The organism is Kluyvera sp. NPDC087067 (genome assembly GCF_044745165.1).
In the GTDB taxonomy this organism is placed as follows: domain Bacteria; phylum Pseudomonadota; class Gammaproteobacteria; order Enterobacterales; family Enterobacteriaceae; genus Kluyvera.
Window position 1 is genome coordinate 1 of the sequence record NZ_JBIUZS010000005.1, and the last position, 44,131, is coordinate 44,131.

Here is a 44,131-nt window from a genome sequence, read left to right on the forward strand (position 1 = left end):
AAGAAAAACAGCGCCAGACGGCGCTGTGGGTGGTCGTGCCTGCAATCCGTGACTGCGGGAAATAAAAATGCTTGCAGGCGATAACAGTATCTACACTCTCAGCAGAGCCTGATAAGGTATAGCCACCGTAAAGCAAAGCAGCACAAACAGTAGGCCTGATAAGGCGTAGCCGCCATCAGGCAAAGCAACACAAAAAGTAGGCCTGATAAAGCATAGCCGCCATCAGGCAAAGCAACACAAAGAGATAGCTACGTCACAATAGAGAATTAACGTAACCGTAAAGCGAAAAATTAGAATACTCAGCCTTAGAGCCACCTTTTATAAATGATGTCGTATGTTGGCACGTAATAATAAAAAGGTGACCCTATGTCGGCATTAACCGGAAAAATTAGTAACACAGAGAAGTTTGGTTTTGGTTTGGGCGATGCCGCAAGCCATATCGTCTTCGACTCGTCGGTGGCCATTCTGGCCTATTTTTATACCAACATTTATGGTTTGCCCCCGGCCGTCATGGGAACTTTATTTCTCGTCGTCAGGGTGCTTGATGCCATTACTGACCCCATTATGGGCGCCATTGCCGATCAAACTAAAAGCCGCTGGGGACGTTTTCGCCCGTGGCTGTTAATCATTTGCGTACCGTTCGCCGTGAGTTGCGTTTTGGTTTATTCCACACCTGCCTTTGAGCAAACGGGGAAAATTGTTTACGCCGTCGTCGCCTATATTTTTATGACGCTAATGTACACGGCGATTAATATTCCGTATTGCTCGTTAGGCGCCGCCATTACTGCCGATCCGAAAGAAAATTTGTCGCTGCAATCCTGGCGCTTTGCCGTTGCGCCAATCGGTGGTGCGATGGGTACCGCCCTTATCCTGCCACTCGCCGACTTTATCGCCCCTGGCGACAGAGCCAGCGGTATGCAATGGGCGATGGGTATTTTTGGCGCGATTGGTTGCGTGATGTTCCTGATTTGTTTTATGACCACGCGTGAACGAATTACGCCGGTCAAAGAAGAAAACCTGAATATTTTACGCGATGTGCGCATTTTGATGAAAAACGATCAGTGGCGGATATTGTCGATATACAACCTCGCCATGCTGTGTGGCGTCGTCGTGCGCGGCAGTCTGCTGGTCTATTTCGTACAATATATTCTGAATCAAGGCAGCAGCATTATTTCAATGTTTATGCTGGCAACCACCGTGGCCGCCGTAGTCGGTAGCCTGGCGGCTAAACAGCTCGGTAACAGAATGTGTAAAATTCGTGCCTCGGTATGGATCAATATCCTCAGTGCTTTATTAGGATTAGCATTCTTAATCCTGCCGGCTAATTATTGGATCCCGGCATTTATCGTGCATATTATCCTTAATATTTTGCAGGGTATTAATGCGCCGTTGCAGTGGTCGATGATTACCGACGCGAATAATTATGGTGAATGGAAAACTCAGCGTCGTATTACCGGAATGAACGTCGCGGCAAATATCTTCATTATTAAACTGGGTGTCGCCATTGGCGGAGCGTTAACCGGTTGGGGCCTGGCCTTCTACGGTTATCAGGCGGGGGTTGAGCAGCAGTCAGCAGAAGCTATCCGCGGGGTGTTAATTCTGTTCACGGTATTGCCGGCTATTTTCTACCTGATTACGGCGATTTCAATTCGCTACTATCGCCTGACCGAAGAGCGCATGAACGCTATCGTAACCGATTTGAGTCAGGGCAAATTCCAGCAGCAGATGTCATAAACAGGGTAGCCCGGCCGAGCGCAGCGACGCCGGGAATTCCCCGGAGTCGGCGTTAACGCGCCTCGTCCGGGCTACGTTTAGCACAGCTCCAGCTGCACTTCGTTTTCGGCAATCACCTGCATCACGCCCGGCGGTGGCAAAACGTCGGTATATACCGCGTCGACCATGCTGATGCTGCCCATATTCACCATCGCATTACGACCAAACTTCGAATGGTCAACCACCAGGATCACGTGCCGGGAGTTATCGATAATCGCGCGCTTGGTGCGCACCTCATGGTAATCAAACTCCAGCAGCGAGCCGTCGCTATCAATGCCGCTAATCCCCAGAATGCCGTAATCCAGGCGGAACTGGGAAATAAAGTCCAGCGTCGCCTCACCAATAATGCCGCCGTCCCGGCTACGCAGCTCGCCACCGGCAAGAATGATACGAAAATCATCTTTGACCATCAGCGTGTTGGCTACGTTAAGGTTATTGGTGACGATCCGCAGATCGCTATGATTGAGTAAGGCGTGGGCGACGGCTTCAGGCGTAGTGCCGATATCAATAAACAGCGCAGAACCATTGGGAATCTGGCTTGCCACCTTGTGCGCGATGCGCTCTTTCTCGGCAGTCTGCGTCGCCTTACGATCGTGCCAGGGGGTGTTCACGGCGCTGGACGGCAGCGCCGCACCGCCGTGGTGGCGCAGGATTTTTTTCTGGTCAGCAAGGTCATTCAGGTCACGACGAATCGTCTGCGGACTTACCGAGAAATGCTCCACCAACTCTTCCGTGCTCACATAGCCCTGTAGTTTTACCAGCTCGATTATCGCGTCATGACGTTGTGTTTGTTTCATGATAAGTCCCTGGAAAATTATGCTCGTTTTCGCACATTGTGCGTATCGACGAAGGCCATCGCCAGACCAATCACCAGCCCGGTGACATGCGCGCCGTTCGCAATCGACATCCCTAAAACATCAAACCACCCGGCGACCAGCCAGACCAGCGAGAAGATAATCAGCCCACGCGGCAGGAAGATGCCGCTCTGCGGGTCGCGCTCGCCGCGCAGCCAGGCGTAGCCCATTAACGCATAAACAACGCCGGACAACCCGCCAAACCATGGGCCGCTGAACTGGTGCTGAATAAAGCCACTGAGCAGCGCGCTGATAAGCGTAATGACCACCAGCTTGCCGCTGCCAATGCGTTTTTCCACCGCGCCGCCGAGGTACCACCACCATAGCAGGTTGAAGAGGATATGAACGAAGGAGAAATGCATTAAGGCGTGGGTAAAGTAGCGCCAGGCCTCAAATTTCAGCGAATCATCGTACGGCCAGGCAAGGAGCAACATCACCGGCTGGTCGCCAATCGCGCTCATCAGGATAAACACCAGAATACACGCGACCATCACGGTTAACGTCACCGGACCCGCGCCCGCTTTCAATGTTTCCAGGAAAGGGAAGCGACGGTAGTGCAGACCGCTATTGGTTTGCCCTGATTGCCAGCTGGCGGCGAGATAGCGCGGGTCGGCAGGATTGGCGAGAAAACGTTCCAGCTCTTCACGAACGCGCATCTCCTGCGACGCATCAGAAAGCCAGACATCACTACGCTCATGCTGCTGGATTGTCAGAATAACGCCCTGCGTCGCCATGTAATCCACAAAGGCCTGCGCCACGCGAGGGTTAGTAAAAGAGGTGATCATCAACATACAGCAGGTCGCTTATCTTCCACACAAAAGAGGACAGTATACCCTAACCCAGACGGATACGTTGTAGCGGCGAGCATAACCGCCTACAAAGAGGCGGTTTCAGGTCGGTGGAGACGACGGGTTAAATTACCGCGTGCTCAACCTCGGCGGGGAAGTGACGATGCCAGGCATCAAAGCCACCATCCACGCTGTAAACCTTGTCATAGCCTTGTTGCAGCAGGTACTGGGCAGCACCCTTACTGCTGTTGCCGTGGTAGCACATCACCATCACCGGCGTTTCAAAATCGTTATCGCGCATAAACGCGCCCAGCGTGTCGTTGGTTAGATGAAACGCGCCCGGCGTATGCCCAACGGCATAGCTCTGCGGGTCGCGAATATCCACCAGTACCGCCGAGCTTTGCTGCAGCTTCTGGTGCGCCTGTTCTACGTTGATACATTCAAACTGATCCATGGTGTTCTCTTAATCGTAATGGCAGGTGTCTTACAGACGACATTTTACCGCCAAGTGTACGTCTTCAGGCCACATAAACGCCAATATGTTATGTACATCACTCTAAATTGTTTTTTCTATGTTACCAAAAGCGCGTTTACTTGCTATTATGAGCGTTATCGAACATTAATGAGCTATAACGAAAGTCCCTGAGGTAGCAATAATGGAAACCAAAGATCTGATTGTGATAGGTGGCGGTATCAACGGTGCAGGCATTGCGGCGGATGCAGCAGGGCGCGGATTATCGGTGCTAATGCTGGAAGCCAGAGATCTGGCCTGTGCCACCTCCAGCGCCAGCTCCAAGCTCATCCATGGCGGCCTGCGCTACCTGGAACACTACGAATTCCGTCTGGTTAGCGAAGCGCTGGCCGAGCGTGAAGTGCTGCTTAAAATGGCCCCGCATATTGCCATTCCCATGCGCTTTCGACTGCCGCATCAACCGCATCTGCGCCCGGCGTGGATGATTCGCACCGGGCTGTTTATGTACGATCATCTCGGCAAACGTACCAGCCTGCCCGCGTCGAAAGGTGTGCGCTTTGGCACAGATTCCGTTTTGAAACCAGAAATCGTGCGCGGTTTCGAATATTCCGACTGCTGGGTTGACGATGCCCGTCTGGTATTAGCGAACGCCCAGATGGTGGTGAAAAAAGGCGGTGAAGTTCGTACCCGTACTCGTGCCATCTCCGCAAAACGCGAAAATGGCCTGTGGATTGTTGAAGCCGAAGATATCGATAGCGGTGAAACTTTCCGCTGGCAGGCGCGCGGCCTGGTCAACGCCACCGGCCCATGGGTAAAACAGTTCTTCGATGATGGTATGCATTTGCCATCGCCGTACGGCATTCGCCTGATTAAGGGCAGCCATATTGTGGTGCCGCGCGTGCATACGCAAAAACAGGCCTACATTCTGCAAAACGAAGATAAGCGCATTGTGTTCGTGATCCCGTGGATGGATGAGTTTTCCATTATCGGCACCACCGACGTTGAGTATCAGGGAGATCCCAAAAACGTCGAGATCGATGAGAGCGAAATCAGCTATCTGCTGAAGGTCTACAACAGCCACTTTAAAAAACAGCTGGCTCGTGAAGATATCGTCTGGACTTACTCCGGCGTCCGTCCGTTATGCGACGATGAATCCGACTCACCGCAGGCTATCACCCGCGACTACACGCTGGATATTCATGATGATCACGGCAAGGCCCCGCTGCTGTCGGTATTTGGCGGTAAGCTCACCACCTATCGAAAACTGGCGGAACATGCGCTGGAAAAACTGGCGCCGTACTACCACGGTATTGGCCCGGCGTGGACCAAAGGTGCCGTGCTTCCCGGCGGAGAGATTGGCAGCGACCGTGACGATTACGCCGCGAAACTGCGCCGCCGTTATCCCTTCATCAGTGAATCGCTGGCTCGCCACTTTGCCCGCACCTACGGCAGCAACAGTGAGCTGATTATCGGCGACGCACGCGATATTGCCGGGCTGGGCGAGGACTTTGGTCACGAGTTTTATGAAGCCGAGCTGCGCTATCTGGTTGAACACGAATGGGTTCGCCGTCTGGATGATGCTATCTGGCGCCGTACTAAGCAGGGAATGTGGCTCAATGCAGAACAGCAGTCGCGAATTAGCGAATGGCTGGTGAAAACGCTGGGAAAGTCTGAACTGTCACTGGCGTCGTAGGTTTATCAGACTGAGCTACAGATTGGCGAACACGTCGCCCGGGGAGGCCTGGCGCTTATCCCGGCGGCGCTGCGCTTGGCCGGGCTACATAAGTACGAGAGCGTAGCCCGGGCGAGCAGAATGCGACCCCGGGGGCTCGGTGCTCATCCAGGCGACGCTGTACCTGGCCGGGCTACATAAGTGCGATAACGTAGCCCGGGCGAGCAGAATGCGACCCCGGGGGGCTCGGTGCTCATCCTGGCGACGCTGTGTCTGGCCGGGCTACAAATGTGCAACAATGTTTGCCAGGCTATATCCGCCGCATTACTGGCTTAGGCTGGCGACTTGATTCCCGTTCTTGTCTTTGAAGCTCTTATTTCCACTGGAGTCTGTTCTGGAGGTTCCCGCAATATTGCCATGGTTATCACGATAGGTCGTGACACCGCTTGAGTCCGTTTTTGCCGTACCTCTCACGTTGCCATTATTGTCGCGGTAGGTCGTTTCACCGCTGGAACTGGTATTCGCCCTGCCCCGACTATTGCCGTTTCTATCCTTGTAGGTGACTTCGCCACTGGAACTCACTGAAGACGATCCCTGTTGATTACTATTGTGATCGCGGTAGATTTTATTGCCATAGCTGTCTTCCCTTACCGATCCCATCGAATTTCCCTGTGCGTTGCGGATAGTATCCGCGAGCGTTGGGGTCGTCAGTAAGCAGCATAAAACCGCTAGTACTACCATTTTCATTTTCACCAACCTTTCTCCCTGTATCTGTATTTAGTAGTCGATTTCTGTGGCTTAATTAACGGCAAATCATCCGCACTATTATTTTTCTGCTGGGACCTTGCGAATAAGCTCTAATTTATTATTCTTCACCACATAATATTTTCTAAAGGCTTCCCCGTTTTCCATAGTTTCGTCAGTCACTAACAAACGGTTATTTTTATTCAAATAAACAATTTCTTCGCCGATAGACTCAGGTTGCTCAGATGTGCCCGCCTCATAAGTCTGAAATGCGGTATCCAGCGCGCGCCCAGTACGCTTATTGATAAAAGCTACGACATGGCAACCTGAGCTCCCGCAACCCCATTCTGTCATGGCATATTCCCCAGCAAAAACCGTCTCGTTAGATAAGGCTTGTTTAAAGCGCGTGCGGAACATATTGGTAAACCCATCCGAACGATCTACGCTCGTTACCGTCTCACCGTGATATAGCTTTGCAGGATAATCTTTGCCATCTGGTAAAGCCTCTGCCGCCAGGCTTAGCGTAGAGGTCATTCCTAGAAATAGGATTGAGGTTAGAAGCACAATGATCGGTTTTTTCACAACGAATATCTCCCTGAAATAATGAAATGAGCCACATGGCGAAGTTAAGCGAACCAATTAAACGTAGTACTTTGTATTTCCGTTATAAATAATGAGAGCACTCCCTTTGCCAGGCCTCATCGTGTAATTTGCATTGCATCATTTTACTGCGGCACCTTAATTAACGGCACATACCCCACATCTTCTACCAGCCTTTGTCCCTGCGGGCTTAAAAACCAGTAGCGTGAAATCTTTATCGCCGTTCATCTTTGTTGCGTAACGTGAACAACGTTATCGGAGCGCAGCTTCGCCTGCCATCCCGCCACCAGCGTGAGTATTGCCATTAATGACACTATACCGAGACGAAAATGACGCCCATCTTTCGTTGCCACACTGCGGCGGCGCTGCCAGTAGTAGCCAAAAGTAAAACCAACCTGGGCGCAGACAGGGATCAGCATCATCCCCCAATAATACCGACAGAGCAGGGCAATCAGGTCAATTCCCCACCACGGAACGGAATAGAGCAAAAGATAGATGTAAGCTTCGTCCTCAAAGTTATATTGCGTGTACTGCATCATCCCCACCCAGGCAGCCAGCACCAACAGCGCAGGTACCAGCAATAGGCCGTGCCGTAAGGGGGTATTGTGTGCTGGCCTCGTGAACCTCGCCCAGCATCGACCGATAAGACACATCAACATTAAGCAGCAGACAGCGAAAAATAGCAGCGTGATGTCCTCTTTCGTAAAACGCGCAGCCAACGCGGGCGAATAATGACCCAAAGCATAAATCGCCCCTTTGCCACACACGAGGACAATAAAAGCGACGCCATGCGCCAGCAATGGAATGCCGATAAACGCCAGCAGCAGCGTACGGATTGTGGTCTTCATTTTATTGCGCCGGATTGCGCCAGTATGGGGACACCGAAGAAAGCCATAAGGACAGACAGAAATAAAGGGGTGACTCTTTTCATTTAACGGATCCGCTATTCCCTGCGAGGCTCCGAGTATAAAAGATATCAACCGGTAATCCGCCCCGGCACTTTTCTGAAATTAAGCGGTTGTGAGAACGAAGCTCGACTCCCGGCGGCGCTGCGCTTGGCCGGGCTACATAAGTGCGAGAACGTAGGCCGGGCGAGCACGGGAAAAGAAACGGGGCCGATTGGCCCCGTTTCTTTTTTACAACCTTACCGGCTCGATATGCCAGATATTCTCGGCATACTCCTGAATCGTTCGGTCGGAGGAGAAGTAGCCCATGTTGGCGATATTATGCATCGCTTTGGTGGTCCACTCTTCCGGTTCACGATACAGCTCATCTACCTTGTCCTGACAGTCAACATAGCTGCGGAAGTCTGCCAGCACCTGGTAGTGGTCACCGAAGTTAATCAGCGAATCCACCAGGTCACGGTAGCGTCCCGGTTCACCAGGGCTGAACACGCCGGTACCAATTTGCGTCAGTATCTGGCGAAGTTCTTCATCCTGTTCATAGTAGTCACGTGGGCTATAGCCCTGACGGCGCAACTCCTCAACTTGTTCAGCGGTATTGCCGAAGATAAAGAAGTTATCCGCGCCAACGTGTTCTTGCATTTCGACGTTGGCTCCGTCCAGCGTGCCGATGGTTAACGCGCCATTGAGCGCGAATTTCATATTACTGGTGCCGGAAGCTTCCGTCCCCGCCAGCGAAATCTGCTCAGAAAGATCCGCTGCCGGAATAATCACCTGGGCCAGGCTCACGCTGTAGTTTGGAATGAACACCACTTTGAGCTTGTCGCCAATCTGCGGATCGTTGTTGATCACATCCGCTACGTCGTTTATCAGGTGAATAATATGTTTCGCCATGTAGTAAGCCGATGCGGCTTTACCGGCAAAAATATTCACACGCGGCACCCAGTTCGCTTCCGGGTCTGCTTTGATGCGATTGTAGCGAGCGATCACGTGCAGTATGTTCATCAACTGACGTTTGTATTCGTGAATACGCTTAATCTGGACATCGAACAGGGCGTGAGGATTCACCACCACATCCAGATTCTGGGCAATTAACGCTGCCAGACGCTTTTTATTTTCAAGCTTAGCGTGATGCACCGCCTGATTGACCTTCGGATAATCAATATGCTGTTCCAGCTCTTTAAGCTGGCTGAGATCGGAACGCCAGGTTTGGCCGATGTTCTCATCCAGAACGTCAGAAAGCGCCGGGTTCGCCAGCGCCAGCCAGCGCCGCGGCGTGACGCCGTTGGTGACGTTGGTGAAGCGCATCGGGAAGATGGCGGCGAAGTCAGCGAACAGTGACTGCACCATCAGGTTCGAGTGCAGCTCAGAAACCCCATTTACCTTCTTACTGACTACCACCGCCAGCCACGCCATGCGCACGCGACGGCCATTGGACTCATCGATGATGGAAGTGCGGCTCAACAGGGCGGTGTCGTTCGGATACTGCTCCTGCAAGGTCTTCAGGAAGTAGTCATTAATCTCAAAGATAATTTGCAGGTGGCGCGGCAGGATTTTACCCAACATATCCACCGGCCAGGTTTCCAGCGCTTCGCTCATCAAGGTGTGGTTGGTGTAGGAGAACACCTGGCAGGCGACCGAAAACGCCTCATCCCAGCTGAACTTATGCTCATCAATCAGCAGACGCATCAGCTCAGGAATCGACAGCACCGGATGGGTATCGTTTAAGTGAATAGCAATTTTATCCGCCAGGTTGGCATAGGTTTTATGCAGCATGTAGTGGCGGCTTAAAATATCCTGCACCGTTGCCGATACCAGGAAATACTCCTGACGCAGACGCAGCTCGCGCCCGGAATAGGTGGAGTCGTCCGGGTACAGCACGCGCGACACGTTTTCCGAGTGGTTTTTATCTTCCACGGCGGCGAAGTAGTCGCCCTGGTTAAATTTACCGAGGTTGATCTCGCTACTGGCCTGGGCGTTCCACAGACGCAGCGTGTTGGTGGCATCGGTATCGTAGCCGGGGATGATTTGATCGTAGGCGACCGCGAGGATCTCTTCGGTTTCCAGCCAACGGCTGGCTTTGCCTTCCATCTGCACGCGTCCGCCAAAGCGAACTTTATAGCGCGTGTTGTGGCGCGGGAACTCCCACGGGTTGCCGTATTCCAGCCAGTAGTCCGGCGACTCTTTTTGACGACCGTCGACGATGTTCTGCTTGAACATCCCGTAGTCATAGCGAATCCCGTAACCCCGCCCCGGCAGCGCCAGGGTGGCTAACGAATCGAGGAAACAGGCCGCCAGACGGCCTAAACCGCCGTTACCTAAACCGGGGTCGTTTTCCTCATCAATCAGCTCTTCGAGGTCAAGGCCCATCCCTTCCAGCGCGTTTTTGACATCGTCATACAGCCCTAACGATAACAGCGCATTAGAGAGCGTACGGCCAATCAGAAATTCCATCGACAGATAGTAAACCTGGCGCGTTTCCTGGGAGAGCTGGGCGCGGTTTGACCGCAGCCAACGCTCAACCAGACGATCGCGAACGGCAAACAACGTGGCGTTTAGCCACTCGTGTTTGTTGGCGATAGCCGGATCTTTCCCGATGATAAACATCAGCTTATAGGCAATTGAGTGTTTCAGTGCCTCAACGCTGAGCGTCGGTGATGCATAAGTAAAAGGTGCATTCATAAATAAGATCCCCGTAATTAGACCAGGCGTTGATACAGCTCGCGATAAGAGTGCGCGGCTACCTGCCAGCTAAAATCCATATTCATCGCCTGGCGCTGAACATAGCGCCAGAGTGAAGGACGAGACCATAGTACGAAAGCACGGCGTATCGCTCTGAGCAGCGACCAGGCATTGCTGTCCTCGAAGACAAAACCGCTGGCAATACCATCGGCCAGATTCTCCAGCGAACTATCTGCCACGGTATCTGCCAGGCCGCCGGTACGGCGAACCAGCGGCAGCGTGCCGTATTTCAAACCATAAAGCTGGGTCAGGCCGCAGGGTTCAAAGCGGCTCGGCACCAGGATAACGTCCGCGCCGCCAATGATCCGGTGCGAGAACGCTTCGTGATAGCCAATCTGCACCCCAACCTGCCCCGGATGTTCCGCAGCAGCGGCAAGGAAACCTTGCTGCAATACCGGATCGCCTGCGCCTAACAGCGCCAGCTGGCCGCCCTGCTCCAGCAGGCCCGGCAGTGCTTCCAGCACCAGATCCAGCCCTTTCTGGCTAGTCAGGCGACTGACCACCGCAAACAGCGGCGCGGTGTCGCTGACTTTTAGTCCCATCGCCACCTGTAGCTGGCGTTTGTTTTCAGCCTTCAACTCTAACGTATCCCGGCCATAGCTTGCGGGCAGCAGCAGGTCTTTTTCAGGACTCCAGATAGTGTCATCCACACCATTGAGGATCCCCGACAGACGGCCTTCATGGTGACGCTGACGCAATAGACCTTCCATCCCATAGGCGAACTGCGGTTCCGTAATTTCCCGCGCGTAGGTTGGGCTCACCGCCGTGATATGGTCAGCGTAATAAAGCCCCGCCTTCAAAAATGAGATCTGTCCGTGAAACTCCAGCCCATGCATGTTGAAAAAGTCCCACGGAAGCTGGATTTCCTCCATATGGTGGCCGTAGAACAGCCCCTGATACGCCAGGTTATGGACGGTAAATACCGATTTAGCCGGGCGACCGCGTGCCGCCAGATAAGCCGGTGCCAGCCCCGCGTGCCAGTCATGCGCATGTACCACGTCCGGGCGCCAGAACGGATCCAGTCCACAGGCCATTTCACAGCCCACCCAGCCGAGCAGCGCAAAGCGCTTCACGTTATCGGCATAGGCATTCTGGTTGCTATCGTGATACGGGCTCCCTGAGCGATCGTAGAGATGCGGCGCATCAATCAGGTAAATCCCCACGCCGTTATAGCGGCCGTACAGCAACGTCATGTGCCCGGCAAACGTGTCGCGGCGGGCAACGACTTTAGCGTCCGGGATGCCGCGACGGATGTCGGGGAACGCCGGTAGCAGTACGCGAGCGTCAATGCCCTGGGCAATTTGTGCGGCTGGCAGCGCGCCAAGCACATCCGCAAGTCCACCCGTTTTTAATAACGGGAACATCTCAGAACAAACGTGTAAGACTTGCATCATCGCTCCTGTTTGTACCCAAGCTGGCGCAGCATTTCGCGCGTCACCAGCACAATCCCCTCTTCCGACCGGTAGAAACGACGCGCATCTTCTTCCGCATCCTCACCAATCACCATCCCTTCAGGGATCACACAGGCACGGTCTATCACGCAGCGACGCAGACGCGAGGAGCGTCCAACCCAGACGTCCGGTAATAAGACTGCCGAATCAATATTACAAAATGAGTTCACCCGCACCCGAGGGAACAGCACCGACTGCACCACCACCGAACCCGAAATAATACAGCCGCCGGACACCAGCGAGTTCAGGGTCATGCCATGGCTGCCCGAGCGATCCTGCACGAATTTCGCCGGCGGCAGGGATTCCATGTGGGTGCGAATCGGCCAGTGCTGGTCATACATATCAAGCTCTGGGGTCACAGATGCCAGGTCGAGGTTGGCTTTCCAGTAAGCCTCAAGCGTCCCCACATCACGCCAGTAAGGCTCAGACTGCGGGTCAGACTGTACGCAAGACAGTGGGAAAGGATGTGCATAAGCCGCGCCAGCTTTGGTAATTTTAGGAATTAAATCTTTGCCAAAATCGTGGCTGGAGCTTTCATCGTTGTCATCTTGCTCCAGCAGCTCATAAAGATAATCTGCATCAAAGACATAGATACCCATGCTGGCGAGAGATTTGGTCGGGTCACCCGGCATTGCCGGTGGATTGGCCGGCTTTTCAATGAAGTCGACGATCCTTTCATTCTCATCTACCGCCATGACGCCGAACGCCGGTGCCTCTTCAATGGGCACAGGAATGCACGCCACGGTGCAGCGCGCGCCTTTTTCGACATGGTCGATAAGCATGCGCGAATAATCTTGTTTGTAGATATGGTCACCTGCCAGGATAACCACATATTCCGCTTTGTAGCGGCGAATAATGTCGAGGTTCTGCGTCACCGCATCCGCGGTACCGCGATACCAGTTTTCTCCGTGCATCCGCTGCTGAGCAGGCAGCAGATCGACAAACTCGTTCATCTCTTCGCTAAAGAATGACCATCCGCGTTGGATATGCTGTACCAGCGTATGCGATTGATACTGAGTGATAACGCCAATACGGCGGATCCCTGAGTTCAGACAGTTCGACAACGCGAAGTCGATAATTCGGAATTTGCCACCAAAGTGGACGGCGGGTTTGGCGCGTTTATTGGTGAGATCTTTCAGTCGCGAACCGCGTCCGCCTGCCAGAATCAGGGCGACAGATTTGATAGGTAACTGGCGAGCCAGCATTAAGGGATCGTTGTGTTCTAGCCTAACCATGATTAACTCCTTTTGTTGCTCGTCCTTCCGGGGAATTTTGTTATCCCTACGCAATCGTAAGGTTCCGGGTAGTTCAGAGACTATGACCTTTGAAATACGCACACTCCGTGCGCGGGCCCATGCCAGACAGCCATGACCACCGGAGCATCCTCTCCGGTGAACGGAGGAACGGCGCGCCATTCCCCCTCAGGTAACGTGATACTGGCTTCGTTTTGCGTTGCGTTAAGCGTAATAAGCCAATCATTGGAAAGCAGGATCTGTATCCGGCGCACGCCTTGCTGCCATTCGAAGGCAGACAACGGTTGTGCATCCTGATTCAGCCACTGAACGTTGCCATCGCCTTCCTGCCACCAGTTGTCATCCGTGAGCGCCGGAATTTGCTGGCGCAGGTGAATTAAGGCGGCGGTAAAGTCGGTGAGCGCCGTATCCGCTGTTTCCCAATCAAGCCAGGTCAACGCGTTGTCCTGACAATAGGCATTATTGTTACCTTGCTGGCTGTGACCGTGTTCGTCACCCGCCAGCAACATTGGCGTTCCCTGTGATAACAGCAACGTGGTGAGCAGCGCCTGAACGCTTACCCGCCGACGAGCCATGACCTCCGGGCTCCCTTCCAATCCTTCTTCACCATGATTGTTGCTATGGTTGTTGTGACTCCCATCGCGGTTCTCTTCACCGTTAGCGTCATTGTGCTTGCTGTTAAAGCTGACACAGTCACGCAGGGTGAATCCGTCGTGTGCGGTCACCAGATTAATGGCGGCGCCAGGATGACGTTCCTGATGCTGGTATATGTCGCTGGAGGCGGCGAAGCGTTGGGCAAATTCACCCAGCGATATCGACTCCTCAAGCCAGAAGCGACGCATGCCATCACGGAAACGGTCATTCCATTCACCAAACGGCGGCGGGAAATTTCCCACCTGATAACCCCCCACGCCAACATCCCAGGGTTCAGCAATCAGCTTCACCGTGGAGAGCACGGGGTCTTGAAGTATAGACTTAAATAGCGGGGCGTCCTGGCGATAGTCCGGCGTGCGCCCCATTACCGACGCCAAATCAAACCGGAAACCATCCACGTGGCAGATATCCACCCAGAACCGCAGACTCTGGCGAGCGTATTCAACCACGCCCGGATGGCTCAAATTCAACGTGTTACCGCAGCCGGTCCAGTTTTGATAATCGCCATCATCCCTTAACCAATAATAGCTGCGGTTATCAATCCCACGCAGAGATAGGGTCTGACCATGCAGATCCAGCTCGGCGCTGTGGTTTAACACCACGTCAAGAATCACTTCTATGCCGGCCTTGTGCAGCGCCTTAACCGCATCACGAAACTCATCCAGCTCCTGCCCCGGCTGGCTGGCGTAACGTGGCGAGAGCGCGGACAGGGCCAGCGGGTTGTAGCCCCAATAGTTTTTCAGACCGATATGCTGCAAGCGCGGCTCATCGGAGAAGTGGGCGACCGGCAGCAGCTCCAGCGCGCTGATGCCTAGCCGCTTGAGGTAGTCAATCATCACCGGATGACCGAGCGCTTTGTAAGTGCCGCGGATCTCTTCCGGCAGCCCAGGGTGACGGTAGGTCAGCCCCTTAACATGCGCTTCGTAGATGACCGTCTTACCCCATGGGGTGCGCGGTGGCGCATCATCCTGCCAATCATAATCCAGGCAGGCGACGACCGATTTCGGCGCAATATCTGCCGTGTCGCGCACATCCGGCGCGTCATAACCGCCATGAAAATGCGGATCGTCCTGCGCTTCGCCTTCGGCGCAAAAACAGCAGGGATCCAGCAGAAGCTTGGTCGGATTAAAACGGTGTCCCTGATGCGGCTCCCACGGGCCGTGTACACGGTAGCCGTAGCGTAAGCCGGGGCGCGCGTTGGGCAAATAGCCGTGCCAGATATCACCGCTACGTGCGGGGAGGTCGTAACGCATTTCATCGCCCTCGGCATCAAATACGCAAAGCTCCACTCGCTGTGCATGGGCGGAGAAGAGCGTGAAATTCACCCCCTCTCCATCAAAACTTGCGCCCAGCGGCGCGGGTTTTCCTACAGCGAGTTGATGCATGATTAATCCCCTTCCCGAACCAGCCAGACGGTGGACAGCGGCGGCAACGTCAAGCTCAGCGACTGTGGGCGGCCATGGCTTTCGATGTCGTCGCTACGTACCTCACCACCATTACCCGCATTGCTGCCGTGATAATGACCAGAGTCGGTATTGAGCACCTCACGCCAGCGGCCCGGCTGATTAATACCGAAGCGATAGCCATGACGTAGCACCGGGGTAAAGTTGCTGACGACAATAATTTCGTTGCCCGCCTTATCACGGCGAACAAAGGCAAATACCGAGTGCGCTTTGTCATCAACCACTAACCACTCGAAGCCCAGCGCATCGAAATCCAGCTCATGCATGGCTTTGTGATGACGATAGGTGTGGTTCAGGTCACGCACCAGACGCTGCACGCCGTTGTGCCAGTTATCGCCCCCTTCCAGCAGATGCCAGTCGAGGCTGCCGTCAAAGTTCCATTCGCGGCCCTGAGCAAACTCGTTACCCATAAACAGCAGCTTCTTACCCGGGAAAGCAAACAGCCAGCCGTAGTAGGCGCGCAGGTTGGCGAACTTCTGCCACGCATCGCCAGGCATGCGATCAAGAATCGATTTTTTGCCGTGAACCACTTCATCATGCGACAGCGGCAATACGAAGTTTTCGGTATGGTTGTAAAGCATTCCGAAAGTCATTTTGTCGTGATGATATTGGCGATGAATCGGGTCGAGTTTCATGTAATCGAGGGTGTCGTGCATCCAGCCCAGATTCCACTTATACCAAAAGCCCAGCCCGCCCATATCACAAGGACGGGAGACGCCCGGGAAGTCCGTTGACTCTTCCGCCATGGTGACCGCACCTGGCACCTGTTCGCCCAGCACACGGTTGGTATTGCGCAGGAATTCAATCGCTTCAAGATTTTCGCGACCACCGTATTCGTTCGGGATCCATTCACCCTCTTTACGAGAGTAGTCGCGGTGAATCATTGACGCCACCGCATCGACGCGAAGCGCGTCAATGCCAAAGCGTTCCACCCAATACAACGCATTACCCACCAGGAAGTTACTCACTTCACGGCGGCCGTAGTTGTAAATCAGGGTATTCCAGTCCTGATGGTAGCCTTCACGCGGGTCGCTATGTTCGTACAGATGGGTGCCGTCAAATTCGGCCAGCGCAAAATCGTCCGACGGGAAGTGCCCAGGCACCCAGTCAAGGATCACGCTGAGCCCAGCGGCATGCGCCGCCTCGATAAAGTAGCGGAAATCGTCGCGGGTGCCGAAACGGCGGGTTGGCGCATACAGCCCGGTCGGCTGATAGCCCCAGCTACCGTCAAACGGGTGTTCGTTAATTGGCAGCAGTTCCAGATGGGTGAAGCCCATCCATTTGGCATACGGAACGAGTTGGTCCGCCAGCTCGCGGTAGCTCAACCAGAAATTGTTGTCTGTGTGGCGACGCCAGGATCCGAGGTGTACCTCGTAGATCGAGATGGCGGCATCAAGCTGATTGGCCTTTTTGCGCTCTTCGGTCTGCACGACCTTCGGCGGTAGGCTGCAAATCAGCGAGGCCGTGTCCGGGCGCATTTGTGCTTCTAAAGCATAGGGGTCAGCCTTGACGCGCAATGCGCCATTGGCATCGATCATCTCGAACTTATACAGCTGGCCATTGTGGGCTCCGGGGATAAACAACTCCCAAATCCCCGACTCACGACGCAGACGCATCGGATGACGGCGACCATCCCAGTAGTTAAACTGACCAACCACCGACACGCGTTGGGCATTCGGTGCCCAGACGGCAAAGCGTGTTCCGGTGATACCGTCCATCGTGTCCGCGTGAGCGCCCAGCGTTTCGTAGGGGCGCAGGTGTGTCCCTTCGGAGAGCAACCATGCGTCCAAATCCTTAAGCAGTGGGCCAAAGCTATAGGGATCATCAATAAGATTCTGTTGACCGTGCCAGACGACAGCCAACTGATAACGGAAGAAATTTTTACGGCGCGGCAGGATGCCACAAAAGAAACCGCGAGCATCTACACACTCCAGCTTGCCGATTTTACGCCCGGTTTTAGGTTCAATCACCCATACGTCGGTCGCGTCAGGCAGTAATGCCCGGACTTCCAGTCCTGATTCCGTTCGGTGCATCCCCAGTACAGAGAAAGGGTCGGCAAAATGACCTGCAATCAGCGCGTTAATCACGTCTCTATCAATACGATCGGACATGCTTCATCATCCTTTGTTTTTTTGTGTCGCCTCAATCCACTGTAAGTGGCGACATTTGTGACTCGAACGGTGCAGCACAAAGAAGAGTGCTCTTTTAACTCCATTCAACCTTTAATGAAGGCGATAGACCTTAATTAAAGCATAGCCAACGCTTTACCTTACTCCTGGGATAAAATTAAACATCTCTGCGTTTACTCCTTGTATTACGCAAAAAAAAGGGATGGTCTTCCACCCCTCATCAATGAACAAATGTTTACGCCAGCTGGCGCAACATACGACGCAGCGGTTCCGCAGCGCCCCATAGAAGCTGGTCGCCAACGGTAAACGCTGATAGGTACTGTGGCCCCATATTCAGCTTACGCAAGCGCCCAACCGGCGTGGTCAGGGTGCCGGTGACGGCGGCTGGCGTTAATTCACGCATGGTGATTTCGCGGTCATTTGGAACCACTTTTGCCCACGGGTTGTGTGCCGCAAGCAATTCTTCCACAGAACTTATGGAAATATCTTTTTTCAATTTCAGGGTGAATGCCTGGCTGTGACAACGCAGCGCGCCGACGCGCACGCAAAGACCATCAACCGGGATGACCGACGAGGTGGCGAGAATTTTGTTGGTCTCGGCCTGGCCTTTCCACTCTTCACGGCTCTGGCCGTTATCGAGCTGTTTGTCGATCCATGGGATAAGGCTGCCTGCCAGCGGTACGCCGAAGTTGTCTACGGCGAGATCTCCACTGCGGGTCAGGGTGGTAACTTTGCGTTCGATATCAAGAATAGCGGATGCAGGATTAGCCAGTTCGCTGGCAACGTGGTCGTGCAGTTGGCCCATCTGGGTCAGCAGTTCACGCATATGACGCGCACCGCCGCCGGAAGCCGCCTGGTAAGTTGCCACAGAGGCCCACTCCACCAGATCGTTTGCAAACAGGCCGCCCAGGGACATCAGCATCAGGCTGACGGTACAGTTGCCGCCCACGAAGGTCTTCACGCCATTGTTCAGGCCGTCGGTGATCACCTGCTGGTTTACCGGGTCGAGGATGATAATGGCGCTATCGTCCATACGCAGTGAGGAGGCCGCATCAATCCAATAACCCTGCCAGCCGCTTTCACGAAGCTTCGGATAGATTTCGTTGGTATAATCGCCGCCCTGACAGGTGACAATAATGTCGAGGGCCTTCAGCGCCTCAAGATCGTAAGCATCCTGAAGCGTACCTCCACCGTTGCCGCCAAAGGTTGGCGCAGCTTGCCCTAACTGGGAAGTGGAGAAGAAGACCGGGCGAATGGCGTCAAAATCGCGCTCTTCCACCATGCGTTGCATGAGTACAGAGCCGACCATCCCGCGCCAGCCGATAAAACCAACATTTTTCATAGCGTATTTTCCTGCAGATATGTGTGCTGTTTATGCTTGCCAGTGCTACTGGCGATCCCATCACATTACAAAAAGCAGCTAAAGTCGCAAGTGAAATTAATCAATGATTGTGTCGCAATCAGAAATGCAACTTATCCCCCTACGATGGGGAGCACATTTACCCGCGTCAAAATCCGTGATTCGGGTGATGTGTAAAGCAGAAAGTCCTTAACGATTATCAAGGAATTTGAGTAATGAGTGATATCTTTTCCGCCGCTGTTTTATTGATCCTGATTATGGATCCACTGGGTAATTTACCCATTTTCATGTCAGTGCTAAAACACACGGAACCCAAGCGCCGCAAGGCGATCATGATACGTGAGCTTTTAATCGCACTTCTACTCATGCTGATTTTCCTCTTCGCTGGAGAGAAAATTCTGGCGTTTTTAAACCTGCGTGCGGAGACGGTTTCTATCTCCGGCGGCATCATATTATTCCTGATTGCCATTAAGATGATTTTCCCCAGCGCCAGTGGAAATAGCTCCGGTCTGCCTGCGGGTGAAGAACCGTTTATTGTGCCGCTTGCCATTCCCTTAGTGGCCGGGCCGACACTACTGGCAACATTAATGCTGCTGTCACATCAATATCCCAACAATTTGTCACACCTGGTGATTGCGCTGCTGATTGCCTGGGGCGGCACAGTGGTGATTTTGCTGCAGTCGTCGCTGTTCTTGCGTCTGCTGGGCGAGAAGGGAGTGAACGCGCTTGAGCGTCTGATGGGGCTGATTCTGGTGATGATGGCAACCCAGATGTTCCTGGATGGCATTCGGATGTGGATGAAGGGATAAAACTATTTGGCCGGGCAATTGCCCGGCCAAATATATAGTTTGTAGGCCTGATAAGCGCAGCGCCATCAGGCGGTCTGGCACACATTGCCGGATGGCGGCTTTGCCTTATCCGGCCTACAAACGATGCATCAGCTTAATAACGTAAACGCCACCATACCAACAATCGCACCCACCGTACCAAGGATGGTTTCCATCATGGTCCAGGTTTTCAGCGTTTGGGCTTCGGTCGCGCCGGTAAATTTACCGAACAGCCAGAAGCCTGCGTCGTTCACGTGGCTGACCACGATAGAGCCGCCGCCGATACAGATAGACAGTGCCGCCAGCTGAGCGCCGTTGTAATGCAGCTGTTCAATCACCGGCATCACCAGACCCACCGCGGTCAGACAGGCGACCGTTGCGGAACCCTGAATAATACGCACAGCCGCAGCGAGGATAAAGCAGGTCAGCGCGATAGGCAGGCCCATCCCGGTTAATGCTTCACCCAACGCAGGGCCCACGCCAGAGTCGACCAGCACCTGCTTGAACACGCCGCCTGCACCAATAACCAGCAGAATGATGCCCGCCGGTTGCAGCGCATGACCGCAGATTTCCATAACCTTGTCTTTCGCCATGCCCTGACGGAACGCCAGACCATAAATCGCTACCAGACAAGCCACCAGAATCGCCGTGAACGGGTGACCGATAAATTCGAACCACTGATACACTTCAGAGCCTTCCGGCACAAAGCGCGCAGCAACGGTTTTCAGCCCTACCAGCACCAATGGCAGCAGGATCAGCGCGAGGCTAAAGCCAAAGGATGGCATTTTGCCCTCGCCCAGGTGCGGCTCGGTGACATCTTCAGGAATACTCAGCTCAACGTAACGGCTGATGAAATTGCCCCACAGCGGCCCGGCAATGAGCATGCCCGGGATGGCAGCACACAGGCCAATCAGAATCATCCAGCCGAAGTCAGCGTGCATCTGGGAGGCCAGCAGCATTGGCGCAGGCCCTGGCACCAGGAACGCGGCGGCTGCCGCTACACCGGCAAACAGTGGAATAACAAGCTTAACCAGGTTGGTCCCGGTATGGCGCGCCATGGAGAACGCCACGCTAATCAGCAACACGATAGCGACTTCAAAGAACAGCGGCAGCGCGCAGATAAGACCGGCCAGACCAATCGCATAATGCGCGCGGCTGTGACCAAACGATTTGAGCATTTTGACGGCAATCTGATCGACCGCGCCGGTTTCATGCAGGATTTTGCCGAACATCGCGCCCAGTGCGACCACAATCGCCAGGAAGCCCAGCGTGCCGCCCATGCCTTTTTCCATGGTCGCCGCGATTTTAATCAACGGCATACCGGAGAACAGGCCTGCGCCAATAGAAACGACCATCAGTGCCAGGAAGGCGTGCATACGCGCCTTCATGACCAAAAACAGCAGCAGGAGTACGGAACCCACCGCGGTTAAAACGAGTGTTAAAGTTGTCACGCGATACGGCCTTTGTTAATCACTTCAATCGTGCTGTCGATAACGCCCTCCAGCGGCTGATCGATATCAACCACCAGCACGTCACGTTCGTCAGCGTCCGGCTCTTGCAGGGTTTCGAATTGGGTCACCAGCATCTGAGTTTTGAAGAAGTGGCCTTTACGCGCCTTCAGGCGGCTTTCAATCACCTCAAAATCACCTTTCAGATAGACGAAAGAGAGATTCGGGTTACCTTCGCGCAGAATGTCGCGGTACGCTTTTTTCAACGCAGAGCAGACAATCAGCGACACTTTGTTGGTACGTTGCATCGCGAAAGCGGCATCATTCAGGGCTTGCAGCCACGGTTTGCGATCGTCGTCGTTCAGCGGTTCGCCGGAGGACATTTTGACGATATTGCGACGCGGATGCAGGAAGTCGCCGTCCAGAAACGCAGCATTCAAACGATGCGCAACTTCGCTGGCAACCGCAGATTTACCGCTGCCAGAAACGCCCATCAGTACATAGACGTGGTGATCGTGGTTTGTCGTGCTCAAGGCGTCCTCCTGTTGGGCACTAAAGAATTGTTACGGGTAACAGTTATCGGTAACATTGTCCTGCCGGGCTAGTGGATAAGCAATAACCATTCGTGCCGGAAGGGAGTGCTAAGTGAATTTGTGTGATCTAGTTCAAAGTTGTTAGGGCTAAATAGATCCACCCGGTGACAACGTGAAACCTAAATCTAACATTTTAGGGGTAACGGTCTCGCCACGGATACGGGCCAACAACCGCTCTGCGCCAATGCGGCCCATGCGTTCACGCGGCGTCAGCACGCTGGCGAGACGGGGCTCCATCACCTGGCCAATGTCATGACCATGGAAACCCGCAATCGCGATATCGTCGGGAATTTTCAGCCCCAGACGCTGGCATTCAAACGCTGCGCCGACCGCCAGGTCATCGTTGGTACAAAAGATACCGTCAAGCTGTGAGAATTCACGTCGCGCCTGACGCATCAGTTCAATCCCCGAGGTGTAGGAAGAGGACTGCTCAACCATCACGCTGTACGGCGTTAAACCGGCATCCAGCATCGCCTGCTCGTAGCCCTTTTGTTTGATGATAGTACGTTCGTCGAGACGAGCGCCTAAATAGGCGATATGCCGATGTCCACGAGCAATAATCGCCGCCGTCATCTGGCGCGCGGCTTCGTAGTTATCAAAGCCGACCGCAATGTCGAGGCATGGGGACTGGCTGTCCATCAGTTCCACCACGGGGATCCCAGCCACTTCAATCATCTTCAAGGTGCGGGGAGTATGCGTGCGTTCGGTGAGGATAAGACCGTCGATATTCCACGAGAGCATCGATTCCAGACGTTCCTGCTCCATCTCCGGTTTGTAGCCATAGTGCGCAAGCATTGTCTGGTAACCGTAAGCGTCGGTGACGCTTTCCACGCCGCGCAGCACTTCTGCGAAAACCTGGTTGGTCAGTGACGGTAACAGTACGCCGATAGCCCGGCTGGTGGAATTGGAGAGAATATCGGGAGCCCGATTGGGAATGTAACCCAGATCGTCAAGAGCCGCCGCAATTTTACCGCGCAACGCCACGGAAACCTGTTCCGGGTTACGTAAAAAACGGCTAACCGTCATTTTGGTCACGCCAACGCGATCGGCAACATCCTGAAGTACGGGTCTTTTCTTTTTCATCGTCCAGAGGCAAACAAAGGTGAAATATTGCTGAAGTTTACCACGGAGATGACGCAACCTCCCCGCAAGATTGGGGAGGTTGCGTTAATTATTTACGCCGGATCAAACTGGCGGCAGATCGAAGAGTAAAATTTCGCTTTCGCTGTCGGCATGCACCGAAATCGCCTGCTCGTCCCAAATCGCCAGACCATCGCTGGTGGTAGCTTTGGTGCCATTAATAGAAACTTCACCTTTTACGACCTGAATCCACACGCGGCGGTCAGCGGCAATCTGGTGAACCGACTGTTCGTTTTTCGCCAGCGCCCAGCGGTACAGCTCCATGTCCTGATACACTTTCAGCGAACCTTCACGCGCATCCGGCGACAGCACCAGCTGTTTACCCTGCGCGGCGTCAAAGCGACGCTGTTCGTAGCGCGGCGTGATGCCCGTTTTCTCTGGGATAATCCAGATTTGGTAAAGGTGCAATTTGTCGGTCGCACTTGGGTTGTACTCAGAGTGACGCACCCCGGTGCCCGCACTCATAATCTGGAACTCACCCGCCGGAACCTGTTCTTTGTTGCCCATGCTGTCCTGGTGCTCAACTGCGCCTTCCAGAACGTAGGTCAGGATTTCCATGTCTTTATGCGGATGGGTACCGAACCCCTGCCCTGCATCAATCACGTCATCGTTAATGACGCGCAGCGCGGAGAAGCCCATGAAATTGGGATCGTAATAGTCAGCAAATGAGAAGGTATGCCAGGAGTCCAGCCAACCATGATTTGCGTGACCACGTTCGTTTGCTTTGCGTAAGAAAATCATTTGCTACCCCCTCATGTTTTCGATGAAACAAGTTTGGACGCAAACTGCCTGGGATGATAGTGGGTGAAAATTGACGCCTCTAGTCAAAAAATATGAATAAGATGCGAGGCGTCAATACGCTTATTTACAGAGTAATGGTCGCTGGAGATGGCTGGGCGAACCCGCGCTCAAGGATCTCCATGTTCGTCAGAGCATCAGATTCACTGACGAAGTTATCCTGATCGTGAACCAGAGTTTGATACAGCGCATCGTACACGCGGCCATAATCCCCGGTTTCAACGGCGATCTCTTCACGCACCGTGTTTCCTTCGTCATCCACGTATTCCAGAATACCCACGCTGCTGTCCGCGCCAAAACCCGGCTCGCCCGGCATAATATTGGCCTTGAGGCTGGTTTCCTGCTGATCGATACCGTATTTGATAAACGATCCCTTATGGCCGTGGACAATAAATTTCGGGTATTCGAGCTTCACCAGATGGCTGCTTTTGACGATAGCTTTCAGATCACCGTAGAACAGTTGGGCTTCAAAGGTATCATCAGGATTGGCTTTATTGCGCAGATGACGGATGTCGTAGGCGACATGCTGCGGGCGGCCGAATAGCGAAATAATCTGGTCCATGGTATGTACACCCAGACCGTAGAAGACGCCATCCTGCGGCAGACCGGGTTTGCCGCCGTCCACCGGACGGTAATTGTCGAAGTGGCTTTCTATTTCAACGATCGTTCCCAGCTTGCCGCTTTCAATCACTTTTTTGGTTGTCAGGAAGCAGGAGTCAAAACGACGATTCTGGTACGGCGAAATCGTCAGGCCTTTGCTTTTCGCCAGCGCAAACAGCTCTTTTGCTTCGGCAAGCGTTGGCGTGAAAGGTTTTTCCACCAGCACGTTTTTTCCGGCTTCCAGCGCTCTTTTCGCATAATCATAGTGGCTATCAGCGTGGGTGCAGACCACCACCAGCTTCACCTGCGGGTCGTTTAAGATGTCGTCAAGCTCGCTGGTAAAGTGGATGTGCGCATACTGCGGCAGCTGTTCATCCGGCTTCGGGCTGCGACGATAAATATGCGCGACGTGCCAGTCCGCTTTGCGGTGGAGAACATAAGGAAGATGGTAACGGGTGGCGCTTTTGCCAAAGCCGATGAAGGCGCAGTGTAGGGTCATGGTTCAGTCCTTTTGAGTGTTTGCTGAATACCATAACGTAAAGACAAAAAAAAAAGCCAGCTTAAAGCTGGCTAAAGTAATACTGGAAGCAATGTGAGCAATGTCGTGCTTTCAGAGGCTCCGCAAGGATGCCCTGAATGCAGGACAATAATAATCATTCTCATTCGCACTTGTCCAACAATTTTTGCAAAAAAAAGCGCATTGACGCAAATTTCAAAATCAATGATGTTAAAAGGGACTTTTCATCCACAAAGGAAACGAAGAATGAGTGACATAGTGATACGCCATGCTGAACCGAAAGATTACGACGCTATCCGTCAAATCGGCGCCCAGCCGGAGGTGTACCACAACACGCTACAGCTACCTCATCCTTCAAGCCAGATGTGGAATGAGCGACTCGCTGACCAGCCAGGGGTTAAACAGCTGGTCGCCTGCATTGATGAACACGTGGTGGGCCACCTCGCTCTGCAGATCCCGCAACGTCCACGCCGTAGCCACGTCGCCGATTTTGGCATAAGCGTTGATGCGCGTTGGCACAATCGCGGCGTTGCCAGCACGTTAATGCGCACCATGATTGATATGTGCGACAACTGGCTGCGGGTGGATCGCATCGAATTGACCGTTTACACGGATAACACCCCGGCGTTGGCGCTGTATAAAAAATTCGGCTTTGAAATTGAAGGCACCGGCAAACGCTACGCGCTGCGTAACGGCGAGTACGTGGATGCGTACTTTATGGCACGGTTAAAGCCTTCTCTTATCTAAAACTTAGGGCGGAAAACTCGAATACTCGGGTTTTCCGCCTGTGAAGGCTGTTTACCACTCCCCATAAGGGTAGGTTTTTCCTTTCATTGAATCCTGTATTTCCTGGGAGTAGCGGTAGTTGCGCAGAAAATCGCTGTCGGCACCGTTTTTGCAGATGGTGAGGTCAGCGCCTGAGACGGTGCTGATTTTGTAGGGGGTAAAGGCGATGGCGGGATAGTCATTGATATCCGGAAACCAGGTTCTCACTTTGCCGCCAGGAGAAAGGCCAAACAACATATTACGATACCAGATAGGCTCGCCATTCCGACGGACATGCGCAGCAGGAGTCTTCATTCGTAGCCAGATAATGGGCGAAAACATCACACTGGTTTCATAGGTTTTTCTATCAATGAAGGAATCCCAGCAGAAAATCATGTACTGAGGAGGCATTTTTACGTTATTAAAATTTACGCTGCCACCGTGGGGCCATTCTGTCCATGATGTTACCGAGTCAGGATCACGGGATGTCTGGTCTAACGTACGGAAGGTATATAGCCGGCCGTCGGTATCAAGCACTCTGACAAGACTCACCTCAGCCGGTAGCTGCCATGGGGTAATAAACGAAAAGCTCCACTTCCCATAAGGTAATGACCAGTCACCACTAGCGGCCTGTTTCGACTGTACTGGATGAGTGGCAGGCTGATTGCAGCCTGCCGTCACGATTATCGCCAGTATCAGGGTTTTAGGTAATCTCATTGTTTTATTCCATCCATGTTATATATCGTTCGTCTCCAGTCCTTATCAGGTCGATTCACAAACCCTATCGTCTCCGAAGCAGAGGCACCGCCCCGGATCTCTCCAGACTGATTTTCCATCACGGCGTTCCAGTTTGCCGAGCAATGGATATAAGAGCTGGCAATAGAGTCAACCTCTTCGGGGCTAAATCCAGGGGCAGAGGTCCGTGAACGCGCTGCTTTACCCAAAGCTTTTGCCTTTTCGCAGAATGGGATGAGCGAGGCTGGCATTTCGGTTCCTTTTTTTCGTTCAACATCGTCAAACAGCACTCCTGCCTCCTTAGCCGCATCCAGCATCACCCGTAGCGCCACCATCGACCAGTCGTGTTTGACAATCCGGTGGCGCAGCGCCAGCGCGGCAAAAGTGCGTTTTTGCATTTGCCCATAGCGGTCGGCGGGTACGAAGCCATCTTCCCAGGTTTGCGTGGTAACCGTATTGGTGCGAACGATAGGAGCAACAGCGGCAGAACGTTCCAGTTCTGGCAGTTCGGCAGCCGTCCGCTGGTACACGCGTGAGCGCTCGCTAGGCGTGTCGGCGGGTAACGTTTCTACTAATGGGCGGGAGAGGAAAAGATCTTCGCGAGTTTGCGGTAGGTAACCTCCGCCGATATCCGAATGCGCCCCCGGCAGGGACAACTCCGGCCAGGCGGGAGCGACGCTATTTAAGGCAAAGTTATAGCGGCATTCATTCTGGGCAGTGATATGAAAAACCTTCTGTGCCACGCCGGGACGAAGGGCAAGATTAACGTCCCCCGTATCGGCACTGTGCGGATCCATACCGTTTGCCGGTGTTCCAATCGCCGCGACGGTATCAAACAGACCGATAAAGCGGGTTTTACCTGCGGCTGTTCCGGTGTACTCGTGCTGACCCATTCCCGAAGCAATCGCGTTGATAATGGCACGGTCTTCACACTGGATGCGGTTGGCAAAATGGCGCGCCGCCGCTGCGCCACGGCTGAAACCAAAGAGATCGAACAGCAAAGTATCGACAACAAATTTACCTTTTAAAAGATCTACGGCTGCCTGTATTGCTAACTTAACCTGTCGTACCGCATCATCTGTTTTCGCAATCACCCCACACTCCGCCAGGCCAAGCCCCATTCCTATCACACTATCGGGCTTACCCGCCTGAGTGCCGATACCTTCAACATAAATTGCCTGTTGTAGATAACTCTCCATTGTGGAAAATGTCTGGCTATACAATTCACTCAACCAATGAATATTCGTGTAATACCCCGCGTAACTAGTCGCTTCGGCCCCACTGAGCCCCATTAACTCTGACGCGCTGCGTTTAAGAATGCTTTCCGCATCCGGGCTCGCAAGGTCAAAACCCTGTGCCGAGCACGAAGCCAGCATATTCTCCGTATTGGCCGCGTTATTGCCCGTGCCGTCGAAAAAGATCCCCAGCACCAGCGTGACATGACGTACCGGCGGCTCTTCCGGGGGTTTTGGCTCAGGCGAAATAGGTGTGGGTGGAAACAGTCGGCTATAATTCTCCGGCGTGACCAGATAATCAAACTCCGTGCCGGCCATCAGATGGCGGCTGTGAATATAATCATAATTCACAGTAATATATTCGTAGTGTAACGTATCGACATCGACTCGAGTTTCAATAGCGCTTATCCTTGCGCCTCGAACCTCAATAAGGTAATACTTTTCCATTCGGCCAAAACGATTAATACGATAAATACTAAACACCATATTTAATGATTCATTGTTATTAATCGCATTCATCAGCAACGGCGAACTTTTATCGATAATTTTACAAAAAGTTATCCCCTGGGCATTAATTCCCGCCCCGGTGCTGCTAAAACCCTTCGTCAGACTAAAGACAAAAATCTCATCTTCATGCCCCTGCTGGTAACGATTGCCGACCGATGCCTCAGAGCTACAGTCTTTTGATATTTTCCCCTGAGCCTCACCCTCAATCGTCAAATACATAATATCGCTCATCGCTCACCCGCCTATGATCATTTAATTGCCATAGAGAGTAAGGAACATTTCAAGGAAATAACCCGCCAACGGTCAAATATAAATACAATTTAAGTATCATTAATGATAACAACACATCATCACCAATATTTATAAGAATATAAACAGTTAATATATTCAGAAAATAAATACGGCCCAAGCCGGGCCGTCGTGAAATTTAATATCCTGCGGTTAAATCATCCGGTGAACGAGGATCCGACGCACCGTACAGCGTACCATCCGGGCCCACCATAATGCTTTGCGTACTGCCCATCGCCTCTTTTACCACCACTTTCTGTCCCTTGCCTTCCAGCAGCTTCAGCGTGTCCGGGCTAAAGCCCTTCTCAACGCGTAGCTCATCCGGTAGCCACTGATGATGGAAGCGCGGCGCATTGGTGGCTTCGGCTACGTTCATGCCGAAATCCACGGTGTTCACCACCATTTGCAGTACGGTGGTAATAATTCGGCTACCGCCCGGGCTGCCGGTCACCAGCCAGGTTTTACCGTCTTTCACCACAATAGTTGGCGACATCGACGACAGTGGACGCTTTTTCGGCCCCACGGCGTTAGCATCCCCACCCACCAGCCCGTAGACGTTGGGAACGCCCGGTTTGGCCGAGAAATCGTCCATCTCATTATTCATCAAAATGCCGGTATTACCCGCCACAATACCGGTGCCAAAGGTCGTGTTGAGCGTATAGGTCACCGCCACCGCATTACCGTCTTTATCCACCACCGAGAAGTGGGTGGTCTGGTTGCTCTCATACGGGGCCAGTTTACCCGGTTTTATCTCACTGGACGGTTTAGCCTTGTTGAGGTCAATCTGCTCAGCAATCGATTTGGCATAGGCTTTGTTGGTCAACGCCTGCCACGGGACCTTCACAAAATCCGGGTCGCCCAGATATTCCGAACGGTCGGCATAGGCCTGTTTTTCCGCTTCGGCCATTAATTGCATCGCGTCGGCGCTACCGAAACCATACTTATGCAGGTCGAAGTTTTCGAGGATGTTTAGGATCTGCACGATATGAATCCCGCCGGAGGACGGTGGCGGCATAGAGAAGACTTTATAGCCGCGGTATTCGCCGCTAATCGGCGTACGCTCAACCGCTTTGTAGTTGGCTAAATCCGCTTTACTCAGCAGCCCGCCGTTGCTGTGCATCTCATCGGCAATCTGTTCGGCAATGGCTCCTTTGTAGAAAGCATCCGGGCCGTTTTGGGCAATTAACGTCAGGCTTTTCGCAAGATTAGCCTGCACCAGCTTATCGCCTTGCTTTAGCGGCTCGCCATCTTTCCAGAAAATCGCTTTACTATTGGCATGATTCGGCAGCACTTCACTGCCGTAGGTTTTGAGGTCATCGGCCAACGCGCTATTGACGATAAAGCCGTCCTGCGCCAGTTTGATGGCGGGCTGTACCACTTTACTCAGCGGCAGAGTGCCGTATTTCTCAAGCGCCAGCGAGAAGCCCGCCACGGTACCCGGCGTGCCGGAGGCCAGATGTGAAGTCAGCGATTTCTTAGCATCAGGGTTACCTTCGCCGTCGAGGAACATATCGCGGGTCGCCTGCTCCGGCGCCATTTCACGGAAGTCTATCGCAACGGTTTTACCCTCTTTCGTGCGCAGCATCATAAAGCCGCCGCCACCCAGATTCCCCGCTTGAGGATGCGTGACCGCCAGCGCGTATCCCACAGCAACCGCAGCGTCTACCGCATTGCCGCCCTGACGCAGAATATCGACGCCCACCTGCGTAGCCATCGCATCTACCGATGCCACCATCCCCTGCTGGGCGCGAACGGGATGGAATACGTCTTCCTCCACGCCATAGGAGACGGGTGGAGGTGGTGCAGAGACCGCGCTAAAACAGCTTCCTGCGAGCAGAGCAGCAAGCGCCACCCGGCATAAAAATGTCGGCTTTATCATTAGCATAATTCTCCAGAGTGAAGGGGGAAGCCCCGCACTAAGCCTGGTTCAAAATGCTGAAATAATCCTCGTTATTGCCGGAACGGAGTAAACTTAAGCGATCCCTCAAAGGAGCAAACACGATGAAGCGATTACTGATCCTGACGGCACTGCTGCCGTTTACCGCACTGGCCGCACCGTTGAATATCGATAACAACCCGAACCAACCGGGTTATGAGATTCCAAGCCAGCAGCGGATGCAGTCGAAAATGCTAAACCAGCAGCAGCAAAATAAAGGAATGTTGAATCAGCAACTTAAGACGCAGACGCAGCAACAGCAGCAGCATCTGCAAAATCAGATGAATAACAATCAGCAGCGCATCGAGCAAAACCAGCCAGGAATGCTCAATAGCCCTAAACAGCCACAGCCGCTGCCCAGTTCGAACGGCGGCATGTTGAAGCAGTATTAAGGCTGGAAGTTCGGGCCAATCACGTCAATCGCATCGGTACAGATGCAATTCACTCCCCAGCGCAGCAGCTGTGCCGCACGCTGGGGAGTATTCACCGTATACACCAGAATCTTCAGCCCCGCCGCGCGCAGCGCATCGACCCTTTCTTCATCCAGTAAACGATGATTGAGATGGATAGAGACGCAGCCCAGGCGCGTGGTGAGTTCACGCCAGTCGTCGCGCCACTCGTCGAGCAGCAGACCGCGCGGCAGTTCCGGCGCGGCAAGCTGTGCCGCTTCCAACGCATCAATCTCAAACGAGGACAGCAGCGGCGGCGTCATATCAGCCCACAATTCACGCGCTGCCAACGCAACCACCTTCCCCGTTAGCAGTCCGGTGCCGGTGGATGGTTTAATCTCAATATTGGCCATCATGCCATGTTGGCGACAACGCTCCGCCACCTGCGAGAGCAGCGGTAGCGGCTCCCCCTTAAAACTACTGCTAAACCAGCTACCGGCATCTACACGTAGCAGGTCCTGCCAGTTCAGGTTGCCCGCGACGCCCCAGCCGTTGCTGGTGCGTTCGAGGTTGTCATCATGCAGTAAGAAAATCTCACCGTCTTTCGACAGCTTAGCGTCAAACTCGATCATCAAATGGCCGTAGTGCGCGCCAACATCAATCGCCGCCAGGGTGTTTTCCGGTGCCAGCTTACCGCCGCCACGGTGAGCGACGATATGGGGATAAGGCCAGTTACTCATACACGTAATCCTGTTTCACCTTCAAAGAGATGCAGATGGTCATCTGGAATATGCAGCCACAGCGTGGTACCTGCATTTGGACGTAGCTGATGCGGCAGCCGCACCACCATTTTTTGTTCGCCAAACCGTCCATGGGCCAGATTATCGGCCCCTAAAATTTCCAGCGTCTCCACGACCATCGGCACGCCGTTTTCCGCCTGCGAGCTTAGCGCAATATGTTCCGGGCGGATACCCAGCGTCATGCGTTGCCCGGCAAATTGCGCGCGCGAAACCGGTAGCGGGAGCTGCATACCGTTTTCCAGCACCAGGCGCGTCCCGGAATCATCCATCTTCCCCTCCAGCAGGTTCATCGCCGGGCTACCAATGAAGCTTGCCACAAAGCGGCTGGCGGGCTTTTCGTACACTTCCACCGGGGTGCCAATTTGCTCGGCAACCCCTTTGTTCATCACCATGACCCGCTGGGCGAGCGTCATCGCTTCCACCTGATCGTGGGTGACGTACAGTGAGGTGGTTTTCAGGCGACGATGCAGATGCTGAAGTTCAAGGCGCATCTGCACGCGCAGCTTGGCGTCGAGGTTGGAGAGCGGTTCGTCAAATAAAAATACCGCCGGATCGCGCACGATGGCGCGGCCCATTGCCACACGCTGGCGCTGTCCGCCAGAGAGTTCGCGCGGACGACGTTTTAAAAGCCCGTCCAGTTCCAGAATACGCGCGGCTTCCTGCACCTTCTCAGCGATGTGCGCTTTGCCCATGCCGCGAATTTTCAGGCCCCAGGCCATGTTCTCTTCCACGCTCATATGCGGATACAGCGCATAGTTCTGGAACACCATCGCAATCCCGCGATCTTTCGGCTCCATATCGGTTACACGCTTGCGGTCAATCCAGATATCACCGCTGGTCACCCGCTCAAGCCCCGCCACCATCCGCAGCAGCGTCGATTTCCCACAGCCCGATGGGCCAACCATCACAATAAATTCCCCGTCCGCCACGTCCAGCGTCAGCGGTTGGATCACCTGGGTTTTGCCGTCCCAGCTTTTGGTTACTGCCTGTAGTTTTAAACCAGCCATTTTTATTTCTCACTATCGACCAGGCCACGCACAAACGCGCGCTGCATGGCTAAAACGATGACAACCGGAGGGATTAACGTCAGCAGCATTGCTGCCATAACCTGATTCCATTGCGTGGTGCCTTCACCGGTAGCGATCATCCCTTTGATACCCGCCACGGCGGTGCCGAGATTAACGTCGGTGACAATCAGCAGCGGCCACAGATACTGGTTCCAGCCGTAGATAAAGGTGATAACAAATAGCGCCGCCAGATTGGTTTTTGACAGCGGCAGCACGATGTCGCGGAAAAAGCGCATCGGTGACGCGCCGTCAATGCGCGCCGCTTCAATCAGCTCGTCCGGCAAGGTCATAAAGAACTGGCGGAACAAGAACGTCGCGGTGGCGGAAGCCATCAGCGGCAGAGTTAAACCCGCGTAGCTATCGAGCATTTTCAGATTGGCGATGACCTCCACCGTCGGGAAAATACGTACCTCAACCGGCAGCATCAGAGTGATAAAAATCATCCAGAAGAACAGGTTACGCAGCGGGAAGCGAAACCAGACAATGGCGAAAGCAGAAAGCATCGACACCGTGATTTTGCCCACCGTAATGGCAAATGCCATGATGAAGCTGTTGAGCATCATCAGCCAGAATGGGGCGCTGTTGACGCCGACGCCGTTGACCCAAATAGCCTTGATGTTCTCAAGCAGATGGCTGCCGGGGATAAGCGTCATTGGCGTTTCGAATACCGCTTTGTTGTCCAGCGTCGCCGCCGTAAAAGCCACATATAGCGGAAACAAAATCACGATAATGCCGAGGATAAGCATGGTGTGGCTGAATATCGTCAGCCCGCGACGGTTCTCAATCATTGGTAGCGCACCTTTCTTTCCACGTAGCGGAACTGCACCACGGTCAGGATGATGACGAGGAACATCAGCACCACCGACTGCGCGGCAGAGGCCGAGAGATCAAGGCCAGCAAATCCTTCGCGGTAAATCTTGTAGATAAGCGTGGTGGTGGCCTGCACCGGCCCACCGGCGGTGGCGGCATCAATCACCGGGAAGGTGTCGAAGAAGGCATAGACCAGATTCACCACCAGCAGGAAGAAGCTCACCGGCGCAATCAGCGGCAGGGCTAGCTTAAAGAAGCGGCGAATGGGGCCTGCACCGTCAATGGCAGCGGCTTCCACCAGAGAACGGGGAATGGACTGTAGCGCAGCGAAGAAGAACAGGAAGTTGTAGCTTATTTGCTTCCACACCGAGGCAAAGACCACGAGAAACATCGCCTGGCCGCTGTTCTGCGCGTGGTTCCAGTCATAGCCAAACTCGCCGAGGAAATGGGTAATCAGCCCGCGTCCGGGGTTAAACAGGAAGATCCACAGCACGGCGGCCACCGCCGGTGCAACCGCGTAAGGCAGCAGCATCAGCGTTTGATACAAACGGCTGCCGCGCACCACGTAATCCACCAGGGCGGCGAAGAAGAGCGAGACCAGCAGGCCGCTAACCGTCACCATCGTGCTGAACTTAATGGTCGTCCAGAACGAGTCGAGGTAGTAGCCGTCATGGAACAGGGTGATGAAGTTATCCAGACCAACGAATTCGCTGGAAAGGCCAAAGGGATCGACGCTTTGCAACGAGTACCACAGCGCTTCGCCCGCGGGCCAGATAAAGAAAATAACGGTGATGACCAGCTGTGGCGCGACTAACGCGTAGGGCAGCCAGCGGGATTTAAACACCGGACGGGATGAGGACATAGTTAAACTCTGCGTTGGTTTCCCCTCACCCCGGCCCTCTCCCCAAAGGGGCGAGGGAGGAAAGACAGCCTGTGCACTCTCTCGCAGACAGCGCCAGACAATCCCCTCTCCCCTATGGGGAGAGGGCTAGGGTGAGGGGTTTATTTCGCGTAGGCCGGGTAAGGCGCAGCCGCCACCCGGCATTTCACATTAAGACTTAGTCGACTTCTCAAAACGACGCAGCAGCTGATTTCCGCGCTCAACCGCAGAATCCAGCGCCTGCTGAGGCGTTTTCTTCCCGGTCCACACGCTTTCCAGCTCCTCATCCACGATAGTGCGGATCTGCGGCATATTGCCCAGACGCAGCCCTTTGGTGAACGGCAACGGTGGTTTGTTCAGCATCTGACGGGTCGCGATGTCGGCACCCGGATTTTTGTCATAGAAGCCCTGCTGACGAGTCAGGTCATAGGCGGCGGTGGTAATCGGCAGGTAGCCGGTTTTCTGATGCCATTCGGCGGCAATTTCCGGCTTCGCCAGGAACTCGAGGAATTTCGCCACGCCGGTGTAGGTTTCTTTGTCTTTACCCTGCATCACCCACAGGCTTGCCCCGCCGATGATGGCGTTCTGCGGCGCGCCTTTCACATCGGCGTCGTAAGGCATCATGCCCACGCCGTAGTTGAATTTGGCGTACTCGCGGATAGCCGCCAGCGACCCAGAAGAAGCGGTAGTGATCGCGCATTCACCGCTGTAGAACTTCTCGGTGGATTCGTCTTTGCGCCCGTAGTAGCTAAAGTCGCCCTTCTTGTTCAACGCTTCCAGCAGCGCAATGTGCTTAACCTGCTCCGGCTTGTTGAACTCCAGCACCGCATCAGTACCGTCGAAGCCGTTATTTTTGGTCGCGACCGGCAGGCCGTGCCAGGCGCTGAAGTTTTCAATCTGGATCCAGCCCTGCCAGCCGCTAGCGTAGCCGCATTTCATACCCGCCGCTTTCAGCTTAGCGGTGTAGTCGGCCAGATCCTGCCAGGTTTTCGGCGGCTGGTTCGGGTCTAAGCCGGCTTTTTTGAAGGCGTCTTTGTTGTAATAGAGCACCGGCGTGGAACTGTTAAACGGTTGGGAGAGCAGGTGACCGGTTTTCGCATCGGTGTAGTAACCGGAGACGGTCGGCACAAACTGAGATTCATCGAACTTGATCCCGGCATCCTCAAACACCTGATACACCGGCTTAATCGCTTTGGACGCCATCATGGTGGCGGTGCCCACTTCATACACCTGCAAGATTGCCGGTGCATTGCCGGTACGGAAAGCGGCAATACCCGCGCTCAGGTTCTGCTCGTAGTTGCCTTTGTATACCGGGGTAATTTTATAGTCCGGGTTGGCGGCGTTAAAACGCTGCGCCAGAGAGTCAACCTCTTTCCCCAGCTCACCTTCCATTGAATGCCAGAATGGAATGGTGGTCACTGCCATTGCCTGGCTTGCAAAGGCGAGGCTCATTGCCAACCCTAAAGCTGTATGTCGTAACGATATCATCGGTTATCTCTCTTTTTGTGCCGGGATGCGCGATATCACGCGTTTTATGTTCGCGGGGGTAACATGACATGCTCGAATGACAGAAAAATAACTTTTTTATTACAAAAAAAAGATAGTAAGGCGACAATGGTATGGCAAGGCGGTGACGGTTCGAAGAAGGGAAAGTGGGAGCTGTGGCACGTATAGAGTGGATATGAGTCGCCAGATGGTGGCGTTACGCCTTATCCAGCCTACGGAAGACGGTAGGCCGGATAAGATGCGCCAGCATCGCCATCCGGCATGATTCTATAGCAAGCTCAACGAACGGTGCTCTGCTTTAGCTTTTCGTTTGCCATCTGGATCCACTGGCGATGAAACTTACGGTATTGCGGCCGGGAGCGCTTAGCGATGTTAATTATCGCCACATATTGTTCGTTAGCTTCACGTAAGCGTTGTGCATTCAGCAGCATCTCGGCATAGCGAATACGGGCTTCGGGGCCGGGAAAGTAGTCAATCAACACCGCAAACTCTTTTTCGGCCTCATCGTATTTTTCCTGCGCGCCGAGCGTACGGGCAAAAAGAAGATGGCCTTCTGAGGACTGAAAATCAGGATTATAGCGGATGATATCTTCAAGAGTTTGCTGGCAAGCGGCAAACTCCTGCGTGGCAAACTCCGCCTGCGCAAGATTGAGCATCATCGGCGCTTCATGCATGAAAATCCCGCTTAATGCCAGCCGATAATGAGGAATTGCCTCATGATAGCGCCCAAGACGCGCCAGTTCATTTGCCAATAAGTAGTGGTTTTGATTGGTTTGGGCGATAGCCAGTTCTTCGGTCAGCTTGCGCAAATGACGCTCTGGATTGATTTTATCTACCAAGCGCATCATCAATGTGCGGCCGTGGCGCTCCGCGCTTGTTGTCGGCAACATAACCATGAAGAAATAGATAATGCATCCCAGACCCGGGAAGCACAGGATGATGAAAATCCAGTATCGATCTTGTCCTGAACGATAAGCATGGACACAACAAAGCAGTTGAAACACTGCCACAAGAGCAAAATGCATTACCTTTCCCTGTAATAAAAAAATCCCTGACGAGTATTTAAACCTCCTGATGTTGTGGGACAAGTCTGTATCCAGACTCCCCCGGCAGCGCAAGGCTGCCGGGGGTAAAATTAACCGCCGAGGTACGCGCTTCTCACCGCTTCGTTTGCCAGTAGCGCATCACCGGTGTCCTCAAGCACGACATGACCGTTTTCCAGCACGTAGCCACGGTCAGCCAGCTTAAGCGCCTGGTTAGCGTTCTGCTCGACGAGGAAGATGGTCATGCCCTGTTCACGCAGTTGTTCGATGGTATCGAATATCTGCTGGATGATGATTGGCGCCAGCCCCAAAGAAGGTTCATCAAGCAGCAGCAGACGCGGCTGGCTCATCAATGCGCGACCAATCGCCAGCATCTGCTGTTCGCCGCCGGACATGGTGCCCGCACGTTGAACTCGTCGTTCATGCAAGCGTGGGAACAGGTCGTACACCCACTTGATACGTTCCTGAAACTGGTCACGTTCGGCAAAAAAGCCGCCCATTGCCAGGTTCTCTTCCACGGTCATGCGGGAGAAAACGCGGCGGCCTTCCGGGACAATCGCCACCGCCTCACGCATGATTTTCGCCGTCTGCCAGTCGGTAATATCTTTATCATCAAAGACAATCCGCCCGCTGGTGGCGCGCGGGTCGCCGCACAACGTGCCCAACAGCGTCGTTTTACCCGCGCCGTTAGCACCGATGAGGGTCACAATCTCACCCTGATTTATGTGCAGACTGACATCATGCAGCGCCTGAATCTTACCGTAGTGGGCGCTAACTTTATCGAACGATAACATCACTTTATCCATTTTATGCGTCGCCCCCATTATGCTTCACCTAAATAGGCGCGGATCACGTCCGGGTTGTTCCGGATTTCTTCCGGCGTACCGTTGGCCAGCGGGGTCCCCTGGTTCACCACGTAGATGCGATCGGAAATGCCCATCACCAGCTTCATATCGTGCTCAATCAGCAAGATAGTGGTGTTGTGATGGTTGCGCAGCTCGGCAATCAGCTCGTCCAGCTCTTTGGTCTCTTTCGGGTTAAGACCCGCCGCCGGTTCGTCCAGCATCAGAATTTCCGGCTGCGTGACCATGCAGCGAGCGATTTCCAGCCGACGCTGGTCGCCATAGGCCAGGTTACTGGCCTGACGGTTAGCGTGTTCCAGCAGGCCAATACGCTCAAGCCAGGTGGCGGCGCGATCGAGCGCTTCGCTCTGCGCACGGCGGAAAGCTGGCGTTTTCAGCAGGCCGGAGAAAACCCCGGTTTTCAGTTGCTGATGTTGCGCCACCAGCAGATTTTCAATCACCGTCATTTCACGGAACAGACGCACGTGCTGGAAGGTTCGCACCATGCCCATACGGGCAATTTGCTGGCCCGGCAGCCCTTCAAGGTGCTGGTCGCGCAGCATAATGGTGCCACCGGTCGGTTTATAGAAACCGGTCAGGCAGTTAAAGACCGTGGTTTTACCGGCGCCGTTCGGGCCTATAAGCGAGACAATCTCCTGAGGGTGCAGCTCCAGCGCCACGTTGTTGACCGCCAGCAGGCCGCCAAAACGCATCATCAGGCCGTTAACGGATAATAATGGCTGACTCATGCCTGCTCTCCTTCTTTCGCTTTCCCGCTTTTCAGTTTCAACTGTGGACGGGTCATCGGCAGAAGCCCCTGTGGACGCCAGATCATCATCAGCACCATCAAACCACCGAGCATCAACATGCTGTATTCATTGAAGTCACGCATCAGCTCGCGCGAGACCACCAGCAGGATAGCCGCGAGGATCACCGCAAACTGCGAGCCCATGCCGCCCAGTACCACAATCGCCAGCACGAAGGCCGACTCGGCAAAGGTAAAGGATTCCGGGCTGACAAAGCCCTGACGCGCGGCAAACAGCGTCCCGGCAAAACCGGCAAACGCGGCACTGATGGTAAAGGCGGTCAACTTGATGCGCGTCGGGCTGAGACCCAGCGAGCGACAGGCGATTTCATCTTCACGCAGCGCTTCCCACGCCCGACCCAGCGGCATACGCAGCAGACGGTTAATGACAAACAGCGAGAACACCACCAGCAGCAATGCGACCAGGTAGAGGAAAATCACGCGGTCGGACGGGTCGTACTTCACGCCGAAGAAGTTGCTGAAGGTATCCCAACCGCCTTCACGGGCGCTGCGGCTAAATTCCAGGCCAAAGAAGGTCGGTTTCGGGATCTGGCTGATACCGTTCGGGCCGCCAGTGACTTCGGTATTGTTCAACAGCAGAATCCGGACGATCTCACCAAATCCTAAGGTCACAATCGCCAGATAGTCACCGCGCAGGCGCAGTACCGGAAAGCCGAGCAGGAAGCCCGCTGCGGCCGAGACCAGCCCCGCCAGCGGCAGGCAGGTCCAGAAGCCCAGCCCATAATAGTGATTCAACAAAGCAAAGGTGTAAGCGCCAATGGCATAGAAGCCGCCGTAGCCCAGCACCAGCAGACCTGACAGCCCCACCACCACGTTTAAGCCCAGACCAAGGATGATGTAAATCATGGTCAGGGTGGCGATATCCACCGTGCCGCGCGACACCATAAACGGCCACGCCACGGCAATCACCAGCAGCGCGATCAGGAACAGCTTTTGCTTTACGGTTGAGCCGTCAATCGCGGGCAGAATAAACTTCGGCCCGGAAACGCTTCTGAACCCTTTATGGAACAGCGGGCGCAGCATCTGAAATAAGAACACCACCGCCGTGCCGATAAAGATCCACTGCCAGCGGATATCCGCCGCGCTGCCCACCACCAGTTTGGTGCCGTCGAGCTGCAGCTGAACGCCCATAAAGACGCCCGCCAGCACAAAGAACATCGCCGCCGACAGCAGCGCCATCGCAAATTGCATCGGTTTCATACTTTCTCTACCTCCGGGCGACCCAGGATGCCGGTCGGCATCACCAGCAGCACCACGATCAGCAGCGCAAACGACACCACGTCTTTGTATTCCGTACTCAAATACGCCGACGACAGCGCTTCTGCGATGCCGAGGATCAGCCCGCCAATCATCGCCCCAGGAATGCTACCGATGCCGCCAAGCACCGCGGCGGTAAAGGCCTTCATCCCGGCCATAAAGCCGATGTACGGGTTAATCACGCCGTAGAACTGGCCCAGCAGCACGCCCGCCACCGCCGCCATCGCCGCGCCGATAACGAACGTCAGGGCAATCACGCGGTCTGTATTAATCCCCAGCAGGCTCGCCATTTTCAGGTCTTCCGCACAGGCACGACAGGCGCGCCCCATGCGCGAATAACGGATAAACAGCGTCAGCGCCAGCATGGCAACAAAGGTCACAATCCAGATAACCAGCTGCATGGTGGTAATAGATGCGGAGAAGTTCTCGCTGCTGCCGACAATCCACTGACCGTTAAACAGACTCGGCAGCGCCACGTCGCGCGAGCCTTCGGTCAGGCTGACGTAGTTTTGCAGGAAGATAGACATGCCGATGGCGGAGATGAGCGCAATCAGGCGTTTGGAGCTACGCACCGGGCGGTAGGCTACCCGTTCGATACTCCAGCCATAGGCGCTGGCAATCACAATCGCCCCGACGAAGCCCGCCGCTACCAGCAGCCAGCCGGTGTCGATGCCCATCATCATTAGCGCGGCGATGATCATAAAGGAGACATAACTGCCGATCATGTACACCTCGCCGTGGGCGAAGTTGATCATGCCGATAATCCCGTACACCATGGTGTAACCGATGGCGATCAGTGCATAGGTGCTTCCCAGCGTAACGCCGTTAAACATCTGCTGCACAAAGTAGAGAACTTGCTCTGACATAAATTAGCCTTTTGCTACCCCCGCGGATCTACGCCCGCCGGGGGAAAATGAAGGTTACTTCGCGACCGTAGACGAGCCGTCGGCATGCCACTGGAAGACACCAAATTCAAATCCTTTCAGATCGCCTTTGTCATCCCAGGAGAGCGGCCCAATCACCGTTTTTGCGCCATGCGCTTTTAAGTCTTTAATCAGCGCCAGAGGATCGTCGCTGCCGGTACGTTCCATGGCGGTAGCCAGAGACTGCACGGCAGCATAGGTGATCCACACATACGGGCCGCTTGGATCTTTCTTCTGCGCTTTCAGAGCCTCGACGATAGCGCTGTTTGCCGGATCCTGGTCATAGCGTTTTGGCATGGTCACCAGCATGCCTTCACCCGCATCCCCCGCGATATTCGACAGCGAAGCGTTACCCACGCCCTCAGGCCCCATAAACTGGGTTTTCAGACCGACCGCGCGCGCCTGGCGCAGCATCTGGCCCATTTCCGGGTAGTAGCCGCCGTAGTAAACAAAGTCGATATTCTCTTTTTGCAGACGGGCGAGCAGCGCAGAGAAGTCTTTTTCACCGGCGGTAATGCCGTCAAAGAAGACCACATTGGCTTTCGCCGCTTTCAGGCTTTCCTGTACGGAGCGCGCCAGACCTTCACCGTATTGCTGTTTGTCATGAATGATAGCGATGCGCTGAGGCTTCACTTTTTCGACAATATATTTTGCTGCCGTCGGCCCCTGAGAAGAGTCGAGGCCAGCGGTACGCATGATGTATTGATAGCCACGCTGGGTCAGTTCCGGGTTGGTTGCGCCCGGGGAGATCATCAGAATGCCTTCGTCTTCATAAATATCGGAAGCGGGCTGCGTGGAGGATGAGCACAGATGGCCGATAACGTATTTAATGCCGTCGTTGACGATTTTGTTCGCCACCGCCACCGCTTGTTTTGGGTCACAGGCGTCGTCGTACTCTACGCCGACCAGTTTGTCACCCTTGATACCGCCTTTAGCGTTGATGTCTTTAATCGCCTGACGCGCGCCGTTGAACTCCATGTCGCCCCACTGCGCGACCGGGCCGGACATCGCCCCTACCACCGCAACCTTGATATCGTCAGCCATCGCCGCCTGAGACATAGCCAGCGCGATCATCCCTGCGATTACTGTTTTTGTATTCCTTTTCATACTTCGGGATCCCCATTCGTGATGTCGTGTTTACACGTCATAGCGTGTATATATTTTGTAATTACATGGTTAAAAAGCATTCTGTACTTTTACTATACAACGCTATTTTTGCCATTATCTTTAATGGGTTAGCGGAGCTTTTTGACCAAATACAGACTAAATTCTCTATTTTTCAGTCTATTAAGAAAAGATAATATTCTGATTTTTACCATAGATAAACAAAAATAAGTCCACTTTACAGCATAAAATAACGACACAAAGAGCCGAATAAAACGCTGGTTATCAGGTTAAAATACTGGGTATTTTTCGATCCATAATGTTTCAAACTGCCTGCGTCGGTATCGAAAAATTAATCACCTGTCTGAAGCGCCAAAAAGAGAAAGCTTTCAGCAGAATAAATTGAGTACACTGACCGCAACTTTTTAGATTTGAGCACGCTGCAAATGAAACTGACCATCATCCGTTTAGAAACCTTTAGCGACCAGGACAAAATCTGCCTCGGGAAAATCTGGCCCACTTCTGTTCCTGCCGAACAGTCGCTTGATGACACACATCGTCTGTATGCCGCCCGCTTTAACGAGCGTTTGCTGGCCGCCGTGCGCGTGACGCTGAGCGATACCCAAGGTTTGCTGGAGGATTTATGCGTACGCGAAGTTACCCGTCGCCGTGGCGTGGGTCAGTATCTGGTGGAAGAGGTGATGCGCGATAATCCGCAGATTAGCCGCTGGGTTCTGACGAAAGCGAGTCTGGAAATGGCGGAATTTGCTAAAGCGTTAGGGTTCGTTTTACAGGGTGAAGATTGGGTTAAAGAGTAGAGCCCGATCCCGACGGCGGATAACGCTCGAGCGGGAGTGGTCTCATGTAGGCCTGATAAGCGCAGCGCCATCAGGCAGCGCAGCGGCTATTGCCGGATGGCGGCGTGCGCCTTATCCGGCCTACGGTTGGTGCAGTTCAGTTGCCCAGCAACCTCTTACTTCGCGTCGGTCGCCGTGCCGTTGGCATGCCAGTTGAAGATACCGAACTCAAAGCCTTTCAGGTCACCTTTCTCATCCCATGACAGCGGCCCCATCACGGTATCGACGGTGCTGGCTTTCAGGTATTTGGCAATCTCGGCCGGATCGTCTGAATGGTTCAGACCCGCTTGCAGAGATTGCAGGGCCGCGTAGGTTGTCCAGACGAATGCGCCGCTCGGATCCTGTTTCTTCGCTTTGATCGCATCTACGATAGGTTTGTTCGCCGGAACCTGATCATAGTTCTTCGGCTTAGTCACCAGCAGGCCTTCGGCTGAGTCGCCCGCAATATTAGACAGCGACACGTTCGCTACCCCTTCTGGCCCCATAAACTGGGTTTTCAGACCCGCTGCACGCGCCTGACGCAGGATCTGCCCCATTTCCGGGTGATAACCGCCAAAGTAGACGAAATCGATATTTTCTTTCTTCAGACGCGCCACCAGCGTGGAGAAATCTTTTTCACCGGCGGTGATGCCGTCGAAGAAGACCACGTTAGCGCCGCCCTTCTTCAGACCGTCCTGCACAGAACGCGCCAGACCTTCACCGTACTGCTGCTTATCATGCACGATAGCGATGCGCTGCGGCTTCACTTTATCGATGATGTATTTTGCCGCCGTTGGCCCCTGGTCGGAGTCCAGGCCGGTGGTGCGCAGGATCAGTTTATAACCACGCGCGGTCAGCTCCGGTGCGGTCGCTGCTGGCGTGATCATCAAAATACCTTCGTCTTCATAGATATCAGACGCAGGCTGAGTAGATGAGGAGCACAGGTGGCCGATAACGTACTTGATACCGTCGTTCACCACTTTGTTTGCCACGGCCACCGCTTGTTTCGGGTCGCAGGCATCATCATATTTGACGATTTCCAGCTTATTGCCCTTGATGCCACCCTTGGCATTAATATCAGATACCGCTTGTTCCGCACCGCTAAATTCCTGATCGCCATACTGCGCAACCGGGCCAGACATTGCCCCCACGACAGCAATTTTAATATTTTCTGCGAATGCCATATTGCTGAATGCCAGTGCAATACATCCTGCCAGTAACGCTTTGCCCTTCATATTCATCCTGAGGTTCCCCATTGTTATGGTTATTGCATTTGTTGTGATGTTGTTATTTAGCACATTATTCTTATATCACTCTTACGATGAGTATAAGATATTAGTATCGAGGGAGTATACGGGTGCTTTTTCAGCATACTCTGCTAAAACATACCCCATTTTTATGGAATTGAAACGTTTATTTTGATGGATTTGTAACGTAAAAATGACAGATTAGAGCGGATGAAATGTTGGGTGTATTCCCGGCGGCGGGGGGGGGGGGGGGGGGGGCCGGGGCGGGGGGGGCCCCCCCCCCCCCCCCCCCCCCGGGCGCCGGGAGATCGAGGTCTATGAGCCCGGCTACCCGACTCACCCCGGCGGAGGCGGG

Annotated in this window: 37 protein-coding genes and 1 pseudogene; 6 read left to right on the forward strand and 32 right to left on the reverse strand. The window is 53.9% G+C overall.

Translation table 11 applies throughout. The features are described from left to right. The first annotated feature begins 366 nt into the window (after positions 1–366). Positions 367–1,734 carry a glycoside-pentoside-hexuronide (GPH):cation symporter gene (locus ACIPDS_RS13810; protein WP_400736793.1) on the forward strand — a complete coding sequence of 456 codons (1,368 nt, stop codon included), beginning with the start codon at positions 367–369 and terminating at the stop codon, positions 1,732–1,734. A 77-nt stretch (positions 1,735–1,811) separates the two neighbouring features. Here ACIPDS_RS13810 and ACIPDS_RS13815 read toward each other — a convergent pair whose 3' ends face one another. From ACIPDS_RS13815 to glpE, 3 genes are all read right to left on the reverse strand, one after another. After that, the gene (locus tag ACIPDS_RS13815) at positions 1,812–2,570 is read right to left on the reverse strand and encodes a DeoR/GlpR family transcriptional regulator (RefSeq protein ID WP_166515432.1); all 759 of its coding nucleotides are present in this window, start codon (positions 2,568–2,570) and stop codon (positions 1,812–1,814) included. A gap of 17 nt (positions 2,571–2,587) precedes the next feature. Beyond that, the gene (gene glpG, locus ACIPDS_RS13820; RefSeq protein ID WP_400736796.1) at positions 2,588–3,418 is read right to left on the reverse strand and encodes a rhomboid family intramembrane serine protease GlpG; all 831 of its coding nucleotides are present in this window, start codon (positions 3,416–3,418) and stop codon (positions 2,588–2,590) included. Positions 3,419–3,539: 121 nt separating this feature from the next. Next, positions 3,540–3,869, reverse strand: a complete 330-nt coding sequence (gene glpE, locus ACIPDS_RS13825; protein ID WP_166515430.1) for a thiosulfate sulfurtransferase GlpE — start codon at positions 3,867–3,869, stop codon at positions 3,540–3,542. 202 nt (positions 3,870–4,071) lie between these two features. On the opposite strand from glpE, the gene glpD reads away from it, so the two are divergent. Beyond that, the gene (gene glpD, locus ACIPDS_RS13830) at positions 4,072–5,580 is read left to right on the forward strand and encodes a glycerol-3-phosphate dehydrogenase (protein ID WP_400736801.1); all 1,509 of its coding nucleotides are present in this window, start codon (positions 4,072–4,074) and stop codon (positions 5,578–5,580) included. Between the two features lie 303 nt (positions 5,581–5,883). On the opposite strand, the gene ACIPDS_RS13835 is transcribed toward glpD, so the two are convergent. The 9 genes from ACIPDS_RS13835 to asd form a co-directional block, all read right to left on the reverse strand. Beyond that, positions 5,884–6,306, reverse strand: coding sequence for a hypothetical protein (locus tag ACIPDS_RS13835; protein WP_400736804.1), 423 nt, complete (start codon positions 6,304–6,306; stop codon positions 5,884–5,886). Positions 6,307–6,384: 78 nt separating this feature from the next. Then, entirely contained in the window at positions 6,385–6,885 is a 501-nt protein-coding gene (locus tag ACIPDS_RS13840) for a hypothetical protein (protein WP_400736807.1), read from the reverse strand. 242 nt (positions 6,886–7,127) lie between these two features. Next, positions 7,128–7,751, reverse strand: coding sequence for a hypothetical protein (locus tag ACIPDS_RS13845; RefSeq protein WP_400736810.1), 624 nt, complete (start codon positions 7,749–7,751; stop codon positions 7,128–7,130). A 288-nt stretch (positions 7,752–8,039) separates the two neighbouring features. Next, the gene (gene glgP, locus ACIPDS_RS13850) at positions 8,040–10,487 is read right to left on the reverse strand and encodes a glycogen phosphorylase (protein ID WP_400736813.1); all 2,448 of its coding nucleotides are present in this window, start codon (positions 10,485–10,487) and stop codon (positions 8,040–8,042) included. Positions 10,488–10,504: 17 nt separating this feature from the next. Beyond that, positions 10,505–11,938, reverse strand: a complete 1,434-nt coding sequence (gene glgA, locus ACIPDS_RS13855) for a glycogen synthase GlgA (RefSeq protein WP_400737605.1) — start codon at positions 11,936–11,938, stop codon at positions 10,505–10,507. Then, entirely contained in the window at positions 11,938–13,233 is a 1,296-nt protein-coding gene (gene glgC / locus ACIPDS_RS13860; protein WP_400736816.1) for a glucose-1-phosphate adenylyltransferase, read from the reverse strand. Before glgC ends, glgA begins: the two co-directional genes overlap by 1 nt. A gap of 80 nt (positions 13,234–13,313) precedes the next feature. After that, positions 13,314–15,290, reverse strand: coding sequence for a glycogen debranching protein GlgX (gene glgX, locus ACIPDS_RS13865; RefSeq protein WP_400736819.1), 1,977 nt, complete (start codon positions 15,288–15,290; stop codon positions 13,314–13,316). A 2-nt stretch (positions 15,291–15,292) separates the two neighbouring features. After that, positions 15,293–17,479: a 1,4-alpha-glucan branching enzyme gene (glgB, locus tag ACIPDS_RS13870; protein WP_400736822.1), complete on the reverse strand. Its 2,187-nt coding sequence runs from the start codon at positions 17,477–17,479 to the stop codon at positions 15,293–15,295. 253 nt (positions 17,480–17,732) lie between these two features. Continuing rightward, complete coding sequence (asd, locus tag ACIPDS_RS13875; RefSeq protein WP_166515421.1) at positions 17,733–18,839, reverse strand: aspartate-semialdehyde dehydrogenase; 1,107 nt, start codon at positions 18,837–18,839, stop codon at positions 17,733–17,735. 233 nt (positions 18,840–19,072) lie between these two features. On the opposite strand from asd, the gene ACIPDS_RS13880 reads away from it, so the two are divergent. Beyond that, the gene (locus ACIPDS_RS13880) at positions 19,073–19,666 is read left to right on the forward strand and encodes a YhgN family NAAT transporter (protein ID WP_166515420.1); all 594 of its coding nucleotides are present in this window, start codon (positions 19,073–19,075) and stop codon (positions 19,664–19,666) included. A 128-nt stretch (positions 19,667–19,794) separates the two neighbouring features. Here ACIPDS_RS13880 and gntU read toward each other — a convergent pair whose 3' ends face one another. From gntU to ACIPDS_RS13905, 5 genes are all read right to left on the reverse strand, one after another. Continuing rightward, a complete protein-coding gene (gene gntU / locus ACIPDS_RS13885; RefSeq protein WP_166515419.1) occupies positions 19,795–21,135 on the reverse strand; it encodes a gluconate transporter in 1,341 nt (446 codons plus the stop codon). Continuing rightward, complete coding sequence (gene gntK, locus ACIPDS_RS13890) at positions 21,132–21,665, reverse strand: gluconokinase (RefSeq protein WP_166515418.1); 534 nt, start codon at positions 21,663–21,665, stop codon at positions 21,132–21,134. Before gntK ends, gntU begins: the two co-directional genes overlap by 4 nt. Before the next feature lie 147 nt (positions 21,666–21,812). Then, complete coding sequence (gene gntR, locus ACIPDS_RS13895; protein ID WP_153741995.1) at positions 21,813–22,808, reverse strand: gluconate operon transcriptional repressor GntR; 996 nt, start codon at positions 22,806–22,808, stop codon at positions 21,813–21,815. Between the two features lie 102 nt (positions 22,809–22,910). Beyond that, a complete protein-coding gene (locus ACIPDS_RS13900) occupies positions 22,911–23,606 on the reverse strand; it encodes a pirin family protein (protein ID WP_400736828.1) in 696 nt (231 codons plus the stop codon). 124 nt (positions 23,607–23,730) lie between these two features. Further along, positions 23,731–24,762, reverse strand: a complete 1,032-nt coding sequence (locus ACIPDS_RS13905; protein ID WP_400736831.1) for an oxidoreductase — start codon at positions 24,760–24,762, stop codon at positions 23,731–23,733. Between the two features lie 264 nt (positions 24,763–25,026). On the opposite strand from ACIPDS_RS13905, the gene yhhY reads away from it, so the two are divergent. Next, the gene (gene yhhY, locus ACIPDS_RS13910; RefSeq protein WP_400736834.1) at positions 25,027–25,527 is read left to right on the forward strand and encodes an N-acetyltransferase; all 501 of its coding nucleotides are present in this window, start codon (positions 25,027–25,029) and stop codon (positions 25,525–25,527) included. Between the two features lie 51 nt (positions 25,528–25,578). Here yhhY and ACIPDS_RS13915 read toward each other — a convergent pair whose 3' ends face one another. The 3 genes from ACIPDS_RS13915 to ggt form a co-directional block, all read right to left on the reverse strand. Continuing rightward, positions 25,579–26,262 (reverse strand): DUF2931 family protein, encoded by a 684-nt coding sequence (locus tag ACIPDS_RS13915; RefSeq protein WP_400736837.1) that lies wholly within the window; start codon positions 26,260–26,262, stop codon positions 25,579–25,581. Then, on the reverse strand, positions 26,259–28,253 hold the full coding sequence (tssD, locus tag ACIPDS_RS13920; RefSeq protein ID WP_400736840.1) for a type VI secretion system tube protein TssD: 1,995 nt from the start codon (positions 28,251–28,253) through the stop codon (positions 26,259–26,261). Before tssD ends, ACIPDS_RS13915 begins: the two co-directional genes overlap by 4 nt. A gap of 196 nt (positions 28,254–28,449) precedes the next feature. After that, a complete protein-coding gene (ggt, locus tag ACIPDS_RS13925) occupies positions 28,450–30,189 on the reverse strand; it encodes a gamma-glutamyltransferase (protein WP_400737608.1) in 1,740 nt (579 codons plus the stop codon). A 122-nt stretch (positions 30,190–30,311) separates the two neighbouring features. Here ggt and ACIPDS_RS13930 point away from each other — a divergent pair. Then, a pseudogene (locus ACIPDS_RS13930) lies at positions 30,312–30,626 on the forward strand (DUF2756 family protein); the annotation flags it as partial. 8 nt (positions 30,627–30,634) lie between these two features. Here the strand turns inward: ACIPDS_RS13930 and ugpQ are convergent. From ugpQ to livK, 11 genes are all read right to left on the reverse strand, one after another. Then, positions 30,635–31,375: a glycerophosphodiester phosphodiesterase gene (gene ugpQ, locus ACIPDS_RS13935; RefSeq protein WP_400736843.1), complete on the reverse strand. Its 741-nt coding sequence runs from the start codon at positions 31,373–31,375 to the stop codon at positions 30,635–30,637. Next, positions 31,372–32,442, reverse strand: a complete 1,071-nt coding sequence (locus tag ACIPDS_RS13940) for a sn-glycerol-3-phosphate import ATP-binding protein UgpC (RefSeq protein WP_400736846.1) — start codon at positions 32,440–32,442, stop codon at positions 31,372–31,374. The genes ugpQ and ACIPDS_RS13940 overlap by 4 nt, the downstream gene beginning before the upstream one ends. 2 nt (positions 32,443–32,444) lie before the next feature. Continuing rightward, positions 32,445–33,290 (reverse strand): sn-glycerol-3-phosphate ABC transporter permease UgpE, encoded by an 846-nt coding sequence (gene ugpE, locus ACIPDS_RS13945; RefSeq protein WP_166515409.1) that lies wholly within the window; start codon positions 33,288–33,290, stop codon positions 32,445–32,447. Then, a complete protein-coding gene (gene ugpA / locus ACIPDS_RS13950) occupies positions 33,287–34,174 on the reverse strand; it encodes a sn-glycerol-3-phosphate ABC transporter permease UgpA (protein WP_166515408.1) in 888 nt (295 codons plus the stop codon). Before ugpA ends, ugpE begins: the two co-directional genes overlap by 4 nt. A gap of 189 nt (positions 34,175–34,363) precedes the next feature. After that, entirely contained in the window at positions 34,364–35,680 is a 1,317-nt protein-coding gene (gene ugpB / locus ACIPDS_RS13955) for a sn-glycerol-3-phosphate ABC transporter substrate-binding protein UgpB (protein ID WP_400736850.1), read from the reverse strand. Positions 35,681–35,976: 296 nt separating this feature from the next. Then, entirely contained in the window at positions 35,977–36,723 is a 747-nt protein-coding gene (locus ACIPDS_RS13960) for a hypothetical protein (RefSeq protein WP_400737611.1), read from the reverse strand. Positions 36,724–36,833: 110 nt separating this feature from the next. Beyond that, entirely contained in the window at positions 36,834–37,547 is a 714-nt protein-coding gene (gene livF / locus ACIPDS_RS13965; protein ID WP_400737614.1) for a high-affinity branched-chain amino acid ABC transporter ATP-binding protein LivF, read from the reverse strand. A 17-nt stretch (positions 37,548–37,564) separates the two neighbouring features. Continuing rightward, positions 37,565–38,332, reverse strand: a complete 768-nt coding sequence (gene livG, locus ACIPDS_RS13970; RefSeq protein ID WP_400736853.1) for a high-affinity branched-chain amino acid ABC transporter ATP-binding protein LivG — start codon at positions 38,330–38,332, stop codon at positions 37,565–37,567. Continuing rightward, complete coding sequence (locus ACIPDS_RS13975) at positions 38,329–39,609, reverse strand: high-affinity branched-chain amino acid ABC transporter permease LivM (protein WP_400736856.1); 1,281 nt, start codon at positions 39,607–39,609, stop codon at positions 38,329–38,331. Before ACIPDS_RS13975 ends, livG begins: the two co-directional genes overlap by 4 nt. Continuing rightward, positions 39,606–40,532 (reverse strand): high-affinity branched-chain amino acid ABC transporter permease LivH, encoded by a 927-nt coding sequence (gene livH / locus ACIPDS_RS13980; protein ID WP_062775580.1) that lies wholly within the window; start codon positions 40,530–40,532, stop codon positions 39,606–39,608. The genes ACIPDS_RS13975 and livH overlap by 4 nt, the downstream gene beginning before the upstream one ends. 54 nt (positions 40,533–40,586) lie before the next feature. Further along, on the reverse strand, positions 40,587–41,696 hold the full coding sequence (gene livK, locus ACIPDS_RS13985) for a high-affinity branched-chain amino acid ABC transporter substrate-binding protein LivK (protein ID WP_166515402.1): 1,110 nt from the start codon (positions 41,694–41,696) through the stop codon (positions 40,587–40,589). Positions 41,697–42,139: 443 nt separating this feature from the next. Between livK and panM the strand changes: the two genes are divergently transcribed. Continuing rightward, a complete protein-coding gene (panM, locus tag ACIPDS_RS13990; protein WP_400736861.1) occupies positions 42,140–42,511 on the forward strand; it encodes an aspartate 1-decarboxylase autocleavage activator PanM in 372 nt (123 codons plus the stop codon). 155 nt (positions 42,512–42,666) lie between these two features. On the opposite strand, the gene livJ is transcribed toward panM, so the two are convergent. Further along, complete coding sequence (gene livJ / locus ACIPDS_RS13995; RefSeq protein WP_400736864.1) at positions 42,667–43,770, reverse strand: branched chain amino acid ABC transporter substrate-binding protein LivJ; 1,104 nt, start codon at positions 43,768–43,770, stop codon at positions 42,667–42,669. Positions 43,771–44,131: the final 361 nt, after the last annotated feature.

Excerpts from the sequence above, each read along its gene's own strand:
- glpD (WP_400736801.1), top strand. The coding sequence starts at position 4,072 with ATGGAAACCAAAGATCTGATTGTGATAGGTGGCGGTATCAACGGTGCA.
- ugpQ (WP_400736843.1), bottom strand. The coding sequence starts at position 31,375 with ATGAGTAACTGGCCTTATCCCCATATCGTCGCTCACCGTGGCGGCGGT.
- ACIPDS_RS13975 (WP_400736856.1), bottom strand. The coding sequence starts at position 39,609 with ATGAAACCGATGCAATTTGCGATGGCGCTGCTGTCGGCGGCGATGTTC.
- ACIPDS_RS13900 (WP_400736828.1), bottom strand. The coding sequence starts at position 23,606 with ATGATTTTCTTACGCAAAGCAAACGAACGTGGTCACGCAAATCATGGT.
- ACIPDS_RS13815 (WP_166515432.1), bottom strand. The coding sequence starts at position 2,570 with ATGAAACAAACACAACGTCATGACGCGATAATCGAGCTGGTAAAACTA.
- glgP (WP_400736813.1), bottom strand. The coding sequence starts at position 10,487 with ATGAATGCACCTTTTACTTATGCATCACCGACGCTCAGCGTTGAGGCA.
- livG (WP_400736853.1), bottom strand. The coding sequence starts at position 38,332 with ATGAGTCAGCCATTATTATCCGTTAACGGCCTGATGATGCGTTTTGGC.
- ugpB (WP_400736850.1), bottom strand. The coding sequence starts at position 35,680 with ATGATATCGTTACGACATACAGCTTTAGGGTTGGCAATGAGCCTCGCC.
- ACIPDS_RS13835 (WP_400736804.1), bottom strand. The coding sequence starts at position 6,306 with ATGAAAATGGTAGTACTAGCGGTTTTATGCTGCTTACTGACGACCCCA.
- tssD (WP_400736840.1), bottom strand. The coding sequence starts at position 28,253 with ATGAGCGATATTATGTATTTGACGATTGAGGGTGAGGCTCAGGGGAAA.
- glgA (WP_400737605.1), bottom strand. The coding sequence starts at position 11,938 with ATGCAAGTCTTACACGTTTGTTCTGAGATGTTCCCGTTATTAAAAACG.
- livK (WP_166515402.1), bottom strand. The coding sequence starts at position 41,696 with ATGAAAAGGAATACAAAAACAGTAATCGCAGGGATGATCGCGCTGGCT.
- glpE (WP_166515430.1), bottom strand. The coding sequence starts at position 3,869 with ATGGATCAGTTTGAATGTATCAACGTAGAACAGGCGCACCAGAAGCTG.
- yhhY (WP_400736834.1), top strand. The coding sequence starts at position 25,027 with ATGAGTGACATAGTGATACGCCATGCTGAACCGAAAGATTACGACGCT.
- ACIPDS_RS13915 (WP_400736837.1), bottom strand. The coding sequence starts at position 26,262 with ATGAGATTACCTAAAACCCTGATACTGGCGATAATCGTGACGGCAGGC.
- glgB (WP_400736822.1), bottom strand. The coding sequence starts at position 17,479 with ATGTCCGATCGTATTGATAGAGACGTGATTAACGCGCTGATTGCAGGT.
- livH (WP_062775580.1), bottom strand. The coding sequence starts at position 40,532 with ATGTCAGAGCAAGTTCTCTACTTTGTGCAGCAGATGTTTAACGGCGTT.
- ACIPDS_RS13845 (WP_400736810.1), bottom strand. The coding sequence starts at position 7,751 with ATGAAGACCACAATCCGTACGCTGCTGCTGGCGTTTATCGGCATTCCA.
- ACIPDS_RS13905 (WP_400736831.1), bottom strand. The coding sequence starts at position 24,762 with ATGACCCTACACTGCGCCTTCATCGGCTTTGGCAAAAGCGCCACCCGT.
- gntR (WP_153741995.1), bottom strand. The coding sequence starts at position 22,808 with ATGAAAAAGAAAAGACCCGTACTTCAGGATGTTGCCGATCGCGTTGGC.
- panM (WP_400736861.1), top strand. The coding sequence starts at position 42,140 with ATGAAACTGACCATCATCCGTTTAGAAACCTTTAGCGACCAGGACAAA.
- glpG (WP_400736796.1), bottom strand. The coding sequence starts at position 3,418 with ATGTTGATGATCACCTCTTTTACTAACCCTCGCGTGGCGCAGGCCTTT.
- livJ (WP_400736864.1), bottom strand. The coding sequence starts at position 43,770 with ATGAATATGAAGGGCAAAGCGTTACTGGCAGGATGTATTGCACTGGCA.
- glgC (WP_400736816.1), bottom strand. The coding sequence starts at position 13,233 with ATGGTTAGGCTAGAACACAACGATCCCTTAATGCTGGCTCGCCAGTTA.
- ACIPDS_RS13880 (WP_166515420.1), top strand. The coding sequence starts at position 19,073 with ATGAGTGATATCTTTTCCGCCGCTGTTTTATTGATCCTGATTATGGAT.
- ugpE (WP_166515409.1), bottom strand. The coding sequence starts at position 33,290 with ATGATTGAGAACCGTCGCGGGCTGACGATATTCAGCCACACCATGCTT.
- ugpA (WP_166515408.1), bottom strand. The coding sequence starts at position 34,174 with ATGTCCTCATCCCGTCCGGTGTTTAAATCCCGCTGGCTGCCCTACGCG.
- ACIPDS_RS13960 (WP_400737611.1), bottom strand. The coding sequence starts at position 36,723 with ATGCATTTTGCTCTTGTGGCAGTGTTTCAACTGCTTTGTTGTGTCCAT.
- livF (WP_400737614.1), bottom strand. The coding sequence starts at position 37,547 with ATGGATAAAGTGATGTTATCGTTCGATAAAGTTAGCGCCCACTACGGT.
- ACIPDS_RS13810 (WP_400736793.1), top strand. The coding sequence starts at position 367 with ATGTCGGCATTAACCGGAAAAATTAGTAACACAGAGAAGTTTGGTTTT.
- ggt (WP_400737608.1), bottom strand. The coding sequence starts at position 30,189 with ATGATAAAGCCGACATTTTTATGCCGGGTGGCGCTTGCTGCTCTGCTC.
- glgX (WP_400736819.1), bottom strand. The coding sequence starts at position 15,290 with ATGCATCAACTCGCTGTAGGAAAACCCGCGCCGCTGGGCGCAAGTTTT.
- asd (WP_166515421.1), bottom strand. The coding sequence starts at position 18,839 with ATGAAAAATGTTGGTTTTATCGGCTGGCGCGGGATGGTCGGCTCTGTA.
- ACIPDS_RS13940 (WP_400736846.1), bottom strand. The coding sequence starts at position 32,442 with ATGGCTGGTTTAAAACTACAGGCAGTAACCAAAAGCTGGGACGGCAAA.